Consider the following 54,409-nt stretch of genomic DNA (forward strand, 5'->3'; position numbering starts at 1 on the left):
TAGCGACGAGCATGGCAAACGGCAAGTATGCCGCGCGCAAGCTCAAGAAGGACCGCCAGAACCAGCGGTGGTCCGACTCGGACTACGCGCGCCGCGCCCGCGGACTTCGCGAGAAGTCCGACCCCCTCGAAGGGGCTCCCCAGGCTCGTGGTATCGTACTCGAGAAGGTCGGCATCGAAGCGAAACAGCCCAACTCGGCGATCCGAAAGTGCGTTCGCGTACAGCTGATCAAGAACGGCAAACAGGTTACCGCCTTCTGTCCCGGTGACGGTGCGATCAGCTTCATCGACGAACACGACGAAGTCACCATCGCCGGTATCGGCGGGGCGAAGGGTCGTGCGATGGGCGACCTCTCGGGTGTCAACTACAAGGTCGAGAAGGTCAACGGCGTCTCGCTCATCGAACTGGTTCGCGGGAACGCGGAGAAACCGGTGCGATAACGATGGCTGCAGAAGATCAACCCGACCCCGACGCACCCGCCGGAAACGCCGACGTTTCCGCGAAGCTGTTCGGTACGTGGGAAACCGACGAGATCGAGTACGGCGACCCCTCGACCGAACGTTACATCACGGTGACACCGGTCGCACACACCGCGGGTCGACACGCGAGCAAGCAGTTCAAGAAGTCCCAGATCTCGATCGTCGAGCGGTTCATCAACCGCTTGATGCAGACCGAGGACAACACGGGGAAGAAACAGAAGACGCTCAACCACGTCCGCGAGGCCTTCGAGCTCGTCCACGAGCGAACCGAGGAGAACCCGGTACAGGTACTCGTAACGGCCGTCGAGAACTCCGCGCCGCGTGAGGAGACGGTCCGGCTGAAGTACGGCGGAATCTCGGTCCCGAAGGCGGTCGACGTCGCGCCCCAGCGCCGCGTTGATCAGGCTCTGATGGTCCTCGCCGAGGGCGTCTACAATGACTCGTTCAAGACCCCGACGCCGCTCGCGGAAGCGATCGCAAATCAGCTCGTCGGCGCAGCAAACTACGACGTACAGACGTACGCGATCAGCCAGAAAGAGGAAAAAGAACGCGTCGCGGCTGCCGCTCGCTAATTCGGTCCGTTTTTATTTTGTAGAGCAGCGAGCAATCTCCACAGCTATGGCAGTATTCCTATCTCTTTGAACGTAACATCGTCTCCCTTCCTAACCTCGTCATCGAGGAGGATGGCAGCTTCGCTCATTTCTGTAATTTTTGGAAAGTCCGATTTCTCCACCGGAATTGGCCCGATTTCCTTCGGTATCAGATGATATGCATCCGTCGAATTGAGATGGGGCTGATACGTACTTCCGATCCGTACTTCATCTTTCGTGTACACCTTCAGTCGAAATTTATGTTGATCCCCTTCTTGAGTAATCGAGAAACGCACCGGCAAACCTGCTCTACACTGAGAGATCGCCGTACTGCCCTTGCCGAGTAATCGATAGCTTTCGCCAACCGCACTTTTTTCTCGTATAATATTTGTTGCTGCATAGAGGGGAAATCCCTGATTCAGTAGCTGTGCGATCGCACTTCCCGTTTGTACGGCGTCAACATTATCGATATCTTCAAACGTCGCAATTCCCCCGATGCTTCCCCCTTGAAGCAGGGCGAGTCCTTGATCGTATGAGCGGCATGAATTAAGTAAAAACGCGTCCGTACCGACGGTTTCGAGCGACCAGGCATCCAGATATCCGTTAACGCATCTAAATCCTTCTTCCTCTGTATGCCCAATATAGTGTACGAAATCACTAGTTCGTTCGAAGACGGTTGCTAACTCGGATACCGTAAGATCATACCGAGTTGTGACTTCAAACGGGATGTCCTCGCGGTTACCGTACGTTCCGTAGAGAGCTACGAACTCTTCGCTCATTCTCGGATCGTTACAAATCACTTCGATATCGATTGGACCCGTTCGAACCGTTCTATTGATATCGTTGTAAAACGCTGTGAGCGGAGTTCTAGCTGCGATACTCGACAAACTATCATCGTTCCAGCGCTGTTCGATACTTTCGTTCAGAGATGACTGACTTTCCGAATATGAGCCTGCTTTGGTCTTCGAACTGCGTCCGAAATCTCCCGATCGAATTGCTTCGGTTTTAACCACAGCCAGATCGTTCGCGAGAAACGGAAGATACGGAATCTTGTCCTCGGTCGGTGACAGTCTCGACTCTTTCCAGTCGGGGAGATACGACTCGATCACGTTGAACGGAACCTCGAGATACGACCGAAGTCGTTCTATCGGTGACTGGTTGTATACCGTCTTTATGTCGAACTGCAGTGTTGATTCGAGTTCGTGACGCTCCTGGAGGGGATTCGACGAGGGCCCTGCAGCTCTGACCAGACAGTCGAGGAATACGGTTTGCTTCAATAGCCGTTCGACGGTGGATTCGAAACCATCTTCGTCGGATAAGGAAAGTGAACACTCGGACCCGATCACGAGACGGGGTACGGAACCTGGTTTAACTTTCGCCCCCAGGTAATATGCAAGCGGTGTTACGACGAATATCGAACGAAGTTCCGGGGGGATTTCAATACTGATTCCCGTCTCCGGAGGGTCGAACTGGGACGGAATAGTCAATTCCTGATCGAGTTCTATTATTGGCGGGTGACCACGAAGAGTAGGATAGGATCGCTCGGGTTTTGTTGTTTTGAGTGCCGAACTGAACGCCGATACGGTTTGCATCACATCACCGATATCGGTAGTCGTTCTGATCGACCCAGCTGGTTGTGTATGATACGATCGTGCACCGAGGGCTACGCTGGTTGACGCTCCGAAATTGATCCGCGTTCGATCCGCATTAGAATGGATGTCTACGCTACTATTGATACCCGCATACAGTTTCACACTACCAGAAATATCAAGATAATACTCACCCTTAGAAAGACTGGTCGTTCCCTTCGGGTTCGATTCGACAAGCATCAGGCCCGTCTTGTCGTAAGCGTATACTGAGTTTTGCGTTGGAAGCGTGAGGGTTTTTGTCGTTATTTCAGCCTCGCTGTCAACCGGATACGGTATTCCGGTCTCGGTAGTGTCGTTTACCTCCACGGGTTCGTTCGTTGCGAGTCGATATCGTTTGCGCTCGATGGGATCGACGATCGCGATCCCATCTCCTGTGGATTTAATGACTGGATCTCCCGTCGATGAGATACCGGATCGGGGCGATTCCATTACCGTCTCCCAACGAGCCATTGTGTATTATACGTTCTGCGACTCTTCTTATTTATATTAATCTTATCTTTTAGCACTTCAAAATAGGATATATATCTATGAATTCTATGTGTGTTATATTAAAATAAATTCATTACAATCGGGCACGATATGCTATACGTAGCATGACGGACCTAACCCAACACCTAACGAATCACCCTCGAATGATCGGCGTGCTGTTCACGATGCTGCTGGCTATCTCGCAGGCTGGTACCGTGGCGGCAAACCACTCGACCTACACTGGGCCGTAATTACCACAACGAATCGACCGTTACGTCGTCGCTCCAGTACACGTCTTCGTCGACTACTATCGGAAATCGGCCCTGATCTAAGAATTCTTCGAGTTGAGACCGTTCCACCGGTATTTGTCCCGTTGTTCCGGGGACAACATAGTATCCGTCAATCGGGGATAGATGAGGTATGCTCATCGTACCTTTTTCGGCTTGCACTGAATCGTATGTAGTAATATCTATCAAACATTCACTGTTAGTCTTTTTTATGCTACATAGGTTGGGGACTTCGAGGTCAGACTGGGCTATTGTGGTTCTTCCATCACCCACCATATAGTACTGTTGCCCCACTACCGTTTCGTTCTTAACAATATCTAGTGCACCGTACAGTGGAAATCCCTGGTTCAGGAGTTTCGCAACCCCTCTACCGACCTCGATCGCTCCACTGTTGATGACGTTACCAAGAGTTACGATTCCGCCGATGCTTCCGGCTTCGATTAAGTATAGACCCTGCGTATGCGATTGACAAGCGTTTAGAAAGAACGCCTTTATATTTGACTTTTTGACATCCTTTCCATTTAATTTACCATCTGAACATTGGAAACCCTTATCGTCGATATGGCCGATGTAGTGTAAGAAATCGCTTTTCGTCGCCAATATATCCTTGAATTCGGTAGTAGAGATACGGCGATAAACCGTTACATCGAACGGCAACTCATCGTGTTCTCCGTAGGTATCGTTAACGAACTCTGATTCCTCGCTCATTTCGATATCATTACACACGACGTCAATATCGATCGGATCATCGTGTGGTGTTCGGCCGATACTGTTTTGGAAAGCCGACAGTGGTGTCGTACTGGCTATGTCCTGTCCCTTAGAACGGTTCCACAACTGTCGTACCACTGGAGATCTCGATGCGTTGTTCCGAACTGATTCCGGGTCGGTAGTAGGAACTGGGTCGGTGTTTTCGATTGGATTACCCCGGGTGAAATCTGCAATCGTTTGCGCTTCTTTCGAAACAGTAGGTGGTTCTTTTCTTCGCTTCCTTATCTTGACCGCAGCGAGATCACTGGAAATGAACGGTAAAAACTCGGCCATATCTGGCGTCGAATCGAGATGTACTTCGAACTGCCAATCTGGTATCGACGGTTTCAATTCCGAGTAGTGGACGTTTAGATAGTTCTGTACCCGCTCAGCTAGCGGCTGTTCGTACAAGCTTTGTACACTATGATCGAGCAGGGGCTCTACCTCTGTTCGTTTTTCCAGCGGAAGTGGAGTCATCCCCTCGGTTCGTACAACAGTATCGAGAAAGAACAGTTGATTGAGTGTTCGTTTGACGGTCGTCTCGAACCCCTCCGATCCGGTAAGCGAACGGGTATATCCGTGATCAGTTACCAGACGTGGTTGAGTATCCGGTACAACGGTCGCCCCAAGATAGTATGCTAACGGAGCAGCAACGAATATTTTGTCGAGCTCCCGTGGAACCCCGATCCTGATACCAGTCTTCGGAGATGAGAGCTCATCGGGTACCCGTAATTCGTCCCCCAACTCGATAACAGGAGGGTGTCCGCGTAGAGTTGGATACGATCGTTCCGCGGTCGTCGTTTTCAGTACCGACCCGAAGGTCGACACGGCTCGCATTAGGTCGCTCGGTTTCGCTGTAGTCGTAACCGTGTGTGCAGGACGAGTATGATAGGAGCGTGCGCCGAGTATCACCGAGGACGAATCGTTCAATTCGATATGCGTTCGTTCGGCGTCAGAGTATACTCGGACGGAGCTATCCACGCGAGCGTATACCTTCATCGGCACCGAGAGATCGAGCGTATACTCTCCGTCGGCTAAGAAAATTTGCTCGTCTGGCTTCGCTTCGGCGACCATCGATCCGGTCTTATCGCGAACGTAAACGTAGTGCGTCGTCGGAAGCGTAAGCGTGTCCGTCGTGATCCGAACCGCCGCGTCGACCGGATACTGGATCTCATCGCAGTCGACAGGTTCGATCGAAACCGGGTCGTGGGTCGTGAGCCGATATCGGTGCCGCTCGATTCGATCGATGATCTCGAGTCCGTCGTCGGTCGGCTCGAACGTCGGGTTCATCTGGTGGGAGCCGTCACTTTGTCTCGAGTGCCGATGGTCGAACGTCGCGAGTTCTCGGTCGACATATCGGAGTCCCGTCTCTTACAGTTGTGTCGTCGGAATCCAGCCCGAGCACAGCGATTCGTCCTTGAGCGACCAGCGCTCCTGTCGAACGCCGTTGTGTACCCGAAGCTCGACGACGACGTCGAAAAGCGGTGTCAACACCGCGGCCACGTCGTGTTCTCGTCCCACCGGAAATCGGTAGTGGATCATTCCGTCGGCCGTTCGTGTCCGTCCGTTCGTCAGGTGGATGAATCGGAACGTCCGTTCGGTGCCGTACTTCTCGAGCAGCGGGAGCAGCGAATCGACGCCGATTCGAAGCTCCGAGGGTTCGAGTCCGTCGGCGGCGCGTTCGAACGATTCGATCGCACTCGAGAGTTCGACTCCGAGGTCGGCGAGCGTGTCGGTGGACGTCGAGGGAACGTCGGACGACGCCCCCGTCGTCCGGGGGGCGGTCGCGGTGCCGGCGCTTCGGACGTCGACGTCGTGGGTGATGATTCGATGGCTGTTCGGCGGGTTCTCGACAGTGAGGGGCTCGATCGGTGCGCTCCGACCGGTCGTCGAAACCAGTACCCGTCGGCGCGAGCGGTCCGCGGCGTGTCCGAGTAGTCGGCGACAGGTCTCGGCGTTCCGACTCGCTCGAGCGGACCCGACGACGAGGACGCTCGCTCCGCGCCGTTTCAGGCGAGACAGCTCCTCGATAAACGCGTCGTCCGGTCCGCGATTCGCCGTTTCGGAGGACATCGAAGTATGTTCCGTACTGGTGTGGTGTAAAACATTAAACGTTCGGGTAACTGAGGCCGACCGCGAAGCTACGCTTCGGACGAGGAGCCGCTCTCGCCGACGTAGGTTCGGGTCGCGTCAACGAGGGCCTGTCGGTAGCTGCTCGAGTCGGGGTCCCTGGCGAGTTCCCTGAAGCGGCGTTTGAACGCTTCGAACGGAACGCTCGGGGCGTCGACGGTGGCGACGTGGGCGAGATCGTACAGCCGGTGATCGGCCTCGACGAGGTCGTGTCGCTCCGCGAGCGCCAGGGCGAACGCCGCGTTAACGGCCGTGATTTCGGGATCGGCGCTCGCGGAGAGCCTCGTTCGGTCGGCGCTCGGTTGGCGCTCGGGGCGATCGATGACCGCCGCGGCGAGGCCCGACTCAAGGAACGTGAGGAGTTTCTCGCCGGGGCCGACCGAGAGCGTGATGTCGTCGGCGTAGATATCCTTCATGTGGTTTGCGATCTGGTAGCAGTGCGATAGTTTGCGACGCTCCACGCTCCTGCCGGCCAGCGCGAGAAACAGGACCTCTTCGGTCGACTGCGTGTGGGAGGGGTGTTCCTGCTCGTATCTGGCCATGTGTGCGAACTCGTGGAGGGCGAGCTCGCGGGCCATCGCGCTCGAGGCGGCCTGTCGAGAGATGTTCAGGACGTGTCGGTCGTCGTAGTGGCCGGCCCAGGTGCGAACGTCGGGGTCGTCGCGCAGTTCGACGTCTACCGGCAGCGAGAGGTCGTACTCGGTTTCGAACAGGTCGCGGGCCCCGAGAAAAGGGGCGGTCGGGCCCGAGCCGTTCACGCGGATGTCCATGTGTAGCCGTATCACGGGCCGTGACTGTATGGCTCTTACGCCCGCCGAGAATCCCGTCCGTCGTCCTCGATCGGACGGGATATTACTGTGTGCCATTCACTCACGCAAAATAGCCTTTCATCGCTCCAGAACGGGATACGCGCCGAATCCCTCCCGCCGACGAAACACTACCCTTTTGACCCCGCTACCGGTATTGGGGGGTATATGGGCCGACGCAAGAAGATCGTCCAAGAGTGTGAACGGCTGATGGACGAACCGGAGAACATCCGGAACATCGCCATCGCCGCTCACGTCGACCACGGAAAAACGACCCTCTCCGACAACCTTCTCGCCGGTGCCGGCATGATCTCCGACGAGACCGCCGGCGAGCAGCTCGCGATGGACACCGAGGAGGACGAGCAGGAACGGGGAATCACCATCGACGCGGCGAACGTTTCGATGACCCACGAGTACGAGGGGACGAACCACCTCATCAACCTCATCGACACGCCAGGCCACGTCGACTTCGGTGGCGACGTCACCCGAGCGATGCGGGCCGTCGACGGTGCGCTGGTCGTCGTCGACGCCGTCGAGGGCGCGATGCCCCAGACCGAAACCGTCCTGCGACAGGCGCTGCGCGAGGGCGTCAAGCCGACCCTGTTCATCAACAAGGTCGACCGACTCATCTCCGAGCTCCAGGAGGGGCCCGAGGAGATGCAGCGTCGACTCGTCTCGGTCATCAACGACGTCAACGAGCTCATCCGCGGCATGACCGAGGACATGGACGACATCGAGGACTGGACGGTCTCCGTCGAGGACGGCACCGTCGGCTTCGGCTCCGCGCTGTACAAGTGGGGCGTCTCGATGCCGTCGATGCAGCGTACCGGGATGGACTTCGGCGACATCATGGAACTCGAGCGCTCGGACAAGCGCCAGGAGCTCCACGAGCGCACCCCGCTGTCGGACGTCGTGCTCGACATGGTCTGTGAACACTTCCCGAACCCGGTCGACGCCCAGCCCCGCCGTATCCCGCGCATCTGGCGCGGCGATGACGACACCGAACTCGCCGAGGGGATGCGACTGGTCGACGAGGACGGCGAGGTCGTCTTCATGGTCACCGACATCGGGATGGACCCCCACGCGGGTGAGATCGCTTCCGGTCGTGTCTTCTCGGGATCCCTCGAGAAGGGCCAGGAGCTGTACGTCTCCGGGACCGCCGGCAAGAACCGCATCCAGTCGGTCGGGATCTACATGGGTGGCGAGCGCGAGGAAGTCGAGCGCGTCCCCGCCGGGAACATCGCCGCGGTCACCGGCCTCAAGGACGCCATCGCCGGCTCGACCGTCTCGAGCGTCGAGATGACGCCGTTCGAGTCGATCGAGCACATCTCCGAGCCGGTCATCACGAAGGCCGTCGAGGCCCAGAACATGGACGACCTGCCGAAGCTCATCGAGACGCTGCGACAGGTCTCGAAGGAGGACCCGACGATCCAGATCGAGATCAACGAGGACACCGGCGAGCACCTGATCTCCGGGCAGGGTGAGCTTCACCTCGAGGTCATCACCCAGCGCATCGAGAAGAACCAGGGGATCCCGGTCCACACCGGTGAACCGATCGTCGTCTACCGCGAGCAGCCACAGCAGGAGAGCAGCGAGGTCGAGGGGATCTCGCCGAACCGCCACAACCGCTTCTACATTTCCGTCGAGCCGATGAGCACCGAGCTCGTCGAGACGATCAAGCTGGGCGAGGCCTCGATGGACATGCCCGAGCAGGAGCGCCGCGAGGCGCTGCAGGACGCCGGCATGGACAAGGACGACTCCCAGAACGTCGAGCACATCCACGGCTCGAACATCCTGCTGGACCAGACGAAGGGTATCCAGCACCTGAACGAGACGATGGAGCTGTTCATCGAGGGGCTCGAGGAGGCCCTCGACAACGGCCCGCTCGCCAACGAGCCGGTCCAGGGAGCGCTCATCCGCCTGCACGACGCTCGGCTCCACGAGGACACCATCCACCGCGGTCCGGCGCAGGTCATCCCCGCGACCCGTGAGGCCGTCCACAACGCGCTGATCGACGCGCGGATCAAGATGCTCGAGCCGATGCAGGACGTCCGCATCGACGTCCCCAACGACCACATGGGCGCCGCCTCCGGCGAGATCCAGGGTCGGCGAGGCCGCGTCGACGACATGTACCAGGAGGGTGACCTCATGGTCGTCGAGGGTATCGCACCCGTCGACGAGATGATCGGGTTCGCTTCCGACATCCGCTCTGCGACCGAGGGTCGAGCGTCGTGGAACACCGAGAACGCCGGTTTCGAGGTCATGTCCGACTCGCTCCAGCGCGAGAAGATCATGGAGATCCGCGAGCGAAAGGGCATGAAGCTCGAGCTGCCCGAGATCATCCAGTACATCTAGACCCCGATCTTCGCTCTCTCGATTCTTTTTCTTCTTTCGCGTCCCCATTCGTAGCGACGCGTTCGTTCGTGTCCCGCTGAAAGTTCGCTACGTTCGGCAAGGTCCCGCTGATCGGACGACGGCGTTCGACGTGACTCACCGGCGCTCGAGTACGAAATCGGCGCTAGAACCAACCCGGAAGACGGGACCGCAGCGTCGAGCCGTTCGATGCGGTGGCGGGTCTCTGCCGACGACTACCGATCGCCGCGTCTCACTCCCGCTCGCCCGCACCTAACGCGGCCTCGCCGACCTTCTCGTGGCCCTCGATGACCTCCTGGCCGCCCATGTACGGCTGCAGCGCCTCGGGGATCGTCACGGTGCCGTCCTCGTTCTGGTGGTACTCGAGGATCGCCACCATCACGCGGGGCAGGGCGAGCCCCGAGGCGTTGAGCGTGTGGAGGTACTCGGCCGACTCGTGGCGCTCGGGCCGGTAGCGAAGCCCGGCGCGTCGAGCCTGGAAGTCCTCGAAGTTCGAGGCGCTCGAGACCTCGAGCCAGCGGCCACCCTCCTCGGGGCCGTCGTCCATGTCGTCGCCGGGCGCCCAGACCTCGATGTCGTACGTTTTCGCCGAGGCGAAGGTCAGGTCGCCGGTACAGAGCTCGAGGATCCGGTAGGGAAGCTCGAGTTGGCGCAGGACCTCCTCGGCTTCCTCGAGCAGTTCCTCGAGGCGGTCGTAGCTGTCCTCGGGCTCGACGAAGTTGACGAGTTCGACCTTGTTGAACTGGTGGACCCGGACGATCCCGCGGGTCTCGGTACCGTGCTCGCCGGCCTCTCGCCGGAAGTTGGGTGTGTAGGCCTGGTGTTTGAGCGGAAGGTCGTCCTTGAGCAGGATCTCGTCAGCGTACATGTTGGTCACCGGGACCTCGGCGGTGGGACAGAGCCAGAGGTCGTCGTCCTCGTAGGCCTCCTCGTTGCTCCCGCCCAGTCGGTAGGCGTCGTCGGCGAACTTCGGCAGCTGGCCGGTGCCCCGCATCGACTGACTCTTGACCGGAACCGGCGGGAACAGATCGACGTACCCCTGCTCGCGGTGGACGTCCATCATGAACTGGATCAGCGCGTGCTCGAGGCGGGCGCCGTCGCCCTTCAGAAAGTAAAAGCCCGACCCCGTGGTCTTGGCGGCGCGTTGCTCGTCGATGATGTCCAGTTCCTCGCCGAGTTCGTAGTGGGGGGTGATCGCGTCGGCGTCGACGCGCAGGTCGTCGAACCCCCAGCGTCGGTCCTCGACGTTGTGTCGCTCGTCGAGGCCGAGCGGGACGCTCTCGTCGGGAATCTGGGGGACCTCGAGCATCCGTTCCCGGAGTTCGCGGCCGAGATCGGCCGCCTCATCCTCGACGTCCTCGATCTCGGATTTGAGCTCCTTGGACTGCTCGATGGCCTCGTCCTTCTCGTCCTGTTTCCCCTCGGCGACCAGCTTCCCGATCCGCTCGGTTACCTGGTTGCGCTCGTGGCGCAACTCGTCGCCGCGGGCTTTCAGCTCCCGCCAGCGCTCGTCGATCTCGATCAACTCGTCGAGGTCGACGTCGGCACCGCGGTTCTCGAGCGCGTCGCGGACGGCGTCGGGGTCCTCGCGCAGGAGGGTCCGATCGATCATTGGCCGTGGGTTCTCCGCGCCGGTCCAAAACCGTGTCGGAAGGCGGCCTCGCGCGAGCCGGGGCTCCGTAGCGGGAAACGTTTTTTTGACGGGGGTCGGAGGACTAGGACATGGATCCGTTCGGGGACGAGCCGTCGCCGGTGTCGATCGAGTACGAGCCCGTCAGCGTCAAGGACGTGCTCGTGGAGATGAAAGATACCGCGGAGCTGCTGATCGATCTCTCCTACTCGGCCGTCCTCCACCGCAACGAGGATCTCGCCCGGGAGGTGCTTCGCCTCGAGCGGCGGATGGATGTCCTCGAGATGCGCGCCCGAATGGGGCTGTTGATGGCCTCGCGAAACCCCGGCGACGCCGAACAGCTCGCGCCGGTACTGGGGATCGTCGCGGCGACGGGAACGATCAGCGACGCCGCCGGCGACATCGCGAAGATCGTCCTCGAGGAGATGGGACTGCCCGAGGCGATGCGCGCGGCGCTGCCCGAGGCCGCGGGCGTCCTGGTCCGCGGCGTCGTCGACGCGGACTCCCCGTACGCCGATCGAACCCTGCAGGATATCGACCTCGAGTCCGAGACCGGCGTTCGCGTGATCGCGCTCCGGCGCGGCGGGCGTCGGCTGTCGTCCGACGAACCCTCCGGCTCCGGCGGGGCCGGGGACGAGGACTGGCTGCTCAACCCCGGGCCGACGACGACAATCGCTCCTGACGACGTCGCCTTCCTCCGCGGTCCGGACGCGGCGATCGAGGGAGTGTACGAGACGCTGACGGGGTCGCCCTACGAGGGTCCCGCGGTCGAGACGCCGGACGTCGACGACCTCGAGCGGGCCGTGGACACGATCGTTCACATGAAAAACCTCTCGGAGCTGGCGATCGATCTGGCCTACAGTAGCGTCCTGTTCGACAGCGAGGGGCTCGCCGAGGAGGTCCGAAACCTCGAGGTCGAGGTCGACGCGATGCAGTCCCGGTTCGAGGCTTGGACGCTCCGGGCGGCCGGGGACGCCCCCGACCCGGTCGCGCTGCGGGGGCTCATCCGGCTGGGGACGAGCACGGAGGTCATCAGCGACGCCGCGCTCGACCTCAGCGAGGGGGTGTTCAGGGAGATCGAGGTCCACCCCGTCGTCGAGATGGCCGTCGGGGAGAGCGACGAGATCATTGCCCGCATCGAGGTCGAGTCGGGAAGTGCCCTCGACGGAACGACGATCGCCGCGGGCGTCCCCGAGACCGAGCCGACGATGTCCGTGATCGCCATTCGGCGCCCCGACGAGGGGTGGCTGCTCGTCGGCGACGCCGACGCGGAGATCCGTGAGGGGGACGTCCTCATCTCGAAGGGGACGCGGACGGCCGCGGAGGCGTTCGAGGAGCTCGCGGTGGCGACGGTCCGGTAGGACGTCAGCCGGCGTACGCGAGCAGCGTCGCGACGAGCTCGAGGTAGAGCACTGCGGCGAGGGCGACGACGACGACCGCGAGGGCGAACGGGACGGTCGTCCGCCGCCGTTCTCGGGTCGGAAGGAGTCCCGCGAGCCAGCTCATCGCGTCGTCTCCCCCGGGCGCGTCGCGTCTCGGAGGACGGGACGTCGGTCTCGCTCGTCGCGGATCGATTCGGCTCTCATGTACGTACTGCCCACGCGCCGACACTTGAAGCTCAGTCAGACGCTCGACGGACGAACGGCACACGCGGGCTCTCCTCTCGGTCCGTCCGCTCTCTGCGCGGAGCTCGGTTCCCTCAGAACCCGAGAACGAGCGCGGAAACGCCGATGAAGATGACCATCCCGAAGACGTCGACGACGTTCGTGACGACCGGAATCGTCGTGTCGTCGGGATCGACGCCCAGTCGGTAGGACGCGTAGGTCGTCGCGAAGCTGAACACGACCGCGATGACGGCGACGGACAGACCGCTGACCAGCGCGATCGTCAGCAGCGTCGTCAGCGGGAGCGCCGAGCCGACGAGGCCGCCGAGCAGGTAGGCGCCGAACGCCAGCGCCGTGAAGATCGTCGCCGCGAGCGCGAGGATCGCGCCGACGTTCGCCCACAGCTCCCGGTCTCGCGGGTCGAAGTCGGTCGTCCCGAGGTGGAGCCGCGTCGAGAGCCGCGAGGAGAGAATCGCGCCGAGGTTCCCGCCCATGTCGACCATCGTGGGAACCATCAGCGCGAGGATGCCGTACTGCTCGAGCATCTCCTGGGCGTCCTCGAGGGTGATCCCGGCCCAGAGGACGATCACACAGAGGACGACCAGCAGCGGGAACATGTTGCCGACGATGCTGCGAAGCTCCCAGGAGCCGAGCGAGCCCCGGGGAGAGTCCATCAGGCGAGCACCTCCACGAGGCCGATCGCGAACAGCATGAACAGCATCCCGAAGATGTCGCCGAGGGTCGTCACGATCGGGCCGACGAGGTTGTCGGGATCGTAGCCGGACTCGAACCCGGCGAAGATCAGCGCCAGCAGTCCGAAGATGAGCACGACGGAGGTGAGGACGCCGGCGATCAGCATGATCGCGACCAGCTCGTAGAGCGCGGCGACCTCCCAGCCCAGGATCAGCAACGCGAGCCAGGTGAGAATCCCGATCACGACCGAGATGCCGATCCCGTTGATAAAGGAGGCGGCCACCGCGTTCACGAGCCGTTCGTCGCGCTCGAACGTCGGCTCGATCAGCCCCTGGTGGAGCCCGCTCGAGATCCGCCCGCCGAGCGCCCCATAGACGTTGCCCCGGGTAGCGAGAAAGACCGGGATCATTACGAGCAGTCCCGGGAATCGCTCGACGCTCTCGACCATCCCCTCGAGCACGATCCCGGCGAACAGCCCGCCGCCGAGGGCGACCAGCAGGATCGGCAGCGCCTCGCGGTAGATCGACCAGAACTCCTCCCGTGCGCTCATACCGGTACGTTTCTCAGTTTCTTGTTAAACTTACCGGAGCGGACGGTACGCCGTCGCTCGGGTCTCGAGATGCGCTTTCGGCGGAGAGCGCGGAAACGAAACGGCGCCCGGACGGTCCCGTCCGGCACCGTCATAGCGCCGCGCTCGCGACCACCCACGCGAGTCCGATCGCCGCGAGCGAGAGCACGAGGTTGCCGACGGCGTTCGCGACCGCGAGCCCGCGATCGCCGCGCTCGTAGAGCTGTACCGTCTCGACCGAGAACGACGAGAACGTCGTGAACGAGCCGCAGACGCCGATTCCGACCAGCTGAATCACTGACTCGCCCGCACCCGCGAACGTCACCGCCCCGAGGACGAAGCTGCCGACGACGTTGACGACGAGCGTCGGCCACGGGTAGCGCTCGTCGGAGAGCCGTTCGTAGACGGCGTACCGGAGCATCGCTCCGATCGCGCCGCCGACGCCGACGAGGTGGGCGGGCTCGAACTCGAGGGCGCCGTCCTCGAGGACGGGCTCGAGGGCGTGGACGACCTCGAGAAGCGCCGTCGGATCCGAAGGATCGATCACGCCGTCTCACCGCCGGTCGGTGCGGGTCGCCAGTCGCGCACCTTGCGGGCGAGTTCTCGGCCCGCAAGCACGCCGGTAAAGCCGAGTCCGTAGTTGGCGACGACGATACCGACGAGCAGCCACGGCCGGGCGGCGAGGGCCGTCTGAACCGCGAACGTGCTGTAGGTCGTCAGCGAGGAGAGAAAGCCGGTCGTAAACACCAGCCTCGCTTTCCGGTCGACGACGCCGACGTACTGGGCCTCGTAGACGACGAAACCGAGCAGGAAGCTCCCGACGACGTTGACGAGCAGGACGGCGAGTACGTCCGAGAACAGACCGGCCGTAAAGAACCGGAGGTTCGCGCCGGCGAAACCGCCGATCGCGATCAGCGCGAGCGTCTCGAGTCGGACGAGCGGGTGGTCGGTCATGGCTGATGGGCCTCACCGCCCGGATCGACGGATCGTTCTCGCACAACCTACATGACGGTTGCGGAAACCGGGCTCGTGACCGAGAAGGAAAAGACCCAAGTTTAGACTGTCTCTAAACGGCGTATGGTCGACGACGGACGCGGCGGGTTCGCGAGAGCGTCGTGGGCGAACGTCCTCGGCAACGTCGTGAAGATCGTCGTCGAGGGCGCCGCGGGGCTGGCCTTCGGTAGCGTCGCGCTCGTAGCCGACGCGGCCCACTCGGTCGCGGACCTCGTCGCGAGCCTCGTCGTACTCGTCTGGGGACGGAGCACGTTCGACGAACCGGACGATACCCACCCCCACGGCCACGAACGGATCGAACCGCTGACGGCGCTGTTCGTCGGCGCGGTCATCGCCGTCCTCGGACTGAACCTGCTGTACGAGTCCGTCCGGGGCATCCTCTACGGCGTCGACGTCTCGTTCAGTCTCCTGCTTCTCGGCGCGCTCGGGTTCGCGATCGTCGATATGTACCTCGTCTACCGCTACACCGAGGCCGTCAACGAGGGACTCGAGTCGACCGCGCTCGAGGCACTTGCCGCGGACTGCCTGAACGACATCTACACCTCGCTGGCCGCGGTCGTCGGCGTCTTCGGCGTCCTGCTCGGCCAGCCGCTGCTCGATCCCATCGCCGGCGGGCTCGTCAGCCTGCTGGTCATCTACCAGGGCGTCGATATCGGCCGCGAGAACGTCGGCTACCTCGTCGGCGCCTCGCCGGGACCGACGAAGCGAGCGGCGATCACCGAGATCCTCCGGGACCACCCCGCCGTCGAGGGAATCCACGACCTCACCGTCTTCTACGACGGGCCCGTCCTCGAGGTCGAGGTCCACGTCGAGGTCGACGGCGACATGCCGTTCCGGCGGGCGCACGACATCGAGTCGGAACTGGTGGCGAGCCTCCGCGGACTCGAGGACGTCGGCGACGCCCACGTCCACCTCGATCCGTCGGGAATCGGCGAGTGGAAGGATCAGCGCGACCGGTAGCCTGGCCGGGACGCCAGCTTTTATTTTATCTGCCCACGGCCTACCGGTATGGAAATCGGTGACGTCCGTCAGATCACGGCCGGCGACTGTTCGGACCTCTACTACGTCGATACGGGAATGTACGAGACCAGCGGGTACGGCGCGGTCTACGTTATCGACGACGATCGACCCGCGATCGTCGACACCGGGATCGGGACGAACTACGAGCGGACCCTCGCGGCCCTCGAGGAGATCGGCATCGCCCCCGAAGCGCTCGAGGTCATCGTGGTGACGCACATCCACCTCGACCACGCCGGCGGCGCGGGCTACCTCGCGGAGGCCTGCCCCAACGCGGAGGTGTACGTCCACCCGATCGGCACCGATCACCTCGCGGACCCCTCGCGACTGGTCGCGGGCACGAAAGCCGCCGTCGGCGACCAGTGGCAGTACTACGTCGAGCCGAAACCGGTTCCCGAGGACCGCATCGTCGAGATCGAGGACGGCGACGCCGTCGACCTTGGAACCCACGAACTCCGGGTTCACGAGACCCCCGGCCACGCTCCCCACCAGGTCGTCTTCGAGGATCCCGAGAACGACGCGGTCTTTACCGCCGACGCCGCGGGGATCTGGGTGCCCGAGCGCGAGGAGATCGTCGAGACCTCGCCGCCGTCGAACTTCCACCTCGAGCGCTGCCTCGAGGACGTCGCGACCCTCCAAGAGATCGACCCCGACGTGCTCTGTTACGCTCACTTCGGCCCGCGCTACGTCGGCGACGACGCCGAGGCGGCCCTCGAGGAGTACGCGACCGTCCTCGAGGAGTGGGTCGGCGACGTCGAGGAGAAACGCGAGGAACTCGAAGACGACGACGCCGTCGTCGATCACTTCGCCTCCAGGTCGGATCTGGGCGACACCTGGGGCAAGCACAAGGCCGGCGCCGAGGCCGGCATGAACGTCCGCGGCGTCCTCGGCTACCTGGATCACCGGGACTGACTGCCGGAGCCGACCGTTTTCGCCGTCGTCGAGCCGCTGACGAGGAATAAACGGGGTGACAGATGCGTTCAGTTTCATCACATTTTATCGATCGGGAGGTACTGGTAGACGGGTATGCACTGGCGGGACGCCGAACGGGAGTACGAGGACGAGGTCATCGGCGAAACGACGCTCGGTCGGCTGTTCGACGACGCCGTCGAGCGCCACCCCAACCGGCCAGCCCAGCGGTACAAGGGCGGGATCTACGACCGCTCGCTGACCGACGCCGTCCTCGAGCCCGCCGACCCCGGCTCGTTCCGGCCGATCTCCTACACCGAGATGCGAGCCGTCGTCCGCAACCTCGCGGCGGGCTTTCGCGAGCTCGGCATCGAGTCGGGCGATCGGGTCGGCATCTTCGCCGAGACGCGCATGGAGTGGGCCCAGACCGACTTCGCGCTGCTCTCGGCGGGTGCAGTCGTCACGACCGTCTACACCGGTTCCTCACCCGAGCAGGTCCGGTACCTGCTCGAGGATCCCGACGCCGACGCGGTCGTCGTCGAGAACGAGGCGTTGCTCGAGCGCGTTCTCGAGGTCGAGGACGACCTCGACCTCGACGTGATCGTCTCGATGGACCGTCTCGAGGGGTACGACGGCCACGACGACGTCCTGACGCTGGCCGACGTCTACGACCGCGGCGAGGACGCATTCGACCTCGAGACCTACGAGGAGTGGCTCGATGCCCCGGAGATGGACGATCTCGCGAGTCTCATCTACACGAGCGGGACGACGGGCCAGCCCAAGGGCGTCGAGCTCACCCACCGGAACTTCCGGTCGAACGTCAACCAGATCCGCAAGCGGTACGGACCGCGCCCCGACAAGGACGACGAACTCCCGGTGATCGACGAGACCGTCCAGTCGGTCTCGTACCTGCCGCTGGCGCACGTCTTCGAACGCACTGCAGGCCACTTTCTGCTGTTTGCAAGCGGCGCCTGCGTCGCCTACGCGGAGAGCACCGACACGCTCAAGGAGGACTTCGGGACCGTCCAGCCGGATACGGCGACCAGCGTTCCCCGCGTCTACGAGAAGATCTACGACACGATCCGCGAGCAGGCCAGCGAGTCGGGGACGAAACAGCGGATCTTCGAGTGGGCGACCGACGTCGGCGTCGAGTACCAGGAGACCGACGATCCCGGCCCACTCCTCAGCGCGAAGCAGTCGCTGGCCGACAGGCTGGTCTTCTCGAGCGTCCGCGAGGCGCTCGGCGGCGAGATCGAACTCCTGATCAGCGGCGGCGGGAGCCTCTCGAAGGAACTCTGCACGCTGTACCACGCGATGGGGCTGCCGATCTACGAGGGGTACGGGCTCACCGAGACGGCCCCCGTCGTCTCGGTCAACCCGCCCGAGGTGCCCCGGATCGGGACGATCGGACCGTCGTTGCCCGGCGTCGACGTCCGGGTCGACGAGTCGGTGACCGGCGAGGAGACGTTCGACGACCCCGGCGAGGTCGGCGAACTCCTGGTCAGCGGGCCGAACGTCGCGGAGGGCTACTGGAACAAGCCGGGGGCCACGGCGGAGTCGTTCTTCGAAGCGGACGGCAGCCGCTGGTTCCGAACGGGCGACATCGTCCACCTCCGGCCCGACGACTACATCGAGTTCCGCGATCGGGTCAAGCAGATCCTCGTCCTCTCGACGGGGAAAAACGTCGCGCCGGGGCCGATCGAGGACGCGTTCGCGGCCAGCGAGGTCGTCGAACAGTGTCTGGTCGTCGGCGACGGCGAGAAGTTCGTCGGCGCCCTGCTGGTTCCGAACACGGATCACATCCGCGAGTGGGCCGACGAACGGGGGATCGACCTCCCCGAGGACCCCCAGGCGGTGTGCGACGACGACCGCGTCCGGGAGTACGTCGGCGAGACGGTCGCCGAGGTCAACGAGGACTTCGAGAGCCACGAGACGATCAAGCGGTTTGAACTCGTGCCGCGGGAGTTCACCGAGGAGAACGACATGCTGACGCCGACGATGAAGAAGAAACGCCGCGTCATCCTCGAGCGGTTCGAGGATCGGATCGATCGGATCTACGCCGAGGACCGCGACGATCGTCTCGATCCGGTCTCTCACTGACGGTTGCCAGTGCCTGCAGAAGAAATAGTTCGCGCCCGATAGTATCAGCGAACCAAGTGCTTCCTCGGCGATCCGACGGGCTAAACACGGAGGAGCGCCGAAGGGTACAACTGAATTAGATGTATCGTCAGCGAACCGACGGTGAGCGGTCAGGAGGAGTGTTACATGGATCTCAATCGGCGTGAGTTCGGCACGGCTGCGGGGGTATCGATCTCGGCTATTCTCGCGGGGTGTGGCGCCCTCGGGGACGAATCCGACGGCGAGAACGGGAACGATTCGGACGACGAGCAGGCCAAAGGGGGCGATGGTCCGCCGGAGTGGAACGAGTCCGAGGGGAACGAGTCGACGGACGACAACGGGTCCGAGGAGGAACAAGACCAGTACGAGGACCAGTCGATCCCCGGCGAGGTCCTCATCTCCGAATCGCTCGAGAATTCGCTCGTCGCCCGCCGTCACACCTACACCTGGGCGTCCGATCCGCCGGGCGAGGAGTGCAACGTCCACGTCATGCTCGAGAACACGACCGACGGGGAGTTTACCATCGACATGGAAGCCCGGATCTTCGACGGCGAGGGCTCCGAGCTCGCGACCGCCCTCTACAGGGAGGAGGACAGCCCCGAGCCGGGTGAACGCGCCGTCTACTCCTTCCCGCTCAACAACTGCGAGGACACCGCGGCATACGAACTCGTCATCACGGATCCGGGCGAGGAGTCCTACGGGTCCGAGGACGACTCGAGCGACGATAGCGGAAGTGACGACTCTGGAAACGGCGACGACTCTGGAAACGGCGACGACTCTGGAAACGACAACGACAGCGGAAACGGTGACGACGGCGGAAACGGCGACGACAGCGACGACGGTGACGACGGCGGAAACGGCGACGACAGCGACGACGGTAACAACAATACCGGAGACGAGGACTCTGGAAACGAAAGCAACAGCGACGACGGGAACGGTGACGACCCGGATGACAGCGGAAACGGCGACGATAGCGGAGGTGACGACGGCGGAAACGGCGACGATAGCGGAGGTGACGACGGCGGAAACGGCGACGATAGCGGAAGTGACGACGGCGGAAACGGCGACGACGGCGGAAACGACGACGGCAACAACGATACCGGAGACGGGGACTCCGGAAACGAGAGCAACAGTGACGACGGGAACGTCGACGGCAGCGGAAACGGCAACGATACTGGAAACGGTGACGACGGCGGAAACGGCGACGACTCTGGAAGCGGCGATGATAGCGGGAACGGTGATAACGACGGCAGTAACAGCGACGACGGGAACGGCGGTAACGAGAGTGGTGACGGGAACGGCGATGATACGAACGGTAGCAGCGGGGACAGTACCGACACCGATAGCGAAACCGACGGGGGAAACGGAGACGACAGCAGCGAAAACGGTGGTAGTAACGACGACGAAAGCGGAGGCGATACGGGAAACGGTAACGACTCCGAAGGCGGAGAGGGCGACGGATCCGTCGACGCGGAAGACGGAAGCGGTGCCGACGAGGACGGGGACGGAAACGACGAGAGCGGAGATAGCACCGACGGAAACGGTGACGGCGGCGGTAACGACGGAAACGAGAGTCCTGAATCCAACTCGCGTGACAGGACGGATAGTGGAACTGAGACGAACGTCGAGAACGGGACGGACGGTGAGAACGAGACCGTGACCGATCCCGAGAACGAATCCGAACCGAACGCCTCCGACGACGGCGAAAACGAGAGCGGACCGAGCGCGACCAACGGCTCGAGCAACGCGAGCGGCGAGTTCGGAATCGGTCTGTTCGGCTGACTACGGTCGAACAGCACTCCGAGACGGGGACTGTAGTTATTTCTGATGGGTTCTGTGAGGACAGTGTACGCGGTACTTCCGGGGGAGAGAGCGCGACTGTCGGATGACGTCCCGGTAGCCAATATAATTACAATCAATAGTACACAAGAATTATATCGACAGCACGCCTGGAACGGATATGGTTCCACACGGACGATCGCTCGCCCTCACCGCGGAGACCCTCCGCCTCGGAACGACGATCAGATATCACTACCGAACCGGCAGCGCGCTCGCGACCGTCGTCGAACGCACCTCCGAACGGGTAACCTTCGTCGGCGAGGACTGCGACGGCACGTTCACGCACGACCAGATCGATCGCCTGTTCGCGACGGATCGCCTGCAGGTCGTCCTCGACGACGAACTTCACCTCCCCGCCGACGCCTCCCTGGACGGCTATCGTCGGAACTGAACCATCCACACACCGATCGCAGTGCAGCCCGGCGATGGGTGGGCAGTGACGCTCAGTTCCGGTTATCGTCGCCGGCCGTCCCGGCCGAACCTCGCCCTCGAGGACGAAGCGGAACTACCCCGAGAGCATCGATAATGCCGTATACAGTAACTGTTTTATGGGGATCGATAATACCGTACACAGTATGAACCACGTTCGCGGACCGCTGTGTTCGATCGACCTCGAGGAACGCACCTCGTCGACCGAGGACGTCGACGACGTCCTCGAGTCGTTCATCGGCGGGCGCGCGCTCGGGACGAAGCTGGCCCACGACCGCATCCCGTTCGACGCCGACCCGCTCGGGGCGGACAATCGGCTCTACTTCGCGACGGGGCCGCTCCAGCACTCGACGATGAGCTTCACGGGGCGGATGTCGGCGACCGCCGTTTCGCCGCTGACCGACGGGCTGCTCTCCTCGAACGCCGGCGGCTTTCTCTCGCGGAACTTCGCGGGAACGGGCTACAGCGCCGTCGAGGTAACCGGCGCCAGCGACGAACTCGTGATCGTCCACGTCACCGACGGGGTCGACGAGTCACACTCGTCGGGCAGCGAGACGGAGTCTCGCCCGCGCGTCGAGTTCGAGGCGGTGCCGGACCTCGAGGAGGCGACCGTCCCCGAGACCTGCGAGTACATCGAGGACGAGCACGGCCTCGAATCGGAACACACCGTCGTCGTCGGCCCCGCCGGCGAGAACGAGGTCCGGTTCGCCTCGATCATGACCTCGGAGGAGCGGGCGTTCGGCCGCGGCGGACTGGGCGCGGTCCTGGGATCGAAGAACGTCAAGGCGATCACCTTCGACGGCGACTCGACCCACGAGGTCGAGATCCCGCCGCTGCAGATGGAGGTCCACGGCGAGGCCGCCCAGTCGGATCACATCATGAAACGGCAGGGGACCTCCTCGATGACCGAGTTCGCGAACACGGTCGAGGCGCTGCCGACGCGGTACTTCTCGGAGCTGTCCTTCGAGGGTGCCGAGGGCGTCAGCGGCGACCGCGTCGAGGAGAAGAAGTACAAGAAGGGAACCTGCTCGGCGTGTGCGTTCGCCTGCAAGCTCCCCACCAGAGACGAGGAGTCGGGCCTCGAGACCGAGGGGCCGGAGTACGAGACCGTGATGGCGTTCGGGCCGAACTCGGGGGTCGACGACATCGTCGACGTCATGCAGTCGAACAAGCTCTGCGACGAGCTCGGACTGGACACGATCTCCTGTGGTGATACCGTCGCGGCCTACCTCGCCAGCGAGGCGGAGTTCGGCAACGCCGACCTGATCCACGACCTCGTCGAGAAAATCGCCTACCGCGAGGGCGTCGGCGACGACCTCGCCGAGGGAGTCGACCGCGTCCACGACGACCTCGGCGTCGAGAACTGGTCGGTCAAGGGCCTCGAGTTCCCCGCCCACGACGGGCGGGCACTGAACGGGCAGGGGCTGGCCTTCGCCACCTCGAACCGCGGCGCCGACCACATGTACGCCGAGTTCTACCCCTACGAGTACCCGCTGGTCGACTCCGAGCGGGCCTTCGAGAAGGAGGGCCTCGAGGACAAACCCCCGAAGGTCGTCGAGCTCGAGAACGTCAACGCGATCAAGGACAGCGCCGTCCTCTGTAAGTTCTCGCGCGATTTCGTCGACGAGGACCGCCTGTCGACCCTGCTCGACGCCGACTACGAGGAACTACTCGAGATCGGCGGGGCGGTCGTCTCCCTCGAACGGCACTTCAACAACCAGCGCGGCTTCGACCGCGCCGACGACGCGCTGCCGTACGAGCTGCCCGACTTCGACGCCGCGCTCTCGGAGTACTACGAGGTGCGGGGCTGGAACGACGACGGGACGGTCGCCGACGACCAGCTGAGCGCTGTCCCGGCCGACGACTGAGTCGCCGTCCGCTTTTCCCGTTCTCTCACGCGCTGGCGTCGACGGTCGGCGCCCTCGGAGTCCCCGTCCACAGCCACGTCGCCGCGATCGTCGCCGCCAGCGCGCCCGCGATCGCGACCGTGAGCCACAGCGCCCGGCCGAGGCCGTACGCCTCCGCGAGGACGCCGACGACGGCGGGTGCGGTCGCGATCCCGGCGTAGGTCGCGCCCGTCGTCACGGCGTTGATCGGGCCGCTGTACTCGGGGGCGGCCTCGACGGCGTACGCCGACAGCGCCGGGAACCCGCTCGAGAGCGCGGCGCCGGCGACGAAGACCGCCGCGAACAGCGCGGGGCCGGTGACTCCGGAGAACGCCGCCGCGAGCGCGGGGATCGCGAGCGCGGAGGTCCCGAACAGCAAGGCGAGGTAGGGAACCCGCTCGACGACCAGCGTGTAGCCCGCTCGAGCGGGGACGTACGCCAGCAGGTACGTCGACAGCAGCAGGTTCGCCGTTCCGGTCTCGTAGAACCCCTCGGCGTAGTAGGCGAGCCAGGTGAAGACGATCCCCTCGACGGCCCCCGTAAGCAGGATCCCGACGGCGGCGCCGACGACGGCTGGCCGGCCCAGCAGCTCCCGAAGCGCCGCGATCGAGATCGATCGTTCGGCCGCCATCGAGGGGAGTTCGGTCCGAGCGGCGACGGCCGCGACCGGGAGGAAGATCGCGGCGAGCGCGAGGAAGACGACCCGCCAGTCGGCGACTGCGACGACGACGCTGACGAGCTGTGGTCCGAGTACGGCGCCGACGGCCCAGGCGAGCGCGTAGGCGATGTACACCCGCCCGCGGCGGGCCGAGTGGATGTGGCTCAGGGCCGCCCGATCGACGCCGCGAAAGACGCCCGCGGCGCCGCCCTGGGCCAGCAACGCGAGCAGGAAGAGGGCGTAGACGGGCGCGGCCGCCATCGCGACAAGCGCGCAGATGACGCCGGCGACGCCCGCGAACAGCGTCCAGCGCATTCGAAGCCGTCCGGCGAGCAGTCCCGTCGCGACGGCGGCGACGGCGAAGCCCGCGGTACCGGCCGGCGCCACCAGCCCGAGCGCGCTCTCGGAAACCCCGAACGTCGCCTCCAGACTCGAGAGGATCGGCCCCCTGGCCTGCATCGCCATCGCATCTCCGAGGACGAACAGGAAGATCGCGATCGTCCAGACCGTCGTTCGTTTCATACCACCGCTGTCGGTTCGTCGAAGAAAACCGTGGCTATCGTCGAGCGCCGAACGCGCCGTCGCTTTCATTCCAGCAACCGTGGTTTGGTAACATTTGACGAACGGTGAAGGTTCTCCCCGCCCTACCGTCGGACGGGAGATGGCAGTCAAAACCACCACGCCCGACGCGGGGGATCGCTTCGACTCCGTCGTCGAGGTACTGGCCAAGGCGAACGAACCCAAGACCGGCGACGAGCTGGCCGGAGTCGCGGCCGACTCGGACGCCGAGCGAGTCGCCGCCAAGCGGGCGCTGGCGGGGATGCGACTCGAGACGCTCCGGGAGAACCCCGTCGTCCCCGCCGACGAGGACGAGGTTACCCGGGTCATCCAGGAATCGGTTCGGGAGCCAGTTTACGACGAGATCCGCGAGTGGACCGTCGCCGACCTGCGGGAGTACCTCGTCGCCACCGACACGGGCGAGCGAGAGATCGCGGCGATCCGTCCCGGGCTCACCAGCGAGATGATCGCCGCGGTGACGAAGCTCATGTCGAACCTCGACCTGGCACTGGTCACCTCACGGATGGAAGTGCCCGCGCGGTGTAACACGACGGTCGGTGAGCGCGGAACCCTCTCCTTTCGCCTGCAGCCCAACGACCCCGCTGACGACGTCGCGAACATCGTCGACGCGACCCGAGAAGGATTGTCCTACGGCGTCGGCGACGCCGTGATCGGCGTGAATCCGGTTCAGGACGGCGTCGAGACGACGACGCGGATCCTCGAGGCGACCCACGAGTTCATCGAGGAGTGGGGCGTGCCAACCCAGAACTGCTGTCTCGCCCACGTCACCACCCAGATGGACGCCATCCGCGAGGGCGCTCCCGCGGATCTCGTCTTCCAGAGCCTCGCCGGCACGGAGGCCGGCAACGACGAGTTCGGCGTCGACGTTGCCCTCCTCGACGAGGCCCACGAGCTCGCGCGGCGTCGATGTACGTCCTCGGGACCGAACGTGCTGTACTTCGAGACGGGCCAGGGCGCCGAGCTGTCGGGCGACGCCCACGAGGGCGTCGACCAGCTCACCCTCGAGGCCCGCTGCTACGGGCTCGCGAAGCGGTACGAGCCGTTCCTGGTCAACACCGTCGTCGGCTTCATCGGCCCGGAGTACCTCTACGACGGGCGCCAGGTGATCCGCGCCGGCCTCGAGGACGTGTTCATGGGCCAGCTCCACGGGATCCCGATGGGGATCGACGCCTGTTACACGAACCACATGCAGGCCGACCAGAACGACATCGAGAACCTCGCCGTGTTGCTCGCGGCGGCGGGAGCGAACTACTTCATCACGGTTCCGATGGGCGACGACGTCATGCTGAACTACCAGTCCAACAGCTACCACGACGCCCCCGCCCTCCGGGAGCTGTTCGACCGCGACCCAGCGCCCGCCTTCCGCGAGTGGCTCGAGGAGATGGACCTCTGGCGCGAGGGGCGGCTCACCGACCGCGCGGGCGATCCGACGATCTTCACGTGATCATGGCATCCGACTCTGACCCCGACGCCGACGGACCCGAACCGACCGCCGACCGCGACGCGAAAGCCGACGTCGAGACCGACCGTGCAATCGCGGACGAGGAGGCGCTCCGGCGAATCGCCGACCGAACGCCGACCCGCCTGGGCGTCGGTCGCACCGGCCCGCGACCGACCACCGACTCGCTGCTGGCGTTCCGGGCCGACCACGCGGTCGCCCGCGATGCGGTCCGCTCCCGGGTGGACGACGAACTGCTCGCGGACCTCGACCTCGTCGCCCTCCGGACGAACGTCGCCGACGCGGACCAGTACCTCGCACGACCGGATCTCGGCCGGGAGCTCGACGCGGCGAGTCGCGAGCGACTACTCGAGGAGTGCGATCCCGAACCCGAGGTCCAGCTGGTCGTCAGCGACGGGCTCTCCTCGACGGCCGTCGAGGCGAACATCCCGGAGCTACTGCCGATTCTCCGGGACGGGCTCGCCGAGCGTGGGATCTCGGTCGGCACGCCCGTCTTCGTCGAGTTCGGCCGCGTCGACGTGATGGACGCGATCGGCGAGGAGCTCGGGGCCGACTGCTGTGTGATCCTCATCGGCGAGCGCCCCGGGCTCGGCAGCGCCGAGAGCCTGAGCGCGTACCTCGTCTACGGCCCCGAGCGCGGGACGGCGACCTCGAGGAAGTCGGTCGTCTCGAACGTCCACGACGGCGGGCTCCCCCCGGTCGAGGCCGGCGCCGAGCTCGTCGACCTGATCGAGGAGACCCTCGCGGCCGAGGCCAGCGGGATCGACCTCCGCGAGGACGACCGCGAGTTCAGGGAGTCCTGATCGGCCGTGACCGACCGCTCGGAACGGCTGACCAGCGTCGGGGTCGACGTCGGAACGACGACGACGCACACGGTCGTCAGCCGCCTGCGTGTCGAGACGTCGCCCGGCGGGGCCGCGAGCCCCGAGATCGCCGACCGCGAGATCGCCTTTCGGGGACCGGTCCGCGAGACGCCGCTGGTCGATCCCGAGACGATCGACGTCGAGGCGGTCGCCGCGCTCGTCGCGGGTGACCTCGAGGCGGCGGGCGTCGATCCCGCCGCCGTCGACACCGGAGCCGTGATCGTCACGGGTGAGACCGCCCGCCGGGAGAACGCCGAACCGCTCGTCCACCGGATCGCCGCCGACGCGGGACGGTTCGTCGCGGCGACGGCCGGCGCCGAACTCGAGGCCGTCCTCGCCGGCCGCGGTTCCGGCGCCGCGACTCGCGCCGCCGAGCGAGGCGAGACCGTCGCCAACGTCGACGTCGGCGGCGGGACGACCAACGTCGCGATCTTCGAGGGGCGATCGGGCGACGGGCGCGGGCGGGGCGGGGTACCGGTCGGAGAGACGCGCTGTCTCGACGTCGGCGGCCGACTCGTCCGATTCGACGAGGACGGACGCGTCGAGTCGGTCTCTCCGCCCGCACGGCTGCTCGCGGACGCGCTCGAGCTTTCACTCGAGGTCGGCGACGAACCCGACGACGAACCGCTCGCCGCGCTCGCTGCGGCGATGGCCGACCGAGTCGTCGACCTGTTCGAGGGGCCGCCGTTCGACCCCCTCACGCGCGAGCTGGCGATCGGCGAGCTCCCGTCCGAGCCCGTTTCCCTCGACGGCGTCGTCTTCAGCGGCGGGGTCGGTCGGCTCGTCGACTCGCCATCGGCCGAGCCGTTCGCCTACGGGGATCTCGGGGAGCTACTCGCCGCCGCGCTCCGCGATCACGAGCGGGTGCGATCCTGGCCCGTTCGCGAGCCCCACGAGGATCTGCGGGCGACCGCCGTCGGCGCCGGAACCGAGTCGACGACGCTCAGCGGGCGAACGATCTCGATCGAGCCCGACCTGTTCCCGCTCCGGAACGTCCCGGTCGCCGACGCCGGCGACCTCGCGGGCCGCGAGGAACGGGCCCTTCGCGAACCGCTCGAGTCGGCGGTCGCGCGGCTCCGGGAACTCCACGACCTCGCCGACCTCGACGCCGTCGCCCTCACGATCGCCGACGTCGGCCCGCTCGAGTACGAACGTCTGGGCGCGCTCGCAGACGCCCTCACAGGGGCCGTCGATCCGCTCCCGCCGTCGCTTCCGGTCCTCGTCGTGACCCGACAGAACTGCGCGAAGGCGCTGGGGCAGCTCCTCCGTCGGCGAACTGATCGTCCCCTGGCCGTTCTCGACGAGCTCCGTCCCCACGGGGGCGACTACCTCGACGTCGGCGCGCCGATCGCGGGCCACCGAAGCGTTCCCGTCGTCGTCAAGACGCTGGCGTTCTGACTGCGGTCGGCTACCGCTCGCCCTCGGAGCCCGACCCGTTCGGATCCTCGAGATCGTCCGGCCCCATCCGATCGTCTCCCCGCGAGGGAAGCGGCGCGTCGTCGGCCCTCGAGGGGTGGATATTGAAGTTGTTGTCCCTGTAGGGGTCGCTTTCGGGCTCGTAGTCGAGCTCGCTGCGCTCGAACAGGTAGATGAAGAATCCGAAAAGCGGGATCGCGAACGCGATCGCGGCCCACTTTCCGGCCGGCTCGAGCCCGACCCGTCCCGCGTCGTAGTAGACGAACGCGGTGATCCCCAGGTGCCAGGCGAACGGGATGCCGACGATCGCCGCCAGCAGGATGGTGCTCATACGCCGCCTACGGCTCGAGGCTACTAAATCGCGGGCCCGGAACTCGTCTCACTCGACCTCGAACTCGATCGCCGCGCCCTGGCGCGACCACCTTTTGTCTCGGGCGCTCGCACAGCGAGCCCCCCTCGCAAAATCTGGACCAAAAGGCCCAGATTGAGCGCCTCAGTTGACCTCGAACTCGATCGCCGCACCCTGGCCGAAGCCGACACACAGCGTCGCCAGACCTCGCCCGCCGCCGCGCTTCCGGAGTTCGTGAATCAGCGTGACGGGCAGGCGTGCGCCGGAGGCCCCCAGCGGGTGGCCGATCGCGATCGCGCCGCCGTTGACGTTGAACTTCTCGGGGTCGATCCCGAGCTCGTCGCGGGAGTAGATCGACTGGCTGGCGAAGGCCTCGTTGAGTTCGACCAGATCGTAGTCCTCGATCTCGCGGCCGTTGCGCTCGAGCAGGCCGCGGGTCGCGGGCACGGGTCCGATCCCCATCACCGTGGGGTCGACGCCGGCGACGTTGTTCTGGCCGGCCTCGGCGAGAATCTCGAGGTCGTGTTCCTCGGCGAAGGCCTCGCTGGTGATCAGCAGGGCGGAGGCGCCGTCGGAGATCTGGGAGGCGTTACCGGGCGTGACGGTGCCGTCGGATTTGAACACCGTGGGGAGTTCAGCGAGCTTTTCGGCCGTCGTCCCCGGTCGGATCCCCTCGTCCTCGTCGACGGTGCCATCCTCCGTCTCGACGGGGACGATCTCGTCGTCGAACCGTCCTTCTTCGGTCGCCTCGGTCGCGCGCTGCTGGCTCCGGGCGGCGTACTCGTCCTGCTGTTCGCGGCTGACGCCGTACTCCTCGGCGACCTTCTCGGCGGTCATCCCCATCTGGAGCTCGCCGATATTGTACAGCTCGGCCATCTGCGGGTGGACGTTGTGGGTGTTCTCGCCCATCGCCACGCGAGACATGTTCTCGACGCCGCCGGCGATGACGGCGTCGCGGTTGCCCGCGGCGATCGCGTCCGATGCCGAGATCACCGCCTGCATCGAAGAGGCACACCAGCGGTTGATCGTCGTCGCGGGGACGCTCTCGCCCAGTTCGGACAGCAGCGCGATCACGCGGGCCAGGTTGTTGCCCTGCTCGCCGCGTTGCTGGGCACAGCCCCACATCAGGTCGTCGACCTCCGCGCCCGAGAGGCCGGTTTCGGCGAGGATTTCGTCGATCAACGGGACCGAGAGGTCCTCGCTGCGCACGTCCGCGAAGACGCCGTCCTCCTTCCCTTGCGGGGTTCGTACTGCCTCGACGACGACCGGTGTCTGTGACATACCGTATCGGACATTCCTCACGAACTTAAATTCGATAGAACTCCCGAGGATGCGAGCGGAGTTTACGAGGGGACTCGAGAACAACGCTTATCCCGAGTAGCTGGCAATACGCGGCCATGGACGACGACGGACTGGACGCCGGGCTCGAGGCCCGGGACGCTCGGACCGACGAACCCGATGGCGACGAGCGGGACTCGATCGACGCCGGCGGCACAGCAGACGCCGACGGTTCCGGCGGCGACGACCCGATGCCGAACGTCCCGGATCCCGAGCCCGAGGAGTCGGACGTGCCCGACGACGTCCGGAAGTACGCCCGATTCAAGAAGATGGACGGCGCCCAGTACGAGCGGGTCAACGAGTTCCTGCGGGACCGAACGTACATCACGGCCCGCGAGTGGGCCATCGCACGGCTCTGTTCGGACTTCCGGACCGAGACCGGTGTCGAGATGACCAAGATCGGCGAGAACCTCCCCGAACTGGTCCCGTTTATGACCGACACCTACACGCCCCAGGCGGTCAACCAGGCCCGCGCGTCCTTCGAGGAGAAGGTCCGGATGGCGGGCGCGACCTTCCTCTACGGCGCGATGTGTGACTTCTTCACCGCCGAGGAGCTCGACGACGTGATGTACGAGTCCACGGAGGTCGCGAAGTTCCTGCTCGAGGTCGAGGGCGTCGACCTGGCCGTCGAGGAGGAACTCGAGGCCGAGGAGCGGATCTCGACGGTGATGCGGGAGGTTCGGGAGGCGAGTGAGGAGCTCCGGGAGCGGGAGACCGACGCCGACGCGGAGTAGCTCAGTCGACGTCCCAGGCCCGACGATCCCGTTCCTCGAGGAACAGCGACGGATCGCCGTGGGAGAAGACGATCCACTCGGCGGCGTCCTCGGGACGGACGTGGATCCGAAAATCCGACTCACGCAGCGCGCGCTCGAAGACGTCGCGGGCCTCCGGGAAGGCGTACGCGACGGGAACGACGACCGCGGTTTCGCTTCGCTCGTCGCGCTCGACGATCAGCGCGAACCGCCGATCGCCGCCCTCGGACGGCCGGTAGTACACCTCCGCGTCCCCGACCGCCACCGCCTCGTCGGCAACGATATCCTCGAGGCGCACGTACACTGACTCCGTGATCGTAACGTCGAGTCCCGACCGATCCCCGCGCTCGACCGGGGTCACGTCGATCGGCTCGAGGACGAGCACCTCCCAGCCGCGCTCGCGGTACTCCGCGGCGACCTCGCCCGCGTCGGCGATCAACTCCTCCCACCCGGGGGTCGTCGTCGGGTTCGGTTCGTCGCTCATCGGACTCCCTCCGCGAGTCGCGCCATACTGGAGTTCCCCACCGCCGACCGAGAAAAACGTTGCTGCGACCCTCCGGACCCCTGGGCCGGCGTCAGTTTCGCCGAGAGAAACGGTCCGTGCGGTCGAGTATCGGACAACTTTGGCGCGCGAAACCCGCGAAAACTACGACCCGACGCTACGCTGACGACGTCCTCGCGGTGGCCGCCTCGGCGGACTCGTCTCCCGATCGTTCTCGAGGCGAGACGGCGCGACAGGCGGTCCGTACTCTCTCGAGCTGACCGGTAATCGGAACGATACTTTGACGAGTGATATGTCAGATATAAATCAAAATGACGACGAACGATTCGGAGACAGGCGATTCCGCGGGCAAACGACGCGACGAACGCGAGACCAGCGACGGGACGGGCGGTCCCCGGATCTCCCGCCGGCGAACGCTCCGCGCCGGGGCGCTGGGCGCCGGGGGACTGTTCGGGCTCGCGGGCGTCGGCGTCGACCGCGCCGCGGCGGCCTGTAGCGAACCCGAGGAGGTACTGCACCTCGACTACGATGCGGTCGACGACTGGCCCGATCTCTACCGGGTCTCGAACGGCGACGACGACAACCTCACGCTCGTCGCCAGCCCGACGGCCTCCGGCGATCGGGCCCTGCAGTTGCGGATCAGGGAAGGCGACAGCTGGGGCGTGAGCACCCACTACGACTTCGAGGACGGCCTGCTCGAACTCAACGGTCGCGTCGACTTCGCGCTCAACACCGGGTGGTCGATGTCGGGGCGACGGCTGGCGAACTGCCGGCTCTGGAACTGCGCGATCGCCAGCGGAACCGAAAGCGCGGGCGGGGGCACGCCCGACGGCACCAACGGCTGGAGCAACCGAATGTACATCACCACTCGAGGCACCGACCCCGAGGGGCCGTACCACCTCCTCTCGAACACGTACCACATGGGCGAGGGCTAGGGCGCGTACGGCGACCAGGACTACATCGTCGACGGCGAACCGACTGCGCTCGCGACCCCCAGGATCGTCCCGGGCCGGTGGTACGAGTTCGAGTACTACGTCCGCGTGAACACGGTCAGCGGGGGCACACCGAACGCCGACGGCGTCGTCCGCTACTGGCTCGACGGCGACCCGATCTACGAGCGCGAGAACTTCCAGTTCACGACCGACCGGGAGAACAACGCGATCGAAACGACGGGCCCCGTCGGCTACTACGGCGGCCGCTACACGGCCCCGAAGAACCTCTACGCCTACTACGACAACCACTCGATCGCGCTCGAGGGGGCGTTCGACCCCGACGCCTGCGAGCCCTAGACGAGCCGCGGCCCCGGGGCGCGATCACGCCGTTACCTCGACGATCTCCGGCCTGCGATCACCGACCAGTTCCTCCTCGATCGCCCGCGCGATCGTCGTCGGGTCGTCCTCGCCGCTGGCGCGGGCAACGCTGCCGACGCCATCGGGATCGAACGCCACTCCGAGCGCGCCGTAGACTGCCTCGAGGACGGCCGCGAGCCCCTCGCGGTTGTCGACCACGAGGATCCCCGAGACCAGCGCCGCGTCCCGGCGAACCCGCTGGGCGATCCCGGCGACCTTCCGGAGCCGCCCGGCGTCCGACGTCGACAGGGAGTGTGCGCCCGGACAGAACGAGGCGTCGGGCTCGCCGCGCTCGAGGTCGACCCCCAGCTCCTCCAGCGCGCGGGCCACGTCCGCGGTCAGTCGCTCGTAGCGCTCGTCGGTGCCACGACGGAAGTCCACGATCGGTTCGGCGCGGGCAAAGGCCAGCGTCGTCTCGCCGTCGTACGCGACCGCCCGTCCGCCCACGCTGCGCTCGACCGGAGGAAACCCGCGTTCGCTGGCGGCCTCGCGAGCGCGGTCGTACCCCTCGAGTCGGCTATCACGACGGCCGAAGGCGACCTGTCGGTGCGGCGTCCAGACGCGAACGGCAGGGTCGCCGTCCGCGGCGCCCTCGAGGAGCCGCTCGCTCACCTCGCGGTCGGCTTCGATCGTCCCCGCTCGGCCCCGAAACACGCGCATGCCCCGACGTTCGGGTCGATGGGTCTAAACGCTCCCGCTGCCGACTCGCAGACGACCGATGGCCGTCACCCTCCCCGACGCGGTGCTCGCCCGCTACCGGCGGTTCTCGCTGTACAATTCGCCATACCGCGCCCACGACGGCGGCTGCGCGGTCGATCTGTACCCCGGGACCCTGCGCGACGGCCGGACGACCGCCGCGCCCAGCCCCGTCTCCGGCGTCGTCCGCGAGACCCGCACCGTCCGCGCGCCGCCGAAACCGTACGCCCCCGAGCACGACCACCTGATCGTGATCGACTGCGACGGTCCCGACGACCTCGCGGGGCTGACGGCCCGCGTCCTCCACGTCGAGCCGACCGTCTCGGCCGGGGATCGGATCGCGGCCGGAGAGTCGCTTGGCACCCTCGTCCGCGCGGGCTTTTTCGCCCCGTGGGTCGACAACCACCTCCACGTCGGGTTTCGGGAGTCGGAGCAGAACCCGTACCGGGCGTCGGGATCGCTCCCGCTCGAGCCCGGCGTCGAGATCGAACCGCTCGCCTGGGACGGGACCGGCGAGGTCGTCGCGACGGGCGAGACCTACGCCGTGTTGAACGCGCCGACCCACCCCGAGCCGGGAGCGCGGTTCGTCGGCGTCGGCGCCGACTCCGGAAGCGTCCTCGACGGCGGCCTCCCCCACTACGAGGGTGGCGGGCTGCTCGGACCCGCGAGGTCGTCCTCGGGGGCCGTCTCACTGAACGGCGATCGACTCGGCGTCCTCGATGGACGAACGATAGACTGGGACGACGTGGTCGTCACCGCGAACGGCGAGCCGATCACCGGGCTCTCGCTGTTCTGTGCCCGCGACGGCGACTTCGGCGCGAAGCTGATCCGCCCGGACCACGAACTCGAGGTCGGCCAGTGGGTCCGCGTTCGCGTTCGCCCCGGTCGACGCTCGTAGCGGGTCACCGACGCTCGCGGCGAGTCTTGGGAAAAATCGGGTTCAGTCAGCGGTTCGCTCGGTCTCCTCCGACTCGACCTCCGCGCGCTCCCGAGCCGCGGTTCGCATCTCCTCGAGTTCCCGCTCGACCTGTACGCGGCCCTTCTCGAACTCGCCCATCGACTCGCCGGCGGCGCGCGCGAGTCCGGGGATCTTCGCCGTCCCGAACAGCAACACGGCGATGAAGAGAATGATGAGCAGCTCCGGGCCGCCCGGCATCATGAACATCGGTACTAGTGAACTCATCGCAACCGGAGCTACGACTCCAGGGGAGTTAACCTAGCAGTCAGGAGTTCGGACTCGTTCGCTACTCCCGTCGTTCGCGGTGACGTTCCCTGGCATCCCGGTAGGCCCCGTCCTCGCGAACCCGTTCCCAGTACTCCTCGAAGACCAGCGCCGCCGCCCGTTTCTCCTCGTCGGCCCACCGTTCCGGTTCGCGCTCGGTCCCGTCGTCGTCGTACTTCGTCCCGCCGGGATACTTCGCGTAGCGCATCGCTCGCGTGTACCCCATCTGGAGGTACTTCCGGGCCATGTCCATCCCCGGAAAGTCGCCGTCCTCGCGGTACCGTTCGTAGCGTTCATAGATCGCCTCTGCGGACTCTCGAGCGCTCCCCTCGTCTTCGTACGACCACAGCGGCAGCAGTTCGCTCTTGTACGGCTCGACCTTGAACACGCCCTCCTCGCCGCGACCGATCTCGTACTCCTCTGGATGCGCACGGAAGTCGACGTCGTACTCGGGGCCGTCGTTCCCCTTGTCGGACTCGTCACTCATACGGACCACCGCGGCCTCGCTCTCGCTCGTCCGCCGAGGCGATGCTCATTACCCTCGAGACGCCCTCGAGCCGGATGAACGCTCACCCTGCACCCGGAGAACCCGAAAAACGCAGCCGTAAAGAGCGTCGCACGTGCACGAGGTGACATGACCGACGAGCCGCCGAACTCGGCCGCGGAGATCGACGACCTCGGCCAGTTCCTCCAGCGCTACATCGACGAGAACCACGAGTTCCTCTCCTGGATCGGAACCAGCGTCGAGAACGTCGACAACGGAACGATGACGCTGTCGATCCCCTACGACGAGAAGCTCACGAACATCCGGCCGAGCGCGGGTCCCGACCAGCGCCCCGACATCCACGGCGGGATCGCCGCGACGCTGATCGACACCGTCGGCGGGTTCGCGATCCAGACCCAGCTCGAGGCCCCGCTCTCGACGGGCGTCGCGACGATCAACCTGAACGTCAACTACCTCCGCCCGGCGACGGGCGACCTCGAGGCGACGGCGGAGGTCGTCCGCGCGGGCTCGACGGTCGGGGTCAGCGAGGTCACCGTCGAGAGCACGACGCCCGACGGCGAGACGAAGGCCGTCGCGACGGGACAGGGCTCTTACCGGATCTTCCGGGACGGCTAGGGCGAGCGCGATCGGATCGAACGGAGTGCTAGCCGTTCGAAACCATCCAGTATCGGACCCCCAGGTAGACGATCACGAGCCCGAACGTCCCGGCGTACAGCGTCGCTCCCTCCGCGGCCGCGGCGACGAGCGCGATGGCGTTGAGCGCGATCCCTCCCGCGTACAGGACCCGGAGCCGTCGGGCGTTCACTCGCGACACCTCCGCTCACCGGGGGTCGCGGCTGACCGTGTCGGTGATCGCGGATCGTCCGTCCGGACGCTCGTCGGTCGTCGGAACACGTTCACGGTGGACCGTTCGAAGGCGGAGCCAAAAACCCCACTCCTCGAGACGACGTTCGAGCGCCCGCACGGGGGCGTCGGCCCGCTCGCCCCGCGGGGACTACGCTCCATCGAACGCGAGCGCGTCGCTCTCGACGACCTCGCCGAACAGCCACTCGGCGTGTTCCAGGGCGTACTCGCGGTGGTCGGGGTCGACGTATCCGATGCAGTCCTCGACCAGGATCGGGCGGAAGTCCCGCAGTCCGGCGCTGCCGCCGGTGTGGAGCACGCAGACGTTCGCGAGGGTGCCACAGATGACGAGGTCGCGGATGCAGCGGGCGTTCAGCCACCCCTCGAGTTCGGTGTTGTAGAAGGCGTCGTAGGTGTGTTTCTCGACGACGTGGTCTTCGGGCTCGACGGGGAGTTCCTCGACGAGTTCGGCCTCCCACGAGCCCTCGAGGACGTGCTCGCCCCACTGCTCGAACTCGTCGTAGTAGTAGCTCTCCTCGAACTGCTCGGGCGGGTGGACGTCCCGCGTGAAGATCACCTGGACGCCGGCCTCGCGCGCCCGCTCGACGAGGTCGACGACCGGTTCGATCACGTCCTCGCTACCCGGGGCGTGCAGCGTTCCCTCGGGGTGACAGAAGCCGTTTTGCATGTCGACGACGACGAGGGCGGTGGTCGCTGGATCGAGGCGCATACGCGACCGTAGGCGGTCGGTCCACAAAACGCTCGCCCGATCGGCGGCCTTTTGATTCGCCCGCGCTTACGGACCGGTATTCCGGCATGAACTCGAGGCGAACGCGGACCGTCGTCGCCCTCCTCGCCGTCTCGTCGATCCTGTTGCTCGCCGCGGCAGGCGGCGCGGTCCCGGGGCTGCTGTCGGCGGGACCGCTCGGGGGCGACGCGACCGACGACCGACCGGACGACCCGACGACCGAGGGGACGGTCGGGTACGTCGAGGGGTACTGGCACGACGACGAGCTCGCAGTCGACGACCGCGAGGGCGCCGTCGTCGAGGACGACGAGCTCGAGGCGGTCGTCTACCGATCGATGGCCCGCGTCGAGGAGATCCGCGGGCTGACCTTCGACGAGGAGGTGTCCGTCGACGTCGTCACGCGAGCGGAGTTCGAGGAGAACAACAGCGAGGTCTTCGGGACCGCCGACGGGGACGAGCGGATCCGGCTGAACGTCGAGGGCGAGGCGCTGTTCGCGGTCGACAACGAGACCGACGCGACCGACGAGCGGGACACACTCTACGGCGGGGCCGTCGGCGGCTACTACGAGCCCGGCACCGATCGGGTCGTCGTCGTCTCGGACGACGTCGACGAGCCCTCCGTGGACGAACCGGTCCTCGGGCACGAGCTTGGACACGCCCTGCAGGACCAGCGCTTCGATATCGGGAGCTACAACCGCTCCACCGTCGATCAGGACAACGCGAAGAACGGGCTCGTCGAGGGCGACGCCACCCGGATCGAAACCGAGTACGAGACGCGTTGCGAGGCGGGCTGGTCGTGTCTCGACTCCGCCGCGTCCGGGGACGGCTCCGCGAACCTCAACTGGGTGCTGTACGCAATGATCTTCCAGCCCTACAGCGACGGCCCCGACTACGTCGACCACCTGCTCGGAACCGACGACCCCGCCGGAGACGACTGGGACGCCGTCGACGCGGCCTACGACGACCCGCCGGCCAGCAGCTCCGAGGTGATCCGACCCGGAACGGAACGCGAGCCCGCGGGCGTCGACGTCGAGGACCGATCGAACGAGAGCTGGAGCCAGCTCGAGGTCGACGGCGAACCGGCGACCGAGACCTACGGCGAGGCGGGACTGGTCGCGATGTTCGCCGGCGACGCCCTCGATTCGCTCGAGCCGTCGGTGATCGACAGGGAGTCGTTCCTCACCGAGCAAACGGGCGAGTACGACTACGACCACCCCTACACCGACGGCTGGGCCGACGACGAGCTCGTCACCTACGTGCCCGACGACGCGTCGGCCGACGATCCGACCGCCGCGGCGGATCGCTCCGGCTACGTCTGGGAGACCGAGTGGACCTCGAGCGAGGAGGCCGAGCAGTTCCTCGCTGGCTACCGGGAGCAACTCGAGCTCGAGGGCGCCGACCCCGTCGCGGACCGTCGGGATACCTACGTGATCGACGAGGAGTTCCCCGGAGCGTACTACCTCGAGCACGACGGGGAGACGGTGACGATCGTTCACGCGCCCACCGTCGCGGAGCTCTCGGCCGTCGACGAGGGCGCCGCGCCGCCCGGCGAGGACGAGATCGACCACGAGGACGTCGACCCGGACGACGAAACGACCGACGACGGCGGCGAGACGATCCCCGGCTTCGGAGTCCTCGCCGCGCTCGTCGCGGTCGCGGCCGCCGTCGCGGTCGCGATCCGAGCCCGGGACTGAACGCGGGCGCCGACCGCGACCGCGCGGCAGACGGGTAGCTTATTTGACCGCCGACTGAAACCGACGGTATGACCAACCCGTTCGGAATCGTGTCGTCCGAGGCGATCCTCGAGGGCGCCGCGACGGACGCCTACTTCGAGCGCACCCGGACCACCCTCGAGCACGCGGGGAAGAACCCCCGCGTGGTCGCCGAGGTGACCGCCGACCAGTTCCCTACCGGCTCCTTCGAGGTCTGTACCGGCGTGAAAGACGTCGCGACGCTGTTCGAGGGTCGCGACGTCGACGTCGACGCGCTTCCCGACGGCCAGCTGTTCGACGGCGGTCCCGTCCTGCGGATCGAAGGGCCATACCTCGAATTCGCCGAGCTGGAGACCTCCCTGCTCGGCTTTCTCTCCCAGCCCAGCGGCTTCGCCACGGCCGCGCTCGAGGCCCGGCTCGCGGCGCCGTCGGCGACGGTACTCTCCTTCGGGGCCCGCCACGTCCATCCCGCGATCGCCGCGACGGTCGAGCGGGCGGCCCTGCTCGCGGGGCTGGACGGGTTCTCGCACGTCGCCGCTGGCGACGTTCTGGGTCGGGAGGCCGGCGGGACGATGCCCCACGCGCTCATGTTCTGTTTCGGCGAGGGGAACCAGGCCGACGCCTGGCGGGCCTTCGACGAGGCCGTCCCCGAGGACGTCCCCCGAATCGCGCTCGCCGATACCTTCTGGGACGAGAAAAGCGAGAGCCTGCTCGCCGCGGAGACCCTCGGCGAGGACTTAGACGGCGTCCGCATCGACACCACGGGCTCCCGACGGGGCGATTTCAGACACATCATTCGGGAGGTCCGCTGGGAGCTCGACGCGCGGGGCCACGAGGACGTCGACATCTTCTGCAGCGGCGGACTCGGTCCCGAGAACATCCGCGAACTTCGGGACGTCGCCGACGGCTTCGGCGTCGGCAGCCACATCACCGGGGCCGACTCGATCGACTTCAGCCTCGACATCGTCGAAATAGCGGGCGAGCCGATCTCCAAGCGCGGCAAGCTCTCGGGCGTGAAGGAGGTCTACCGGACCGCCGACGGGGGCCACCACGTCGCGCTGGCCGACCGCGACGGACCCGACGACGCCGAGTCCCTGCTCGAGCCGCTGGTTCGGGACGGCGAGGTGGTTCGGGAGTTCGACCTCGAGGCCGCCAGCGAGCGCTGTCTCGAGGACGCCGCTGCGGTCGGATTCGACGGGTGAACGATCGGCGACGAAGAGTGCTATCGGCGTCTCAAAGCTCCTCGATGCTGCCGTCGGCCTCGCGCTCGCGGAAGACCTGCCCCTCGAACAGCGTGACGACGACGTCGTCGTCCTGCCAGGCCCCCGGCGCGAGCTTTGCCTTCCGACAGGTACGATCGAGGTACTCGCGGGCGCTCCAGCCGTTCTCGACCGGAACCGTCGGGTAGAGCCACCCTCCCTCGCCGCCGTCGATGGCGACGCCGTGGGTTCCCAGCTCGAGGTCGGCCAGCGGGTCGTCGGTGAGGACGACGTTTCTGACCGCACAGACCGAGACGGTGAGGTTCGGTAGCTCCGAGGGACTCACTTCCGAGCCACAGGAGTCCTCGCTGGCGGCCTCGATTGCCGCGTCGACGATGACGTGGCCGAGCTGGTCGCCCGAGCGGTACCCCCCGGCACAGCCCCGCAGGCTGCCCCGCCCGCGGGTCGACTCGAGGCGAACGAACGCCCCCGTTCGCTCGTAGAAGGCCTCTCGCATGCTGCCCGGTTGCTCTCGCTGTCCGTGTTGCACGTAGGATTCGACGGATTCGCGCGCGAGCTCGACGGCGCGTGCACCGTCCTCGTAGGAAAGGTCAACGCCCTGTCGCTGGGACATACAACCAGACATGGTGATTGTCGTCCTAAAGCGCTTCCATTCGGCTCGAGGCGGGAGGACCCGACCGCGGGACTTATTCGTCCCCCGATCCTACTCTCCACCGGGAGAGAGAGCCCGGCTGCCGCGATGACCGCGACGGCGACGGCGCGGTCACCATGGGACGGCGCGACTCGACGTCGCGTCGTGCCCCCACGTTGGCCACCTCTTCGAGGTGCCCAACGCTCGCGAGGAAAGTCCCCCCACCCGTTCGGGCGGGTGACCGGACGCAAGTCCGGAGCGGGAGACCGCTGGCTCTGGAACAGAAACGACACGTCTCGGCCCGACCGATGAGGCGCGCGACCCCGACCGCGAGGAAGGGAAGCTGACCCGCCGAGGGAAGCGTGGTTCTCGTGCCTCCGGCGCGAGACCGACGGTATGCGAGACGGCGACGCCGTCGAGCTGTGTGCGGTCGCGTCCGACGCGGTTCGAACCCGCGGGTTACGATCGTCGTAACCGACCGCATACGGACGGCCGAGGATCGATGGAACGGCGAACCCTCACCGGTGCAAGTCCGCGCCGTGGTAGCCCGAACGCCCCGCGATTTCGCGGACGGCGCGGACGCTCAGCCGAATGCCGGATCGAACAGAAGGGGGCTTACTCCTCTCGCCCACCGCTCGTCCTCGAGTGGCGACGCCGCTCGAGCCCCACTCTCGAGCGCGGCAGTGCTCCACTACCGGAGCGCTCCGGTCCACAGTCGAGACGGAACGGAGACCGTTCGAACGTACCGCTGAACGACCTGTCACCAGCGAGGCGCTGTTCTGACCATCCTGTGGAAGCTACGGCAGCGAAGCGGTTCCCCTCAGTTGGGACGGGAGCTCGTTCAGATGGTTATATAACAATCGAAGAAGCGGTTCGATTTGGTTCCACTCCGGACCCTCGGTTATCGTGTCTTCGTCACCGTCCCAGCAGACGTATCCCTTCTCCTCGAGTTTCGGCAGCTGCACGTGATACAGTTCGACTCGTACGTTCTCCTCCTCGAACGCGAGGTTCGAAACTCGGTGAAGCGGGAGTTCACCGGAATCGCTATCCCGTTCGTAGAGGCTGAACAGTAGCCGACGCCGAAGGGGATGACTCAGCGTATCCAGTATCTCGTCGGTTGCCTCGTTACGAGAGTGGGCGAGCATATCGGTAGAGTCGTTAACGTAACTACATGAACTTTACTAGCGTTGTCTGGAGTTTCTCCCCGTTCGGACACTAGTGGACGTTCGGAGATCGTCGGCGTGATGTAGTGCCGACCGACGCTACGCGTCGCTCGCGGTATTGTTGCGTCGGAAGCGTCCTGACGGAGTCCAACCCGAGTGAAACGAGCGTTGGGCACGTCAGGATCGAACGACGCAGCGAGTGCTGAACAACGTGAAGCACTCGTAAGGAGTGAGCGTCCTGACGGAGATTTGAACTCCGGTCCCTGGCTCCGCAAGCCAAGAGGATAGTCCACTACCCTATCAGGACTCATCTCTACGTACTGCCGTCGACATTAAAGCCCTTTCGAAAGTATTCGACCGTTGGCCGTCGATTCCGGGAGAGAGTGACACGCGAGCGACGCAGGTTTATCCCGGAGGAGGGGGCCAACGGCGGTATGCACTCCGACCGTCGAACCGGCCTCGAGCCGTCGTCCGTTTCGCCCCCTCGTGTTCGTCATTCGCTCCCGGAGCCGTCGAATGAGCAATTCTTATGCGCGGGCTACCCATGAACGAACATAGAATGAGCGACATCGAGGGCGTGTACGAGGACCTCGAGGCGGACGTTTCTCTCGAGGAGTTTCGCGAGGCCGTCGAGGAGAAAGTCGAGCAGATGGGCGGGCTCGCCGACGAGGAGACGGCGGCGATGCTCATCGCCCACGAGATCGGCGAGAGCGAGGTCGGGGGCGTCGCCGACGTCGAACCCGGGATGGAGGAGGCGAAGTTCGTCGCCAAGGTGATCGACATCGGCGAGTTGCGGACCTTCGAGCGCGACGGCGAGGACGAGGACGGCCGCGTCGTCAACGTGGAGGTCGCCGACGAGACGGGATCGATCCGGGCAGCCTTCTGGGACGACCACGCCGAGGCGACCCGCGAGGAACTCGAGGAGGGCCAGGTGTTGCGGATCAAGGGTCGCCCGAAGGAGGGATTCTCTGGCGTCGAGGTCAGCGTCGACGAGGTCGAACCCGACCCCGACACCGAGATCGACGTGCAGGTCTCGGACACTCACACCGTCGAGGCGCTGTCGCTCGGCCTCTCGAGTGTGAACCTCGTCGGCGTCGTCCTCGACACCGACAGCGTGCGCACCTTCGACCGCGACGACGGCTCGGAGGGGAAGGTCGCGAACCTCGTCGTCGGGGACTCGACGGGCCGCGTTCGGGTGACGATGTGGGACGAGCGCGCGGAACAGGTAACGGAGTTCGAGACGGGCGACACCGTCGAGGTCGTCGACGGCTACGTCCGCGAGCGCGACGGTTCGCTCGAGCTCCACGTCGGCAACCGCGGCGCGATCGAGCCCGTCGACGCCGAGGTCGAGTACGTTCCCGACAACACGCCGATCGAGGACCTCGAGATCGGCGAGACGGTCGACATCGCGGGGGTCGTCCGCTCTGCCGATCCGAAGCGGACCTTCGATCGCGACGACGGCTCGGAAGGGCAGGTTCGGAACATCCGGGTCCAGGACGCGACCGGTGACATCCGGGTCGCGCTCTGGGGCGAGAAGGCCGACCTCGACGTCGGTCCCGGCGACGAGGTCGCCTTAGCCGACGTCGAGATCCAGGACGGCTGGCAGGACGACCTCGAGGCCTCCGCGGGCTGGCAGGCGACGGTGACGGTACTGGATTCGGAAGCCGGAACGGGCGCCGATGCGAACGACGACGCGGATGGCGCCGACGGGAACGCGGGCCTATCGTCGTTCGCGGCGGGCGGCGATGGAGCGTCGACCGCGGAGGACGACTCGTCGGCCGACGCCGACCCGGACGAGCCCGAACCCGGCGAGGAGATCGAGTTCACCGGCGTCGTCGTTCAGGCGGGCGATCCGATCGTCCTTGACGACGGGGAGACGACGATGAGCGTCGCGACCGACGTCGACGTCGGCCTCGGCGAGGAGGTGACCGCCCGCGGGACCGTCCGGAACGATCGCCTCGAGGCGAACGACGTGTTCTGAGACGGCGAAAAACGCCGAATCACGAGGAAAAGCGTTAAGGGAGTTAACTCCGGCTATCATGATATGAACGTCGAACTCCCGTTCGCGCCGGTGGATACGATCATCCGGCGGAACGCGGACGAGCTTCGGGTGAGCGCCGACGCGTCGGAGGAACTCGCAAAGCGCATCCAGGACCGCGGGAGCGAGCTCGCGACCGAGGCCGCCGAGCGAGCGGACGCGGACGGGCGCAAGACCCTGATGGCCGAGGACTTCGGGGTCGAGACGGTCGTCGACAAGGAGGGCCTCGAGTTGCCCGTCGCCCCGGTCGACCGCATCGCGCGCCTCGAGATCGACTCCCGGTACCGGGTCTCGATGGACGCCCGGATCGCGCTCGCGGACATCCTCGAGGACTACGCCGACAACGTCGCCCGGGCCGCGGCCGTCCTCGCGCGCCACGCCGATCGGCGCACGATCACGGACGACGATATCGAGACGTACTTCTCGCTGTTCGAGTGAGATGCAGTTCGGCTACAGCGAGACCTGTCTCGCACACGATCCCGGCGCGCGCCATCCGGAGTCGCCGGACCGACTGCGCGCGATTCGCGAGGGGCTGAAGCGAAAACACGGCGTCCAGTACGTCGAGGCCGATCCCGTCGACGTCGACGTCATCGACGGCGTTCACGACCGCGACTACCTCGAGTCCGTCAGGGAGTTCTGTGCCGACGGCGGGGGTAACTGGGACCCCGACACCACCGCGGTCGAGGAGACCTGGGACGCGGTCAGATACAGCGCCGGACAGGCCTGTTGGGCCGCCGAAACGGCGCTCGACGGCGACGACGGCCGAGAGACGCCGTTTTCGATCGGCAGGCCACCGGGCCACCACGCCGTCTACGACGACGCGATGGGCTTTTGTTTCGTCAACAACGTCGCCGTCGCCGCCCAGCACGCCCTCGAGACCCGCGACGTCGATCGGGTCGCGATCGTCGACTGGGACGTCCACCACGGCAACGGCACGCAGGACATCTTCTACGACCGCGGGGACGTCTTCTTCGCGTCGATCCACGAACAGGGGCTGTACCCGGGCACCGGAGCGGTCGAGGAGACGGGCGAGGGTTCGGGCGAGAGAGCGACGATGAACCTCCCGATGCCCGCCGGCACCGACGACCGGGACTATCTCGAGGCGATCGAGGGACCGGTCGCGACCGCCCTCGAGGCGTACGACCCCGACCTCCTGCTGATCAGCGCCGGCTTCGACGCTCACCGCCACGACCCGATCTCACGGATTCGCCTCTCGACGGAGGCCTACGCCCTGCTGACCGATCGACTCCGCGGGATCGCCGACCGAACCGACGCGGCGCTGGGGTTCGTCCTCGAGGGGGGGTACGGGCTCGACGTGCTGGCCGACACCGTCGCGCTGGTCCACGAGACGTTCGACGGCCGCGAACCGATCGAACCCGACGGCGACTGCAGCCCCGACGCCGTCGAACTGCTCGAGGAGGTCGCGGCGGCTCACGACCTCGAGTTGGATCTCGAGTGAAGCGGGCTGAGCCCCCGCTATCGGGCGTTCGGACTCAGGGACGTGGCTCGAAGTACGCACGGAGCTGGCGGCCGAACTCCGGCAGCAGCGCCGTCGTCTCCGTGCCGACGAGGACGTCGTACCCGTCCTCGAGGGCGGTTTCGACGTGTGCCCCCAGTCCGACGTCGAACAGCCGCTCGCTCTCGAGGAACGCGCGGGCGGTGGTCCACTCCCGCTCTCGTTCCGCGACGTACCGACCGCCGTCGACGAACGGGCCGTACACGTCTGGATCGTCGGCGTAGGCGTCGTAGAATCCCTCGGCGTGATCGCGGACGTGAACCGGCGGACCGAGGTGGCGCTCGATCGCGGGTCGCTCGGCGACGGTCAACTCCGCGAAGACGACGGCCGTCTCCGCCGCGAACGTCCGCGCCCGGAGCACGTCGAATCCGCGATCCTCGAGCCCGCCGACGATCCCCTTGAGGGATTTCTCCAGTTGCGGGTAGAGCTGGTCGTCGACGAGGTCGGGCGTCTCGAACCGGATCGCGACGGGCGTCGTCCCGCGGTCGGCGAGGTGCTCGCGAAGCGCCGCCTCGGTCAGCGGCGCCGGCTCCCGTGGCTCGAAGTACTCGACCGACGGCGCCGCGAGGAACTCGCGGGCGTAGTGCTGCAGGCGGGCGACGTTTTCCGCCGAACAGACGGCGGCGACGTTGCGTTCGGGGTCGGTCGGGTCGATGACGATCAACGGGTCGTCGAACGCGACGTCGGCGGCGTGGTCCTCGGGATCGAGCTCGACGGGCGGGTGCCAGTCGGCCGCCGCCTCGAGCAGCGGGACGAACCCGCCGTACTCCACGACGAGCAACTCGGTGAGGTAGCCGCTGAACCCCCGCGTCCGGAGGTCGCTCCCGTAGGCACCGATCCCCTTCAGGAACTGTTTGGCGAGGCGGACATCGGCTGCGAGCTCCGCGTCGAGGCGCTCCTCGAGGTAGCGGTTGTGAAACGGCGTTCGGTCGACCGCCGAGCGGATCTCGGTCGCCGACTCGAGCCGAAAGCAGGGCACGACGTCGACGTCGAACCCCTCGACCTCGCCTTTGACGTAGGGGTGTTCGGCGTACTCCTCGTGGCCGTCGGGAACCGTCGCGTGCCCGACCTCGAGGCCGTACTCCTCGAGGGTCTCGCGGTCGAGTTCGGGCGGAAAGCGGACGAAAACGTCGATGTCGCGGTCGCCGCTGATCCAGGTCTCCCGGGCCGAGGATCCGACCTGCAACACGTCGGCGCCGGGCGCCAGCTCGGTCGCCGCGTCCGTGGCACGCTCGGCGAGCGTCGTCGCAACCGCGCGCAGCCGCGAGCGCTCGTCGGCGTCCGGATCGACCCGCTCTCGGACGGTCGCTAGGACGGACTCGAGGTCGGCGTTCGATCCGTTCGCACCGTACTCGTCGCGGTCGCCCTCGTCGTCGCTCATCGCGTCCCGGTACTCGAGCGGTGAGTGAAAGGGTGTCGAACTCCGGGAAGGGAAAACGAAAGCCCTATCAAACCTACCCGATTACCTGATGATGAGCCGAAGTAGCTCAGATGGTAGAGCACCTCGCTGTTAACGAGGTTGTCCCAGGTTCGAGTCCTGGCTTCGGCGTCCGACGAATTTCTTCGAAATTTTCGGGCTAACTGGGACGCAAAGCGTTCCAGTCCTGCTGATTTTCGAGCACTCACACCCGAGGAGCGGTAGTACCGAGCGTATCCAGCGAGAAAATTAGCGAGACAAGCAGGACTCGAGCACGCGAGTTGCACGCGGCCGAACGGAGTGAGGCCGACCGTCTCACACCAGTTCGAATTCCGAAAACGAGAGACGGGGACGTTGTTCCGCGGTGTCCCGTTTCTCACTCACTCGCCTCTTCGATCATCTGGAGGACAGACTCCCGGTCGCCGGTCTCGACGACTTCCTGGACGACCGCCGAGGAGACAGTTTGCTGATCGACGGACGGGTTCGTTTCCCCGCTCGCGGTCGGTTCGGTGTACAGGACCCCGTTGACTTCGATGCTGTTCTCCGCTCCACCGACGATCTGTATCGGTCCGCCCTCGTTCCCCCGAGCGGTGTTCGCGCGCCCTTCGTTAACGCTCGAGTTGAACAGATTGAATCCGGGACTGACCGTAAACTCGTCTAGAGTGGGGTCCCCGAAACCGCTCTCGTTGTCGTTTGCGGTGTTGTTCGACAGCGTATTCCCGTCCGACCACGCGAGGAGGATGCCGCCCTCGAACCCGTTGGAGTTCGCCGTATTTCCGATCAGGGCGTTTTCGTCCGAGAGCAGGAGCGAGATCCCACAGTCTGCGTTTCCGTTGGCGGTGTTTTCCCGGATCGTGTTTCCGTGTGACTCGACGAGGCTGATGCCGATGAGGTTGGTGTTTCCATTTACGGTGTTTCTTACGAGCGTATTCGCGCTCGATTCGATCAACACGACTCCGTCGAAAATGTTGTCGCTCACGGTGTTTTCCTCGAACGTGTTCTCGTGGGAGTTCTCGAGCCTGATGCCGGTGATGTTTCCGTCGACGTCGTTGGCTACGAGGGTGTTCTCGTTCGACTCGAGGAAGAAGATGCTGCTATCTTCTTCGGCGGGGAACGAATTATCGTTCACGGCGTTCGCCTCCAGCCGGTTCCCGTCGGCGTTCTCGAGTCGAATTCCGTGTCCGACGTTCGCGAACGCGTCGTTGTTGGCAAGCGCGTTCTCCGCCGACCGGAGGAGGGAGATTCCGTATCGATTACCCGACGTGGTCGTCTCCGCGATCGATCCCGCCGTCACCTCGTCGAAGGCGATTCCGGCGTCGAACCCCTCGATGGCGAGGTTCCGTACCGTCACGTTCGAGAGGCCGTCGGTCGCGTGCCCGTTGGATTTCTTCTTGTCCGTTTTGGCCTTCGTTTCGTTTTCTTCTCCCGTACCCGGCTGAACGAGAACGCCGGCGGTCCCCGTCTCGAGCGGGCTGTCGAACCCGTTCGGTTCGGTGGGTCCTGGACCGGAGATCGCGTACCCCTGGCCATCGAGCGTCACGTCGCTCGTACGAATCTCGATACAGGTTTCACCGGGCTCCGCTTCGAGATCGGTTTCCAGCGCGTAGCGTCCGGGCTCGGTGATCGTCATACACTCGGCGATCGTCGTCCGTTCCGTCTCCGTCCGTTCACCTTCCTGCTGGTCGGTACGTTCTTCGCCGTCGGACTGCCCACCCGATGACGGCCCGTCGGCCGCCCGAGGGTCGCTCGTCCGATCGTCTTTTTCGGCACGGCCGTCGCTGGCCCCAACGCATCCCGCCAGCCCGCTCAGCGTAATGACACCACCATACAGGTACGACCGTCGTCCGACCCCGCAGCCCCGGGTTTCGATATCTTTCATCTCGGATCCCTCCAGAATACCGGCAGACTTGGGTATGAGTCACTTATCTTTCCACGTATGTTGTTTGTACGCACCACGTCGTCAATCCTGATCTGAGGTGTACTCGGGAGTGGGATTCCACTTCTCGGGCAAACACCCCAACTATTGTTGACAGACGCGTACTTTAGGAAAAACCGATACGACCGAGAGACCGCTGTTCGAGCGGTCTACTCGCAACAACCGTCGACTACGCGTGACAATCGCCGATTCTAACCCGCACTCGACCGATCGACAGGGCGGTGATGAACTCCGATCTCTCCGTCTCGTCGCTTCGGATGGTTGCCAGCTGCCGTTGAGATGATAGCATGGACCCCGAACTCGGCCGGTTCGAATCGGAAGACCGACGTGTGCTCGCGCCAGCGAACGATCCAATGTCCGTTCCGGTCACTATCCTCTGTGGCGAGCTCGGCGCCGGGAAGACGACGCTGCTCTCGGGGCTGCTCGAGTCCGCCGACCGCGAGATCGCCGTCCTGGTCAACGACGTCGGCGAGGTCAACGTCGACGCCGATCTGGTGGAAGCGCGCACCGACCTCGAAACCGGCGACGAGGTCGTCGCCCTCGAGAACGGCTGTATCTGCTGTAGCCTCGGCGGCGAGCTCTCCCGGGCCGTGATCCAGCTCTGGAAGAGCCACGAGTTCGATCACCTGGTCGTCGAAGCATCGGGGGTCGGCGAGCCCGAACCGATCGCCCGGCGGTTCGTCCGCGGTCCCGCGGGCGGCCCCTACGACCTCGAGGCCGTCGTCACCGTCGTCGACGCGCGGCGGTTCCACGATCGGTTCGCCGACGGCGACGACATGCCGATCCAGCAAGGGGCCGACGAGGAGGGAACGCGTCCCCTTTCGGACCTGGTCCTCGAGCAGGTGGAGTTCTGCGACCTGCTCGTGGTGAACAAAGGCGACCTCGTCAGCGACGCGGAACACGAGCGAGTCGTCGCCCTGCTCGAGGCGCTCCAGCCGCGCGCGGAGATCGCGACGGCCGAGTACGGCGATCTGGAACCCGACGTCCTGCTCGGCGTCGAGCGTTTCGAGCTCGAGACGGTCCGTGATTCGGCGGGCTGGAAGCGCCAGATCGAGGCCGACGCTAACGAGGGCGAGCACGGGACCGACGGAAATTACGACTACAGCGACGGTGGCGACCACGCTCGCGGCGGCGACCACACCCACAGCGATGGCGACCACACTCACGACCACGCGCACCCGCCAGAACGGTACGGGATCGAGGTCGAGGGGTATCACCGTCGCCGTCCGTTCCACCCCGAACGGTTCACCGAGCTGTTGCGCTCGCTTCCCGAGGGGCTCGTCCGCGCGAAGGGGCTGACGTGGATCGCCGGCCGCGAGGACCAGGCGATCACGACGAGCACCGCCGGCGCCGCGACCACGCTCGAGGTGACTGGCCGCTGGATCGCCAGCTTTGCCGAAGAACGACAGGAGACGTACCGTCGGGGCCAGCCCGGCCTCGTCTGGGACGAGGAGCACGGTGATCGGGAGGTGCGGCTCGCGCTCATCGGCCGTGACGTCGACTGGGACGCCCTCGAGTCACAGCTCGACGACTGTCTGCTATCCGACGAGGAGATGGCCGCCGACTGGAGCGACTACGAGAACCCCGCACCGACGGGGATGGGTGAAACGGTGACGATCTCGAGCGCCGACCCGGAGGCGCCGGCCCGATGAGAGCCGTGGTCTCGGGACAGGAGTTATCGCCCTTCGGTCTGGAGGTACGCGTATGACGACCGATCGCGCCGACCGGCGGAGCACCGACGACCACGGCCACGACCTCATCGATCCGCTCTACGTCGGGATCGTCACGGTCTCGAGTTCGCGAGCCGCGGCGGCTGACGCCGATCCCGACGATCCCGGCGGCGACACGATCCAGGAGTGTTTCGAAGCGGAGGGTCACGAGGTCCGGGATCGCGTGCTGGTTCGGGACGACTACTCCGCGATCCGTACCGCGGTTCGGGGTCTCGTCGCCCGCCAGGATATCGACGTCGTTTGCACGACGGGCGGCACCGGCGTTACGGTTGACGACGTCTCTCCCGAGGCGACGTCGTCGCTGTTCGAACGCGAACTTCCCGGCTTCGGCGAGCTGTTTCGCTCGCTGTCGTGGGAGGAGATCGGCACGCGAGCGATGTCCTCGCGGGCGACCGCCGGCATCGCCGTCGACACGCCGGTGTTCTGTCTCCCGGGGAGCACGGGCGCCTGTCGAACGGCCTGCGAGGAGCTGATCGTCCCCGAGACTCCCCACCTCGCGGGACTGGCGACGCGCCACCGCGAGGGAACGACCGAGCAGACGCTCGCCGACTACGACGAGTAACCTCCCGCGGCGCGCGCTGTGATTGCCGGAGCGATCGCCAGCCGTCGGCACGCCCGCAACAGTCTTTATTGGCTTCGAAACCGAAGTCTCGAGTGCTATGTGCCACCACTTCGAATCCGTCTCCGAGCTCGACGCCGAGGAGCGAGCCGACGTCCTCGAGTCCCACTCCGACGAGGAACTCGAGGAGGCGCTCTCAGAGGACGAACTCGAGGCGCTGACCGCGTAGCCGAACCGGCGCTTTTTCGCGGACGAAACAGACAGCAAGCGTTAACTATCGTGACGGGTTCGTTCGACTCGAGGGCCCTTAGCTCAGCCTGGTTAGAGCGCTCGGCTCATAACCGAGTGGTCGATGGTTCGAATCCGTCAGGGCCCATAGAGCGAGGCGAGCAGATGCGAGCCTCGCGGAGTGGATCGCTGACGGATTCGAAGCAGGGAGGAGCTTTGCTCCGACCGAGGTTCGAATCCGTCAGGGCCCATAGCCACCCAGATTGGCGTTAGTGTCGCTTAAACGTCCGATATCAGCAGTTGTATGGAATTAGAATATTTCCGCCTGACAGGCTCAGCCACATATTGCAGGGTTCTCAGCCAGCCGAATTTGGGAGCAACACAGATCATCTAGTTGACTGATGACATTTTAAGTAACAGAACGAAAATGCTGTTATGAACAACAGAAACCTGAACTAGTTTTGGATCTGACCAGTCTATAGCTGGTATCTTCACTCGTTCACGCGGTCACTTCGTCGGCGGCGAAGTGCTCGCGGAGTTTATCTTCGTCTTCTGGTGAGAGATTCGTCTCAAGGACTTCGGGATTGTACGGATCGAGTTCTTCGATGACGCGGTCCCGCTGAACGTCACTTACGAGCATGAACAGCGCGGATTCGCCGGGGCCAATCTTCTCGCCAACTTCTTTGATGAACGCATCGTCGATACCGATGTCGGAGAATTTCCCTCCCATCGCGCCAGACACTGCTCCGACCGCCATTCCCAATACTGGTGCAAGGAAGATGAGGCCAATAAGCAGTCCCCAGAACGCACCGCCCATGGCGTCCGTACCGACGAGACTCTGAGCCTGTTTTACGTCGGTTTTCCCTCTTCATTTCGAACTACAACGGCGGCGTCGTCCATCGTGATCAACTCCTGTTTTTGCAACTCGAAGAGCTTGTCTCGCACTTCGAGTGCGCCAGTCTCGTTATCGAATGCTAGTGCAATGAGTTTCATATGTCCTTGCCCAACAGTTCGATGTCCATCTGACCGAACACCTGGACCGTGACGTGATCATCCGTGTCGGATTCATCGGAGCCCAGAATTCTGAGGACGAGCCGCCGGATTCGCCGATCGGAGGGACAACGGTATCGGGCAGGACGGAAAATGGAGTTCTGTCCAGCTAATTTGATACGAAAGAACGGACAGGAACCGTCTCCTTCGATGAATGTCATCATCTCATTGAACATCAGAATTGACGACAATTTTTCCAACTAGCAAAAAGATACTTGTCGATTGGTGGTGGGAATTCTCATGGAAATTCAAATGAAAAAACACATCGAAGGTACCTTCTTTGCGTTGAGTCTGTTATGAATAATCTGTGTCCGGAGGAACCGCACACGCAGCCACGAACCCGGTTCTGGATGCCCACGTTCATCGCCTCATTGAGCATGGTGCTCGGCGTGCTTGTCTACCCCTCAGCGAAGACGAAACGCCCGTTGGATGGCTCTCAGTAGCCGATTCGACGAACTCACTGTACGTTCGCAATGATATATGATGGATTAGTTATAAAAATAGAACGCCTTGACGGCGAAAGCGAATCAAATCACGGTGAGTTCCAGCGATGAGCCTCATACAGGTTCTCCCATTGGCTATCGTAATGATCGCAGGTCCACAGATACTCTCGCCCATCTTCCTTGCTACGAGCGAACAGTGGCGGAAGAACTCTGCGGCATACGTCCTCGGCGCGTCTCTCTCGATCAGTCTCGTCGTCGTCGTCGCATACCTCCTCGGCAACAGTCTCGGCGGCGGAGGTGGTGGACTGTTAGGGTCGAGTGCGCAGCAATTGCTCTACCTCGTCGTCGTCCTCCTCCTCCTCTACGCGGCGGTGGAGACCTACCGAAAGCGGAACGTGTCCGAACCGCCGAAGTGGATGGGTAAGTTGACCAGCGCGTCACCGCGGTTCTCGTTTCGACTGGGATTCCTCCTGTTGGGGTTTTTTCCGACCGACATCGTCACCTCGATGAGCGTCGGCACCTACCTTGCGGCGAACGGCGATCCGGTCACAGACGCGGCTGGGTTCGTCCTGCTCACACTCTTCATCTTAGTGCTTCCGTCGCTCGGCGTGCTCGTCTTGGGCGAGCGGGCAGAAGCTGCACTCCCGAAGATCCGCGACTGGATGAACGACAACTCGTGGATCATCTCTGAGGTGGTGATCATATTGTTCGTCGTCCTGACGCTCCAGAACCTCCTCGGGTAAGACATTATGTAAATTCCAATTGAATGATCGGTTATTACCACCGATGTCCTTTACACCATATGCTCCTCGTACAAGTCTTGATATCCGAGGAGCGCGAGAGCACCTTCTCGGGGCTCTCGACGAGGAAGCATCGACTACACAGTTTTTGAAGAAGTCGGACGGGGTTGTTTCGAGGTCAGGGTCCAATTCCCCATCCCAGAGCGGTGTCGAACTAATACTGGGGCGAGCGATTAGCATCATTCGGGATACCATTTTGGTACTCGTGTCCATCGTGGTTGGCGAAGCCAACGAGTGTGAAAACCTAGTCAGTCGGTTTAATTTTACTATCCTTCTTTGCTGGAAGGAGGTTTATATCCACTGACAGCATAGTAACATTTGATCATGAGGATAAACTGGACCGCAGTCATCACTGGATTCGTCGTGACCCTCGCATTAGGGTTCATCAGCGGCCTCATCTATGTCGGATCGGAAGCATCAGTCGTGCTCCTGTACTGGGGAGGAATCGGATTACTCGGCGGCCTCACCGCCGGATACCTCGCTGGCGGGACGATCAGTTCCGGTGCAACCCACGGCGGTATCGCCACCGTCTTCGGGTCGCTGGTCCTGTTAGCCCTTGCGACGTTCACTACCCTGCTCTTCGCAGGCCTCGTCGCATCGTTCAGCGTGCTCGTACTCGGCCTGCTGATGCTCGCTTTCTACGCCATCCCCGGTGCTCTGGGCGGCGCAGTCGGCTCGTGGGCAAAGCACCGCCGGGTCACTCCGGAATCGACGGGCACCCGGGCCTGAATTGGTCACTGGCGACCCATACCGAGTTTTTTGTAGACTACAATCGACAGATGAGTTTCGTCGTCGTCACGAATCCCTTATTAATACTCTCGAGGAGTAATTGGATTCGTCACGTCACTCTACACAAATTGGCGACTGTCAGAAAAGACAGTAGATCTGGTTTAACCACTAGCTGAAGCGTTTCATGAATTGATGAGTGCAGAATCGAAGCGATCGAAACGGTTTCTCGTTCTGATCGGTATTCTCAGTACTTCACAAAGCCGGTTAGTTAGAACGTCTGCTTGCTGCGAATGTGCCTAGCAAACAGCAGCAAGCAGACAATGAAATCCACGAAGACCAGCTTCTTAACTTTCTCGGGCTGCGTTGAATCACTAGACGGCGTCGGGGGAGGTCAGTAAATCGAAGGAGTTGAAGCGGAGAGACCTCGGTTGTCCATGACGAAAATCTCCCGCTTCACCGAGCGTTGCGTCTCGATTGCACAAAGAGTTACGGGTGAACGAGGCGAATCCGCCGCCCCGCAGGGCGGCGGCGGATTCGCCGACTATGCCCTCGTTTCGCTGCATTGTCTCCGGATTTATCTCGATACGTCCTACCGGATGACAATCGATCTGTTGAAGGAGATGCCGCAAATAACAGGGGAGATCGGCCTTGACGAGGCCGATCTCCCCGCGCCTTCCACGCTGTGTAAGGCGTTTGATCGGATCGAGATGAGCGTCTGTCGA

Annotated in this window: 49 protein-coding genes, 3 tRNA genes, 1 other RNA gene and 3 pseudogenes; 31 read left to right on the plus strand and 25 right to left on the minus strand. The window is 64.7% G+C overall.

Translation table 11 applies throughout. The annotated features are described in order from the left end of the window. Positions 1–11 precede the first annotated feature (11 nt). Positions 12–440 (plus strand): 30S ribosomal protein S12, encoded by a 429-nt coding sequence (locus tag GWG54_RS04980; RefSeq protein WP_005554545.1) that lies wholly within the window; start codon positions 12–14, stop codon positions 438–440. 2 nt (positions 441–442) lie between these two features. After that, positions 443–1,051 (plus strand): 30S ribosomal protein S7, encoded by a 609-nt coding sequence (locus tag GWG54_RS04985; RefSeq protein ID WP_008421536.1) that lies wholly within the window; start codon positions 443–445, stop codon positions 1,049–1,051. A 44-nt stretch (positions 1,052–1,095) separates the two neighbouring features. Here GWG54_RS04985 and GWG54_RS04990 read toward each other — a convergent pair whose 3' ends face one another. The 4 genes from GWG54_RS04990 to GWG54_RS05005 all read right to left on the minus strand — a co-directional run bounded on the left by GWG54_RS04990 (position 1,096) and on the right by GWG54_RS05005 (position 7,120). After that, positions 1,096–3,147: a hypothetical protein gene (locus GWG54_RS04990; RefSeq protein WP_167936728.1), complete on the minus strand. Its 2,052-nt coding sequence runs from the start codon at positions 3,145–3,147 to the stop codon at positions 1,096–1,098. Between the two features lie 290 nt (positions 3,148–3,437). Then, positions 3,438–5,510 carry a hypothetical protein gene (locus tag GWG54_RS04995; RefSeq protein WP_167936729.1) on the minus strand — a complete coding sequence of 691 codons (2,073 nt, stop codon included), beginning with the start codon at positions 5,508–5,510 and terminating at the stop codon, positions 3,438–3,440. An 81-nt stretch (positions 5,511–5,591) separates the two neighbouring features. Beyond that, positions 5,592–6,293: a hypothetical protein gene (locus GWG54_RS05000; protein ID WP_167936730.1), complete on the minus strand. Its 702-nt coding sequence runs from the start codon at positions 6,291–6,293 to the stop codon at positions 5,592–5,594. Between the two features lie 68 nt (positions 6,294–6,361). Next, entirely contained in the window at positions 6,362–7,120 is a 759-nt protein-coding gene (locus GWG54_RS05005; RefSeq protein ID WP_167936731.1) for a DUF5781 family protein, read from the minus strand. A 204-nt stretch (positions 7,121–7,324) separates the two neighbouring features. Here GWG54_RS05005 and GWG54_RS05010 point away from each other — a divergent pair, with 204 nt between their 5' ends. Continuing rightward, positions 7,325–9,511, plus strand: coding sequence for an elongation factor EF-2 (locus tag GWG54_RS05010; protein WP_167936732.1), 2,187 nt, complete (start codon positions 7,325–7,327; stop codon positions 9,509–9,511). A 250-nt stretch (positions 9,512–9,761) separates the two neighbouring features. Here GWG54_RS05010 and serS read toward each other — a convergent pair whose 3' ends face one another. Then, positions 9,762–11,141 (minus strand): serine--tRNA ligase, encoded by a 1,380-nt coding sequence (serS, locus tag GWG54_RS05015; protein ID WP_167936733.1) that lies wholly within the window; start codon positions 11,139–11,141, stop codon positions 9,762–9,764. A gap of 110 nt (positions 11,142–11,251) precedes the next feature. Here serS and GWG54_RS05020 point away from each other — a divergent pair, with 110 nt between their 5' ends. Continuing rightward, on the plus strand, positions 11,252–12,520 hold the full coding sequence (locus tag GWG54_RS05020) for a potassium channel family protein (RefSeq protein ID WP_167936734.1): 1,269 nt from the start codon (positions 11,252–11,254) through the stop codon (positions 12,518–12,520). A gap of 4 nt (positions 12,521–12,524) precedes the next feature. Here the strand turns inward: GWG54_RS05020 and GWG54_RS05025 are convergent, their stop codons facing one another. The 5 genes from GWG54_RS05025 to GWG54_RS05045 all read right to left on the minus strand — a co-directional run bounded on the left by GWG54_RS05025 (position 12,525) and on the right by GWG54_RS05045 (position 14,978). Beyond that, entirely contained in the window at positions 12,525–12,665 is a 141-nt protein-coding gene (locus GWG54_RS05025; RefSeq protein WP_167936735.1) for a hypothetical protein, read from the minus strand. Positions 12,666–12,858: 193 nt separating this feature from the next. Further along, positions 12,859–13,437 (minus strand): magnesium transporter, encoded by a 579-nt coding sequence (locus GWG54_RS05030; protein ID WP_167936736.1) that lies wholly within the window; start codon positions 13,435–13,437, stop codon positions 12,859–12,861. Further along, a complete protein-coding gene (locus tag GWG54_RS05035) occupies positions 13,437–14,006 on the minus strand; it encodes a magnesium transporter (protein WP_167936737.1) in 570 nt (189 codons plus the stop codon). Before GWG54_RS05035 ends, GWG54_RS05030 begins: the two co-directional genes overlap by 1 nt. Positions 14,007–14,136: 130 nt before the next feature. After that, positions 14,137–14,571: a fluoride efflux transporter CrcB gene (gene crcB / locus GWG54_RS05040; RefSeq protein WP_167936738.1), complete on the minus strand. Its 435-nt coding sequence runs from the start codon at positions 14,569–14,571 to the stop codon at positions 14,137–14,139. Beyond that, positions 14,568–14,978 carry a CrcB family protein gene (locus tag GWG54_RS05045; RefSeq protein ID WP_167936739.1) on the minus strand — a complete coding sequence of 137 codons (411 nt, stop codon included), beginning with the start codon at positions 14,976–14,978 and terminating at the stop codon, positions 14,568–14,570. The genes crcB and GWG54_RS05045 overlap by 4 nt, the downstream gene beginning before the upstream one ends. 123 nt (positions 14,979–15,101) lie before the next feature. Here GWG54_RS05045 and GWG54_RS05050 point away from each other — a divergent pair, with 123 nt between their 5' ends. From GWG54_RS05050 to GWG54_RS05075, 6 genes are all read left to right on the plus strand, one after another. Beyond that, positions 15,102–15,998 (plus strand): cation diffusion facilitator family transporter, encoded by an 897-nt coding sequence (locus GWG54_RS05050; protein WP_167936740.1) that lies wholly within the window; start codon positions 15,102–15,104, stop codon positions 15,996–15,998. Between the two features lie 48 nt (positions 15,999–16,046). Next, positions 16,047–16,967, plus strand: a complete 921-nt coding sequence (locus tag GWG54_RS05055; protein WP_167936741.1) for an MBL fold metallo-hydrolase — start codon at positions 16,047–16,049, stop codon at positions 16,965–16,967. A gap of 114 nt (positions 16,968–17,081) precedes the next feature. After that, positions 17,082–19,064 carry a long-chain fatty acid--CoA ligase gene (locus tag GWG54_RS05060; protein ID WP_167936742.1) on the plus strand — a complete coding sequence of 661 codons (1,983 nt, stop codon included), beginning with the start codon at positions 17,082–17,084 and terminating at the stop codon, positions 19,062–19,064. A 165-nt stretch (positions 19,065–19,229) separates the two neighbouring features. Continuing rightward, the gene (locus tag GWG54_RS05065) at positions 19,230–20,864 is read left to right on the plus strand and encodes a hypothetical protein (protein ID WP_167936743.1); all 1,635 of its coding nucleotides are present in this window, start codon (positions 19,230–19,232) and stop codon (positions 20,862–20,864) included. Between the two features lie 178 nt (positions 20,865–21,042). Next, positions 21,043–21,312, plus strand: coding sequence for a hypothetical protein (locus GWG54_RS05070; RefSeq protein WP_167936744.1), 270 nt, complete (start codon positions 21,043–21,045; stop codon positions 21,310–21,312). 184 nt (positions 21,313–21,496) lie between these two features. After that, the gene (locus GWG54_RS05075; RefSeq protein ID WP_167936745.1) at positions 21,497–23,218 is read left to right on the plus strand and encodes an aldehyde ferredoxin oxidoreductase family protein; all 1,722 of its coding nucleotides are present in this window, start codon (positions 21,497–21,499) and stop codon (positions 23,216–23,218) included. Positions 23,219–23,243: 25 nt separating this feature from the next. On the opposite strand, the gene GWG54_RS05080 is transcribed toward GWG54_RS05075, so the two are convergent. Next, positions 23,244–24,416, minus strand: a complete 1,173-nt coding sequence (locus GWG54_RS05080; RefSeq protein ID WP_167936746.1) for a sugar MFS transporter — start codon at positions 24,414–24,416, stop codon at positions 23,244–23,246. 139 nt (positions 24,417–24,555) lie between these two features. Here GWG54_RS05080 and GWG54_RS05085 point away from each other — a divergent pair, with 139 nt between their 5' ends. Genes GWG54_RS05085 through GWG54_RS05095 form a run of 3 tightly spaced genes read left to right on the plus strand, consistent with a single transcriptional unit; the run spans position 24,556 to position 28,193 of the window. Beyond that, positions 24,556–25,917 (plus strand): ethanolamine ammonia-lyase subunit EutB, encoded by a 1,362-nt coding sequence (locus GWG54_RS05085; RefSeq protein WP_167936747.1) that lies wholly within the window; start codon positions 24,556–24,558, stop codon positions 25,915–25,917. Positions 25,918–25,919: 2 nt separating this feature from the next. After that, positions 25,920–26,735: an ethanolamine ammonia-lyase subunit EutC gene (gene eutC, locus GWG54_RS05090; protein ID WP_167936748.1), complete on the plus strand. Its 816-nt coding sequence runs from the start codon at positions 25,920–25,922 to the stop codon at positions 26,733–26,735. A 6-nt stretch (positions 26,736–26,741) separates the two neighbouring features. Next, the gene (locus GWG54_RS05095; RefSeq protein WP_167936749.1) at positions 26,742–28,193 is read left to right on the plus strand and encodes an ethanolamine ammonia-lyase reactivating factor EutA; all 1,452 of its coding nucleotides are present in this window, start codon (positions 26,742–26,744) and stop codon (positions 28,191–28,193) included. 10 nt (positions 28,194–28,203) lie between these two features. On the opposite strand, the gene GWG54_RS05100 is transcribed toward GWG54_RS05095, so the two are convergent. Both GWG54_RS05100 and GWG54_RS05105 read right to left on the minus strand, forming a co-directional pair. Further along, the gene (locus GWG54_RS05100; protein ID WP_167936750.1) at positions 28,204–28,542 is read right to left on the minus strand and encodes a hypothetical protein; all 339 of its coding nucleotides are present in this window, start codon (positions 28,540–28,542) and stop codon (positions 28,204–28,206) included. A 162-nt stretch (positions 28,543–28,704) separates the two neighbouring features. Further along, entirely contained in the window at positions 28,705–29,841 is a 1,137-nt protein-coding gene (locus GWG54_RS05105; protein WP_167936751.1) for a thiolase family protein, read from the minus strand. Between the two features lie 116 nt (positions 29,842–29,957). Here GWG54_RS05105 and GWG54_RS05110 point away from each other — a divergent pair, with 116 nt between their 5' ends. Continuing rightward, a complete protein-coding gene (locus GWG54_RS05110; RefSeq protein WP_167936752.1) occupies positions 29,958–30,632 on the plus strand; it encodes a DUF5806 family protein in 675 nt (224 codons plus the stop codon). A gap of 1 nt (position 30,633) precedes the next feature. On the opposite strand, the gene GWG54_RS05115 is transcribed toward GWG54_RS05110, so the two are convergent. After that, the gene (locus GWG54_RS05115; RefSeq protein ID WP_167936753.1) at positions 30,634–31,134 is read right to left on the minus strand and encodes a hypothetical protein; all 501 of its coding nucleotides are present in this window, start codon (positions 31,132–31,134) and stop codon (positions 30,634–30,636) included. 329 nt (positions 31,135–31,463) lie between these two features. Here GWG54_RS05115 and GWG54_RS05120 point away from each other — a divergent pair. Beyond that, positions 31,464–32,441 (plus strand): annotated as a pseudogene (locus tag GWG54_RS05120) (hypothetical protein). 24 nt (positions 32,442–32,465) lie between these two features. Here GWG54_RS05120 and GWG54_RS05125 read toward each other — a convergent pair. Further along, positions 32,466–33,161 carry a lipoate--protein ligase family protein gene (locus tag GWG54_RS05125; RefSeq protein WP_167936754.1) on the minus strand — a complete coding sequence of 232 codons (696 nt, stop codon included), beginning with the start codon at positions 33,159–33,161 and terminating at the stop codon, positions 32,466–32,468. A gap of 58 nt (positions 33,162–33,219) precedes the next feature. On the opposite strand from GWG54_RS05125, the gene GWG54_RS05130 reads away from it, so the two are divergent. Then, positions 33,220–34,095: a hypothetical protein gene (locus tag GWG54_RS05130; protein ID WP_167936755.1), complete on the plus strand. Its 876-nt coding sequence runs from the start codon at positions 33,220–33,222 to the stop codon at positions 34,093–34,095. 42 nt (positions 34,096–34,137) lie between these two features. On the opposite strand, the gene GWG54_RS05135 is transcribed toward GWG54_RS05130, so the two are convergent. Continuing rightward, on the minus strand, positions 34,138–34,380 hold the full coding sequence (locus tag GWG54_RS05135; protein WP_245242745.1) for a twin-arginine translocase TatA/TatE family subunit: 243 nt from the start codon (positions 34,378–34,380) through the stop codon (positions 34,138–34,140). A 61-nt stretch (positions 34,381–34,441) separates the two neighbouring features. Beyond that, a complete protein-coding gene (locus tag GWG54_RS05140; RefSeq protein ID WP_167936756.1) occupies positions 34,442–34,906 on the minus strand; it encodes a DUF4385 domain-containing protein in 465 nt (154 codons plus the stop codon). A 147-nt stretch (positions 34,907–35,053) separates the two neighbouring features. Here GWG54_RS05140 and GWG54_RS05145 point away from each other — a divergent pair, with 147 nt between their 5' ends. Continuing rightward, positions 35,054–35,539 carry a PaaI family thioesterase gene (locus GWG54_RS05145; protein WP_167936757.1) on the plus strand — a complete coding sequence of 162 codons (486 nt, stop codon included), beginning with the start codon at positions 35,054–35,056 and terminating at the stop codon, positions 35,537–35,539. Positions 35,540–35,567: 28 nt separating this feature from the next. Here the strand turns inward: GWG54_RS05145 and GWG54_RS05150 are convergent, their stop codons facing one another. Next, positions 35,568–35,729, minus strand: a complete 162-nt coding sequence (locus GWG54_RS05150; protein WP_167936758.1) for a hypothetical protein — start codon at positions 35,727–35,729, stop codon at positions 35,568–35,570. A gap of 189 nt (positions 35,730–35,918) precedes the next feature. Beyond that, positions 35,919–36,497 (minus strand): cysteine hydrolase family protein, encoded by a 579-nt coding sequence (locus GWG54_RS05155; RefSeq protein ID WP_167936759.1) that lies wholly within the window; start codon positions 36,495–36,497, stop codon positions 35,919–35,921. A gap of 86 nt (positions 36,498–36,583) precedes the next feature. Between GWG54_RS05155 and GWG54_RS05160 the strand changes: the two genes are divergently transcribed. Further along, positions 36,584–38,209 carry an Hvo_1808 family surface protein gene (locus GWG54_RS05160; RefSeq protein ID WP_167936760.1) on the plus strand — a complete coding sequence of 542 codons (1,626 nt, stop codon included), beginning with the start codon at positions 36,584–36,586 and terminating at the stop codon, positions 38,207–38,209. Positions 38,210–38,277: 68 nt separating this feature from the next. Further along, on the plus strand, positions 38,278–39,429 hold the full coding sequence (locus GWG54_RS05165) for a nicotinate phosphoribosyltransferase (protein WP_167936761.1): 1,152 nt from the start codon (positions 38,278–38,280) through the stop codon (positions 39,427–39,429). Positions 39,430–39,460: 31 nt separating this feature from the next. On the opposite strand, the gene GWG54_RS05170 is transcribed toward GWG54_RS05165, so the two are convergent. Then, a complete protein-coding gene (locus tag GWG54_RS05170) occupies positions 39,461–40,060 on the minus strand; it encodes a TIGR00296 family protein (RefSeq protein WP_008421606.1) in 600 nt (199 codons plus the stop codon). Positions 40,061–40,162: 102 nt separating this feature from the next. Here GWG54_RS05170 and rnpB point away from each other — a divergent pair. Continuing rightward, positions 40,163–40,708: RNase P RNA component (rnpB, locus tag GWG54_RS05175), an RNA gene on the plus strand. A gap of 167 nt (positions 40,709–40,875) precedes the next feature. Here rnpB and GWG54_RS05180 read toward each other — a convergent pair. Then, positions 40,876–41,223, minus strand: coding sequence for an ArsR family transcriptional regulator (locus GWG54_RS05180; protein ID WP_167936762.1), 348 nt, complete (start codon positions 41,221–41,223; stop codon positions 40,876–40,878). A gap of 252 nt (positions 41,224–41,475) precedes the next feature. After that, a tRNA-Arg gene (locus GWG54_RS05185) sits at positions 41,476–41,548 on the minus strand. A gap of 252 nt (positions 41,549–41,800) precedes the next feature. Here GWG54_RS05185 and GWG54_RS05190 point away from each other — a divergent pair. The 3 genes from GWG54_RS05190 (at position 41,801) to GWG54_RS05200 (ending at position 44,738) form a co-directional block, all read left to right on the plus strand. Then, positions 41,801–43,222 carry a single-stranded DNA binding protein gene (locus GWG54_RS05190; protein ID WP_167936763.1) on the plus strand — a complete coding sequence of 474 codons (1,422 nt, stop codon included), beginning with the start codon at positions 41,801–41,803 and terminating at the stop codon, positions 43,220–43,222. 63 nt (positions 43,223–43,285) lie between these two features. Further along, on the plus strand, positions 43,286–43,717 hold the full coding sequence (locus GWG54_RS05195; RefSeq protein ID WP_008421611.1) for a histone family protein: 432 nt from the start codon (positions 43,286–43,288) through the stop codon (positions 43,715–43,717). A gap of 1 nt (position 43,718) precedes the next feature. Beyond that, positions 43,719–44,738: a histone deacetylase gene (locus GWG54_RS05200; protein ID WP_167936764.1), complete on the plus strand. Its 1,020-nt coding sequence runs from the start codon at positions 43,719–43,721 to the stop codon at positions 44,736–44,738. 34 nt (positions 44,739–44,772) lie between these two features. On the opposite strand, the gene cca is transcribed toward GWG54_RS05200, so the two are convergent. Continuing rightward, positions 44,773–46,176: a CCA tRNA nucleotidyltransferase gene (gene cca / locus GWG54_RS05205; protein WP_167936765.1), complete on the minus strand. Its 1,404-nt coding sequence runs from the start codon at positions 46,174–46,176 to the stop codon at positions 44,773–44,775. Between the two features lie 95 nt (positions 46,177–46,271). Between cca and GWG54_RS05210 the strand changes: the two genes are divergently transcribed. Continuing rightward, positions 46,272–46,344: transfer RNA gene (locus GWG54_RS05210), tRNA-Asn, on the plus strand. Positions 46,345–46,588: 244 nt separating this feature from the next. Here the strand turns inward: GWG54_RS05210 and GWG54_RS05215 are convergent. Further along, positions 46,589–48,091 (minus strand): nitrous oxide reductase family maturation protein NosD, encoded by a 1,503-nt coding sequence (locus tag GWG54_RS05215; RefSeq protein WP_167936766.1) that lies wholly within the window; start codon positions 48,089–48,091, stop codon positions 46,589–46,591. A gap of 410 nt (positions 48,092–48,501) precedes the next feature. Between GWG54_RS05215 and GWG54_RS05220 the strand changes: the two genes are divergently transcribed. The 4 genes from GWG54_RS05220 (at position 48,502) to GWG54_RS05230 (ending at position 50,813) form a co-directional block, all read left to right on the plus strand. Further along, positions 48,502–49,800 carry a GTP-binding protein gene (locus GWG54_RS05220; protein ID WP_167936767.1) on the plus strand — a complete coding sequence of 433 codons (1,299 nt, stop codon included), beginning with the start codon at positions 48,502–48,504 and terminating at the stop codon, positions 49,798–49,800. A 52-nt stretch (positions 49,801–49,852) separates the two neighbouring features. After that, entirely contained in the window at positions 49,853–50,440 is a 588-nt protein-coding gene (locus GWG54_RS05225) for a molybdenum cofactor biosynthesis protein B (protein ID WP_167936768.1), read from the plus strand. 97 nt (positions 50,441–50,537) lie between these two features. Next, positions 50,538–50,666, plus strand: a complete 129-nt coding sequence (locus GWG54_RS21145) for a hypothetical protein (protein WP_280842091.1) — start codon at positions 50,538–50,540, stop codon at positions 50,664–50,666. Between the two features lie 72 nt (positions 50,667–50,738). Then, a tRNA-Ile gene (locus GWG54_RS05230) sits at positions 50,739–50,813 on the plus strand. A 351-nt stretch (positions 50,814–51,164) separates the two neighbouring features. On the opposite strand, the pseudogene GWG54_RS21320 reads toward GWG54_RS05230, so the two are convergent. Then, a pseudogene (locus GWG54_RS21320) lies at positions 51,165–51,658 on the minus strand (DUF1269 domain-containing protein). A 607-nt stretch (positions 51,659–52,265) separates the two neighbouring features. Here GWG54_RS21320 and GWG54_RS05240 point away from each other — a divergent pair. From GWG54_RS05240 to GWG54_RS05250, 3 genes and pseudogenes are all read left to right on the plus strand, one after another. Further along, positions 52,266–52,901: a GAP family protein gene (locus tag GWG54_RS05240; protein ID WP_167936769.1), complete on the plus strand. Its 636-nt coding sequence runs from the start codon at positions 52,266–52,268 to the stop codon at positions 52,899–52,901. A gap of 381 nt (positions 52,902–53,282) precedes the next feature. After that, positions 53,283–53,687 carry a DUF5518 domain-containing protein gene (locus GWG54_RS05245; protein WP_167936770.1) on the plus strand — a complete coding sequence of 135 codons (405 nt, stop codon included), beginning with the start codon at positions 53,283–53,285 and terminating at the stop codon, positions 53,685–53,687. Between the two features lie 434 nt (positions 53,688–54,121). Beyond that, positions 54,122–54,409, plus strand: a pseudogene (locus GWG54_RS05250) (IS5/IS1182 family transposase); the annotation flags it as partial.

It is taken from the genome of Natronococcus sp. JC468, from assembly GCF_012163165.1.
Classification (GTDB): Archaea; Halobacteriota; Halobacteria; order Halobacteriales; family Natrialbaceae; genus Natronococcus; species Natronococcus jeotgali.

Excerpts from the sequence above, each read along its gene's own strand:
- GWG54_RS05125 (WP_167936754.1), bottom strand. The coding sequence starts at position 33,161 with ATGCGCGTGTTTCGGGGCCGAGCGGGGACGATCGAAGCCGACCGCGAG.
- GWG54_RS04980 (WP_005554545.1), top strand. The coding sequence starts at position 12 with ATGGCAAACGGCAAGTATGCCGCGCGCAAGCTCAAGAAGGACCGCCAG.
- GWG54_RS05180 (WP_167936762.1), bottom strand. The coding sequence starts at position 41,223 with ATGCTCGCCCACTCTCGTAACGAGGCAACCGACGAGATACTGGATACG.
- GWG54_RS05195 (WP_008421611.1), top strand. The coding sequence starts at position 43,286 with ATGAACGTCGAACTCCCGTTCGCGCCGGTGGATACGATCATCCGGCGG.
- GWG54_RS05105 (WP_167936751.1), bottom strand. The coding sequence starts at position 29,841 with ATGTCACAGACACCGGTCGTCGTCGAGGCAGTACGAACCCCGCAAGGG.
- GWG54_RS05050 (WP_167936740.1), top strand. The coding sequence starts at position 15,102 with ATGGTCGACGACGGACGCGGCGGGTTCGCGAGAGCGTCGTGGGCGAAC.
- GWG54_RS05025 (WP_167936735.1), bottom strand. The coding sequence starts at position 12,665 with ATGAGCTGGCTCGCGGGACTCCTTCCGACCCGAGAACGGCGGCGGACG.
- GWG54_RS04995 (WP_167936729.1), bottom strand. The coding sequence starts at position 5,510 with ATGAACCCGACGTTCGAGCCGACCGACGACGGACTCGAGATCATCGAT.
- GWG54_RS05100 (WP_167936750.1), bottom strand. The coding sequence starts at position 28,542 with ATGAGCACCATCCTGCTGGCGGCGATCGTCGGCATCCCGTTCGCCTGG.
- GWG54_RS05190 (WP_167936763.1), top strand. The coding sequence starts at position 41,801 with ATGAGCGACATCGAGGGCGTGTACGAGGACCTCGAGGCGGACGTTTCT.
- eutC (WP_167936748.1), top strand. The coding sequence starts at position 25,920 with ATGGCATCCGACTCTGACCCCGACGCCGACGGACCCGAACCGACCGCC.
- GWG54_RS05010 (WP_167936732.1), top strand. The coding sequence starts at position 7,325 with ATGGGCCGACGCAAGAAGATCGTCCAAGAGTGTGAACGGCTGATGGAC.
- GWG54_RS05165 (WP_167936761.1), top strand. The coding sequence starts at position 38,278 with ATGACCAACCCGTTCGGAATCGTGTCGTCCGAGGCGATCCTCGAGGGC.
- GWG54_RS05070 (WP_167936744.1), top strand. The coding sequence starts at position 21,043 with ATGGTTCCACACGGACGATCGCTCGCCCTCACCGCGGAGACCCTCCGC.
- GWG54_RS05240 (WP_167936769.1), top strand. The coding sequence starts at position 52,266 with ATGAGCCTCATACAGGTTCTCCCATTGGCTATCGTAATGATCGCAGGT.
- GWG54_RS21145 (WP_280842091.1), top strand. The coding sequence starts at position 50,538 with ATGTGCCACCACTTCGAATCCGTCTCCGAGCTCGACGCCGAGGAGCGA.
- GWG54_RS04990 (WP_167936728.1), bottom strand. The coding sequence starts at position 3,147 with ATGGAATCGCCCCGATCCGGTATCTCATCGACGGGAGATCCAGTCATT.
- GWG54_RS05085 (WP_167936747.1), top strand. The coding sequence starts at position 24,556 with ATGGCAGTCAAAACCACCACGCCCGACGCGGGGGATCGCTTCGACTCC.
- GWG54_RS05030 (WP_167936736.1), bottom strand. The coding sequence starts at position 13,437 with ATGGACTCTCCCCGGGGCTCGCTCGGCTCCTGGGAGCTTCGCAGCATC.
- GWG54_RS05160 (WP_167936760.1), top strand. The coding sequence starts at position 36,584 with ATGAACTCGAGGCGAACGCGGACCGTCGTCGCCCTCCTCGCCGTCTCG.
- GWG54_RS05115 (WP_167936753.1), bottom strand. The coding sequence starts at position 31,134 with ATGAGCGACGAACCGAACCCGACGACGACCCCCGGGTGGGAGGAGTTG.
- GWG54_RS05155 (WP_167936759.1), bottom strand. The coding sequence starts at position 36,497 with ATGCGCCTCGATCCAGCGACCACCGCCCTCGTCGTCGTCGACATGCAA.
- GWG54_RS05110 (WP_167936752.1), top strand. The coding sequence starts at position 29,958 with ATGGACGACGACGGACTGGACGCCGGGCTCGAGGCCCGGGACGCTCGG.
- GWG54_RS05220 (WP_167936767.1), top strand. The coding sequence starts at position 48,502 with ATGTCCGTTCCGGTCACTATCCTCTGTGGCGAGCTCGGCGCCGGGAAG.
- GWG54_RS04985 (WP_008421536.1), top strand. The coding sequence starts at position 443 with ATGGCTGCAGAAGATCAACCCGACCCCGACGCACCCGCCGGAAACGCC.
- GWG54_RS05130 (WP_167936755.1), top strand. The coding sequence starts at position 33,220 with ATGGCCGTCACCCTCCCCGACGCGGTGCTCGCCCGCTACCGGCGGTTC.
- GWG54_RS05005 (WP_167936731.1), bottom strand. The coding sequence starts at position 7,120 with ATGGACATCCGCGTGAACGGCTCGGGCCCGACCGCCCCTTTTCTCGGG.
- GWG54_RS05215 (WP_167936766.1), bottom strand. The coding sequence starts at position 48,091 with ATGAAAGATATCGAAACCCGGGGCTGCGGGGTCGGACGACGGTCGTAC.
- GWG54_RS05135 (WP_245242745.1), bottom strand. The coding sequence starts at position 34,380 with ATGAGTTCACTAGTACCGATGTTCATGATGCCGGGCGGCCCGGAGCTG.
- GWG54_RS05000 (WP_167936730.1), bottom strand. The coding sequence starts at position 6,293 with ATGTCCTCCGAAACGGCGAATCGCGGACCGGACGACGCGTTTATCGAG.
- cca (WP_167936765.1), bottom strand. The coding sequence starts at position 46,176 with ATGAGCGACGACGAGGGCGACCGCGACGAGTACGGTGCGAACGGATCG.
- GWG54_RS05020 (WP_167936734.1), top strand. The coding sequence starts at position 11,252 with ATGGATCCGTTCGGGGACGAGCCGTCGCCGGTGTCGATCGAGTACGAG.
- GWG54_RS05060 (WP_167936742.1), top strand. The coding sequence starts at position 17,082 with ATGCACTGGCGGGACGCCGAACGGGAGTACGAGGACGAGGTCATCGGC.
- GWG54_RS05035 (WP_167936737.1), bottom strand. The coding sequence starts at position 14,006 with ATGAGCGCACGGGAGGAGTTCTGGTCGATCTACCGCGAGGCGCTGCCG.
- serS (WP_167936733.1), bottom strand. The coding sequence starts at position 11,141 with ATGATCGATCGGACCCTCCTGCGCGAGGACCCCGACGCCGTCCGCGAC.
- GWG54_RS05170 (WP_008421606.1), bottom strand. The coding sequence starts at position 40,060 with ATGTCCCAGCGACAGGGCGTTGACCTTTCCTACGAGGACGGTGCACGC.
- GWG54_RS05200 (WP_167936764.1), top strand. The coding sequence starts at position 43,719 with ATGCAGTTCGGCTACAGCGAGACCTGTCTCGCACACGATCCCGGCGCG.
- GWG54_RS05065 (WP_167936743.1), top strand. The coding sequence starts at position 19,230 with ATGGATCTCAATCGGCGTGAGTTCGGCACGGCTGCGGGGGTATCGATC.
- GWG54_RS05045 (WP_167936739.1), bottom strand. The coding sequence starts at position 14,978 with ATGACCGACCACCCGCTCGTCCGACTCGAGACGCTCGCGCTGATCGCG.
- GWG54_RS05055 (WP_167936741.1), top strand. The coding sequence starts at position 16,047 with ATGGAAATCGGTGACGTCCGTCAGATCACGGCCGGCGACTGTTCGGAC.
- GWG54_RS05080 (WP_167936746.1), bottom strand. The coding sequence starts at position 24,416 with ATGAAACGAACGACGGTCTGGACGATCGCGATCTTCCTGTTCGTCCTC.
- GWG54_RS05145 (WP_167936757.1), top strand. The coding sequence starts at position 35,054 with ATGACCGACGAGCCGCCGAACTCGGCCGCGGAGATCGACGACCTCGGC.
- GWG54_RS05225 (WP_167936768.1), top strand. The coding sequence starts at position 49,853 with ATGACGACCGATCGCGCCGACCGGCGGAGCACCGACGACCACGGCCAC.
- GWG54_RS05245 (WP_167936770.1), top strand. The coding sequence starts at position 53,283 with ATGAGGATAAACTGGACCGCAGTCATCACTGGATTCGTCGTGACCCTC.
- GWG54_RS05075 (WP_167936745.1), top strand. The coding sequence starts at position 21,497 with ATGAACCACGTTCGCGGACCGCTGTGTTCGATCGACCTCGAGGAACGC.
- GWG54_RS05140 (WP_167936756.1), bottom strand. The coding sequence starts at position 34,906 with ATGAGTGACGAGTCCGACAAGGGGAACGACGGCCCCGAGTACGACGTC.